Below are 42,741 nucleotides of genomic sequence, written 5' to 3'. Positions count from 1 at the left end.
CCCCACCGATCCGGCCTTCGATACGGCCATTATATTCAGTCCACCTTTTGTAAAAGGCTCAAGTAACTCGGCCAACTTGAACAGGGCCTCGATCTCCTCTTTGGTGAGATCATCGATGGAGATAAGATGTTTCCCCTTGAGGTTGGTTTTCGCTGCCGCGCTCTCAAGGTCGATCAGGGTTCCCATTTCTGCCATTAGCGATTCCTCCTAATGTCCTTGAAGATCAGTTCCTAATGCTTGAACTGTACGTCTCTATTGACATCTTTGTAGTAGATGTACCTGGCTGGTATGGCTCCTGTGCAGTAGAACGACTGTGGAGTGAAGGGGGCCATCCAGATGAAATCCCCTGCCTGGACCTCATACCAATGTTTCCCCAGAAAATAGAGCCCCTTTCCCTCTAGTATGTAGAGCCCATGCTCCATGATGTGTGTCTCTATGATGGGCAGAGACCAGCCGGGCTGAAAGGTAAAGATGTTCATGGCCATATCGAAGGCCGGATCGGTGGGGAGTAACGTTTGGAGATGTGCCCCCTCCAGGTTCTGGTAGACGTCTCTCGGTACCTCTCGCTCATTTTTGAGGAGGAAATGCGGTCTCGCTATGCCAGCTGGCTGGTATGGTTTTTTCAGCAGCAGGAAGCGGAAGCACTCGCCAGAGGTGTGGCTGATTTGGAAAGTTGTCCCGGGTGGTAGGTAGGCGTAATCACCGGGAGATAATCCGTACGATTGCGCCTCCTTGAGCAGCTCCCCCGTTCCTTCGAGTACGAATAGGAATACCTCCAGTTCTTCTTGAAGGGGCTGCGCTGTACCCCCGTTTGGGCGCATTTCGATGAGGTACTCGGCGAAGCCAGCGCCCATGGCCGGAGCAGCCATGATCTTCGTGACGGTCTCCTTAAAGATAGGGAGGGCACTATCCACCAGCCCCTCAGGAGGAAGGATAGCGAAGTCCTTCTGGACAATCGCCCGGCTCACCAGGAGGTTCGTTTGTCTCATCGTTCGTCCTCTCCTAATACATCTTAGAATGTTGAATATCCCCCCAAATCCGCCGAAGGCGGATTCAAGGTGCCCTGCGGGCCTTCTTTGTTCTTCCTGCGGAAGGAGGGCACATCCCCAGACCCGCCACAGGCCCGCCACAGGCCCGCCTTCGGCGGGCGCCCCCTTGGAACCTCTGTTGTTTATCACTCTACTTAACCTGGATTTGGTCGAAGCGCTCCAGATTGAGCCTCTCGATGAGAGCTGACTTTTCTCCCGTCACAACGTACTTGGCCAGGGCCGTCGCAACCGCGGGGGCCTCGATCACACCGTTCCCCCCGGGTCCCACGGCTAGGATGAGTCCCGGCACAGGACTGTCACCAAGAATTGGCATGCCATCCATAGTGACATCGCGATAGCCTACCCAACTATTGGCCACCGCAGACTCCAGCAGTCTCGGGTAGTACTGGGATAGCTGCTCCATCAGGAAGTCGAAGAAGTAGGGCTCTGTCCCACCAGTCATCGGAAGGGTATCGGGATCGAAAAGTCCCGCGTCCTGCTTGTTGCTCAGATCCACAGTGACGTGGCTCTTGCAGATGAACACGTTCCCCTTCTCGGGCCTGGTGTAGAAGCGGGGATACTTTAGAATCGGCAGTGCATAACCCAGGGGCTCCTTAGGCTCCAGGATGAAGACCTCGGCCTTGGTGTGCCAGAGCGGCAGCTCCAGCCTGGCCAACCTGCCCACGAAGCGTGACCAGGGCCCCGCGGCGAGGATGACGACGTCGCAATCGAAATGACCCTTGTTGGTATCGACTCCGCTAACACGCCCTCCAGATGTTGTGATGCCCGTGACGGCAGTTCCGATAAGGACCTTTGTGCCCTGGCTGCGCGCCTTCCTGGCGTAGGTCACGGCCAGCGCGGTGGCATCAAAATATCCGTCATCAGGCGTATACCCTGCTCCGAGAATCTCTTCCAGGTTCAGGTCCGGAACGATCTTGCGTATGTCGTCAGAGTTCTCGAGGTAATCTGCGTGGAAGCCGGCCTCCCACGCCAGCTGCACGTGTCGCTTTACGAAGTTCGCGAACTCCTCCGTCGGTGCAACAACAAGGGTGCCACACTTGTCGAAACCAGTGGAGCCTGGTTCTTCTTTCTCCATCTCTACGAATGTCTGGAAGCCAAACAGCCTCTCTGGGAAGAACTCCTCCGTGACAGAATCGTCCATAAGGCACACGGTCCCTGCCGATTTGGCCGTAGTTCCCGAACCAATAGTGTTCTTCTCGAAGATGGTGACATCTACTCCCTTGTACAAACTCAGGTAATACCCGATGGAGGTGCCAAATATGCCCCCCCCAATGATCCCAACCCGCATGTGTGTCATTATCGATTACCTCCTTGTTTATAGTTTCTGCATGTAAGGCAGACTTGATAGACGCTAGCTGTGCGTCTCTCTAGATGATTCGTTTCTTAAGCGCCTCGATCAGGGCTGGAACGTACTCATACAGGTTGCCCACGACCCCATAATCGGCCTGAGTAAATATGGCGGAGTCCTCATCGTTGTTGATGGCGGCGATGATCTTCGACTGCCTGATGCCTACCATGTGCTGGATGGCTCCTGAAACACCCACCGTGATGCAGAGGTCGGGGGATACCTTTTTACCAGAGAGCCCCAGCCATTCAGGAAACCAGTCTCTATCTGAAGACAGGGGCCTCGTGCAGGTCATATGCCCCCCGAGTAATGTGGCTAGCTCCTCGAGCATCTTGAGATCCTCCTTTTTCTTGATACCCTGTCCTGCATCCACGATTACGGCTGCCGTCTCGATTCGTTCGCCCGACGTCGCCTTGGGCTCCACGCTCACCACCTTCAGTCTGGGTTCGGTGATCTCTAGGGGAAACCGCACGACTTCGGCGTTGCGGTCGTTTACTTCCTTCTTCTCGAAGGTCCTGGGCAGCACAGTGGCTAGAGCTGGTTTGCTCTTACAGTGGTAGCTGGCATTCGCTATCCCGCTATAGACCATGGCCTTGATGATTATCTGGCGGGATTGCGCTTCCACGTCGAGTCCAACGCAGCCTGAGACGCAGCCAACCTTGAGTCGTTCCGCCACCCTGGGAGCTAACTCCAAGCCACGCTTTGTAGCTCCGAGCAGGATGAGTGCCGGCTTCACCTGCGTACTCAGGGCCACGAGGGCATCGGTGTACGCCTCCACGTTGAAATGCTTTAAGGCGGGATTTTCTATCATGTAGACCTTATCCGCACCCCAACGAGACAGGTCAAGGGCAGCGGGCTCTACGTGCTCCCCCAATACGACCGCGGCCGACCACACCTTCAGTGTGTCGGCGAGCTCCCGTCCCTGGCCCAAGAGCTCCAGAAGTGTCTCTCGATCCTCGCAAACTGCAATTATCCCTGTGTATGGCTCAGACATATGCTGCGACCCCCAGCACGCCCTCTTGAAGGAGGAGGGCGATTAACTCTTCGGCTGCATCTGTAGGAGACTTACCTTTGATAAGGAACTGCTTCCGCTGCACCTCAATACCTTCGATATCGAGGGTTTGGAGTGCGGAGAGCTCCTCAAGCGTTCCTCTGGAGAGCCCGAGATCCTCCTCTGTCTTCCATAGCTCGACCTTCTTGTTTTTGGCTTTGAGCATATCCATCAGGGTCGGTTTTCGTGGGATGTTAGTCTCCTCGGTCACGGTGATGAGGGCGGGCAGAGGTGCCTTGACTATCTCGGCGCAATCCTCCAGATGTCTCTTGGCTACCACCGACCCGTCCTCTATAGAGAGCGCGCGGGCATATGTAATTTGAGGGATCCCCAGCCTCTCAGCCAGGCGGGGACCCACCTGGTAGGTGAAACCATCATCGCTCGCCTCTCCGCACACCACCAGGTCAACGCCACTGAGCTTCTTCACAGCTGCGGCCAACACTTTCACTGTGGCCTGGGCGTCGAGCTGTCCATCGCAGGGGTCCTCGACCAGAATAGCCCCGTCCGCGTTCATAGCCAGGGCTTCCCGGAACGCTTCCTTGGCCTCCAGCGGACCGAAGGTCAGGATGTGGATGGTACCACCGTATTTCTCCTTCAGCTGAGCGGCGGCCTCCAGGGCGTTCTTCTCTACATCGCTGATCTTCTTCGGCACTCCTAGCAGACGGGGTTTCTTGGTTGCTGGGTCGAGCTTCACCTCGCTCACGTCCAGCGCGTACTTGACGCAGACGACGATTTTCATTGACACCACCTCGGCTCAACTTTTAAGAATTAACCGTAGCGGAAAGAGATCCCATAGCTACCCCTGGGATTCTTCCATTCGATGCAGGTCCTGCCCCCCACATTACAGGCGATTATGCACGTACCACATTCAAGGCAATTCTCGTGGTTGGCTATGATCCTGTCCTCTACCAGCGAGTAGACCCCGGCTGGACAGACGGTCAGGCAGGGCTTGAGCTCGCACGACGCACAGAGCGCCTGGTTCACCTTGATGTGGCCCTGTTCGTCAATCACGTACTTGTCTAATCCAAGCAGCTGATCCAGGGTCAGCACCTTTCCCTTCATACCCCTATCCCCCTGGCCACCTGCACGAGGTCTTTGGCCATCTCAATCATAGAAACCTGTCCCTTCATCTTTTCCCTGAGCACACCGAAGGCTTTCTTTCTCGGCGTGGTATCCACCGAGAAGAGCTCTTTCATCGTGGAGCAAAGCATGTCCGGGTACGTCTCGAAGAGCCGCTTGTTCTCGAGAAGAGGATAGGCTTGTTTGAAGGTTTCCAAATCCCTATAGACAACGTTCTCCTTGAGCGTCTTTTCGTAGGCCGACAGGGCGGCTCGCGAGAAATCTCCCTTCTCCTTGGCGGCCAGCACGGTTTTGGCCGCTGCTACTCCTGAGGCGATAGCGAGGTCCATGCCCCTGAGCGTGAGCACATTGTTCAAGACCAGGCCGGCGGCGCTTCCTACCAGCAGGATCCCATCCCCATACAGCTGGGGAATCAGGTGAACACCGCCCCGGTGTACGGTTTGGGCAGAGTACTCGACGACTTCGCCCCCCTGAACCAGGCGCGAAATGAAAGGATGTGACTTGTACTCCTCGATGATCTCGTGGGCCTTGAGCTGGCTATCTTTGAGCGAGCTGATCTTGGCCACAAAGCCAAGGGAGAGGGTCGTCTTGTTCGTGTAGAGGAAGCCTCCCCCCTCCACCCCGCTCGATTGCCCGACCATCGTGAAGGCGGCTCCCTCACCAGGGGAGCAGTTGAAGCGCTCGTTTATGGTCGCCTCTGGGAGCTCGATTACTTCCTTTAGACCCAAAGAGACGTCCTTGGGGTTGAAATCCCCTCGCAGTCCAGCCTCTTTGGCCAGGAGAGACTTGGCGCCCTCTGCGTCGATAACCACGTCTGCGGGTATCTCGTCAGGTCCAGCCTTGATCCCGGCTATCCTCCCCTTCTCGACCAACAGCCCGTCCACGGTAATTCCTGGAATAAGCGTCGCACCAGCTTGCTCAGCCTTTTCGGCCAGCCAGCGGTCAAACTTAGCTCTCAACACGCTGAAGGCGTTGTATGGTGAATTTGCCGCTCCGGTGTCCGTGTAATGCAGGGCAAGGGCCGAGTCCTCTCCCAGGAAGACGATGCTGTGGGCGGTAATAGCCCGCTCCACAGGGGCTTCTTCCCAGAAGTTGGGGAATATCTCGTTCACGATCCTGGAGTAGAGGAGGCCCCCCGACACGTTCTTGCTTCCGGGGAACGTGCCTCTCTCAACCAGAAGGACTTGAAGCCCTTCTTTGGCCAAGAGGTAAGCAGCTATCGAACCTGCTGGGCCTGCTCCTACGACTACAACATCAAACTTGTCCACGACCTATTCCCTGCGCAGAATGTATGCGCGTCTGCTGCGCGCCTTGTATTGCGGCTGCATTAACTTGTCTGCTATCTGACAAGCAGACGTATTATAGCATAAAAAAAGGAAATGTCAAGCTTGTCTGGGCTCTATGATTAGGTTAGAATGTCAATTGTGTTAAACAAGTGCTATCGCTTGGCCGGCATCATTTTTGTGATCCTTCTCTTGCTGGCCCTCGGTGCCTGCGCTGAAGGTCAGCCGAATAAGAGAATAAGGCTATCAGCGGTAGAGCCAGGACTATCCAACGCCCCTGGCCAACCGGGTAGGCTGCCCCTGCGGGTGGCCATAGCCGGGGTTATCTCCCCGAAGGAGACCCTGCGTACTTATAACGAGCTATTGGCTTACCTGGGACAGAGATTGGGCCGACCGGTACAGCTGCTCCAGCGTTCGACTTATGCTGAGATCAACGACCTGGTTAGATCCGGAAATGTGGATCTGGCTTTCATTTGCAGTCAGGCCTACGTTGAGGGGAATCAGGACTTCGGGATGGAGCTTCTGGTAGCCCCCCAGGTGCGGGGACAGGCTGTATACTATTCCTATGTCATCGTGCCCTATGATAGTCCGGCCCAAAGTCTGGCTGACCTGCGGGGTAAGACCTTCGCTTTCACCGATCCCATGTCCAACTCCGGCCGTCTATCGCCCACCTACATGCTGCTCCAGATGGGTGAGACGCCCGAATCCTTCTTTAAGAAGTATATCTTCACCTATAGTCATGATAACTCTATCGTAGCCGTGGCTGAAAAGCTGGTGGATGGGGCGGCGGTGGATAGCTTGGTCTATGACTATACCCTCGCCCGTGATCCCCGCTATAGCGCCAGGACGAGGGTTATCGCCAAATCGCCACCCTATGGCAGCCCTCCGGTGGTAGTGCATCCGGCCCTGAATGCTCAGCTTAAGGCCCAATTAAGGGAGTTGTTCCTCTCCATGCATGAGAGCGAGAGGGGACAACAGATCCTGCAAGGCTTACTGATCGATCGCTTCGTGATCCCCGATGAACATGCCTATGATACCGTGCGGATGATGCTCATGAAGGTGAGGCGGCAGGGTGAGAGCAGGTAGGCTCTGGGCGATTTTTTGGTCAGTAGCCGGCGCTGTCAGCGTGCGGGTAAAAATAATGGGCATCGTCTTGGGCTTGGTGCTTCTTCTCGGGCTGGGCGTTACCCTCCAGGTGCGGCTGAGTATGAATGCGATGCTGGGCGACGAGTTGGCCAAGCGAGGCATCTCCCTCACCAGGGATTTAGCTGCCCGCAGCGCGGACCTGATCCTGACGAATAACACCTTTGTGCTCTACGAGCTCTTGCGAGATACTCTGGAGAATAATCCGGACGTCCGTTACGCCTTCATCCTTGATGCCTCTGGTAATGTTCTGCTGCATACCTTCGGCACAGGCCTCCCCGTGGGCTTGGCCGAATCTAATGCAGTGGGTCCTAAAGAGCGCTATCATTTGGAGGTGCTTGATACGGAGGAGGGCTTGATCCGAGACATCGCCGTACCAATCCTGGATGGACGAGCCGGAACGGCTCGTGTTGGTATGTCGGATCGTCGCTTGCAAGGGATGCTGGCGGCCACTACGCGCCAACTGCTGATTGCCACGGCCCTGGTCTCTCTGATGGGCGTCGTCGCGGCCTATTTATTGACCCTCGTCCTCACCAGACCGATCCAGGAGTTGGTTGAGGTGACCAAAGCGGTCGTCAGAGGCGATTGGGGACGACAGTCCAGCGTCTGGGCCAGAGATGAGATCGGCCATCTAAGCCTTGCCTTCAACGCTATGACCCAACACCTGGCCCTGTTTAATCAACAGATTCTTCAGAGCAACAAAGAGCTCGCCGCTCTTAATGAGGAACTCCAGCGCAAAGAAGAGCTACGCCGCCAGCTCCTGTCGAAGGTCATTAATGCTCAAGAGGAGGAACGCAAACGCATCGCCCGCGAGCTACACGATGAGACAAGTCAGTCCATCGCCTCCCTTATGGTGGGTCTGAAAATAATAGAAGGGGCGACACGTCTGGATGAGGTTAAGGATAAGACGGCTGAGCTGCGCTCCACAGCGTCCAGAGTTCTTGAAGGGGTGCATGACCTCGCTCTGGAGCTACGGCCCAGTGTGTTGGATGACTTAGGATTGGTGGAGGCCCTTAAACGCTATGTGAAGGAATACAGCCGCAAGCACGGCATTGAGATTGATTTCCACAGCAGTGGTCTGGAGGGGGTAGCTTTGCCCCCGGAGATGGAGACATCCCTCTATCGCATCATACAGGAGGCGCTCACCAATGTGGCCAGGCATGCCCAGGCTGCTACGGCCAGCGTCCTCCTGGAACAGCGAGAGGACGCGATGGTGGCTATCATCGAGGATGACGGTAAGGGTTTTAATGTAAAGAGGGTCATGGGTTCCAGGTCTAAGGAAAGAAAGTTGGGACTCTTCGGCATGCAGGAGCGGGCCTCTCTCATCGGAGGCAAGTTGACCATCGAATCCCAGCCGGGGTTGGGTACAACAGTCTTTGTCGAAGTGCCACTGGATGGGATAGGAGGTGGGGTGGATGGCTAAGATCCGTCTCCTTATAGCGGATGATCACGCTGTGCTGCGTGCTGGCCTGCATTTGCTCCTGAATGCTCAGCCGGACATGGAGGTGGTTGGTGAGGCGGGCGATGGTGCAGAGGCCCTGGAGAAGGCCGACGTGCTGCGTCCAGACGTCCTCCTTTTAGACCTCAGCATGCCCGGAATGGGCGGCCTGGAGGCCATTCATCATCTTAAGAGGCGCTGTCCGGAGGTTAAGATCCTCATCCTCAGTATGTACGATGACGAGAGCTACCTGCGTGAGGCGCTGCGAGCGGGGGCTGCAGGCTACACCCTCAAGAAGGGGGCAGATACGGAGCTTCTTGCAGCCATTCGGGCCGTCCAACGGGGTGAAATCTTCCTCCATCCGGCCCTAACAAAGGTGTTGGTTGGGGACCTGCTCCGGAAGGAATTGGGCAGAGAGAAGAGAGCCACCACGCCGGCTGGTTATACAGCCCTTAGTGAGCGGGAACGGGAGGTACTGCGCTTCCTCGCCCATGGTTATACCAACCAGCAAGTAGCTGATCGGCTCTTTTTGAGTCTCAAGACGGTGGAGACCTACAAGGCCCGGCTGATGCGTAAGTTGGGGCTACGCAGCCGGGCGGACTTGGTCAGATATGCTATGCAGCAAGGGTTGTTGCGCCCAGACCCTTAACCCCTAGAGCAGTATCGTTTTTGAGAGCGTTGAAGCTCTCCCCCAAACCCCCGCAGGGGACTCAAAGTAGCCCTGCGGGCTTTTTTGTGGGGTGCCCTCACCCCCTGGCCCCCTCTCCCGCTTTGCGGGAGAGGGGGGAGTGAAGCTAGGGCGGAGCCCTAGAACCCTCCCAGAAGGGGGTGATCCCCCTTCTGGACTACCCCCTTTAAGAGGATGTAGCGCGGGGGCTCGTCCCCCCGCTTGCCTCCTTATTCCTCGGTAAGGTATCCCCCCACGATTGGGTAACCTCTTAGGCTATGTCAGGTTTTTTCCTCCAGTCGTGTTATAAAGTAGCGTTTTCCCCGACGACTCTGGCCTCAAATCCCAGGCTTTTCCCGACAGACGAAAACAGGTGTCTGTTTTAGAATCACCTCAGGGCGAAGAAGAGATCTCTCTGTGAGAGTTCTCCAGCACAGCGAAGGAGGGATTAGTATGGCAAAAAGATATGTGATGGTCATCGACTTGCGCCGTTGTGTGGGTTGTCACGCCTGCTCTGTAGCCTGTAAACAGGAGAATAACGTCCCCATCGCCACCTTTCGGGCGTGGGTCAAGCAAGTAGAGAAGGGGGAATATCCCAACGTACGTAAGTTGTCTCTACCATCGCTATGTAACCATTGCGCCAGGCCCATCTGCGTGCAGAACTGCCCGGTGCAAGCCTCCTATCAGCGGGAGGATGGCATTGTGCTTGTCGATTACGATCGCTGTATCGGCTGCAAGTATTGCATCGCTTCTTGTCCTTACGATGCCCGTTTCGTCAACCCTGTCCGCAAGGTGGTGGAGAAGTGCACCTTCTGTGTCCACCGGGTGGAAAGGGGGCAACAGCCGGCCTGCGTCGAAACCTGCATGACTAAGGCGCGCACCTTTGGTGATATGAATGACCCGCAGAGTGAGGTCTCTAAACTCATTGCCACCAATCCGGTGAGCCCCTTCAAACCGGATAGTGGCACTGAGCCTCAGGTCTTTTACATCTTTCCCGATCAATTCGTTATGGACAGACGCGGCACCGATCCCCAGTACATCCGCTACTATCATCGGGATCTTAAAGAGGAGGTGGGTCTGAGTGAGGAAGACGTTCGGGAGAGGTACAAGATCCTTGAGGGACTCTCCTACGCCGATCGGTTCTATGACTATCGTCTCGCCAGCAATCAACCTATTAGGTAAGGGAGATTAGGGAGGTGTAACAAGATGGACCCTCGTGATTTAGTGACCGTGGTCTATAACGTGCCCCATATCGTACCCCTTAAGAGCAATATAGCTACCTACTTTTTCCTCACAGGTGTCAGCGCGGCCTCCTTTCTTATCTCTACTCTGGCCTACGTCTTCGGCCTGGAGAGATTCAAGGCCGCCGGTCGGGTGGGGGCTATCCTTGCTCCCATCGTGTTGATCATCGCCCCTCTATTTCTGCTCATTGACCTAGAGCAGCCCCTGCGCTTCATACATCTTCTCTATATGTTCAACTTCAGGTCACCAGTGACCTGGGGTACCTTTCTACTCATCCTTTATCCCATCAACTGTTTGATCTATCTCTACTTCATTTATCAGGTGGAGGGACCGGCGCTTCCCATCTTCGGCGGAGGCCGTAGCTTGGCCGAAGGGGTGATGGCGTATCATGACCCTAAGGCTGAGGCCCTGATGAAGTTCTTCGGTAGCCTGGGCATTCCGCTAGCCATCATGGTGCATGGCTACACCGGTTTTATTGTTGGTCTGGGGCAAGGGCGGGCCATGTGGAACGTCTCCTTGATGCCCATGTACTTTCTGGTGTCGGCCATGGTTTCGGGCACAGCCCTCCTGATCGTGGTCTGTGTCCTTAAGGAGAGGCTATGGGGTGATAACCCGCTGGTCACCAAGTACTTCCCCAAGGTGACAGATGACGTCATCCGTGATCTAGGGAAGATCCTAGCTGGGTTCATCCTGCTTGATTTCTTATTCATCCTCTCCGAAGTGTTAGTGCTTACGGCCTCTCGTCCTGATGACTACGCGGCCGCCATGCTACTGTTGCGGGGCAGTTTTGCGCCGCTCTTCTTAGGGGTAGAGCTGTTGCTCGGCTTGTTTCTGCCGCTGGTCATTCTGGTTATGCCGAAGCTGAATAGAAACATGTTCGCCCTATCGGCGGCTTCCCTGCTGGTGCTAGTTGGCATCTACGTCATGCGCTATGTCACCGTAGTTGGTGGACAGATGATCCCGCTCAATTAGGAGGTTATGGATATGGAGCCGCGCAAGCTTACGCGTCGCCAGTTCCTGGAATTGTCGGCCGCCATGGCTGGATTTGTCGCTGTGGGCAGCCGCTTTACCCCTTTAGTAACGAGGGTTGCCTCTGCCCCTGTGGAGGACTTGAGCCGAGCGGAGGGGGTGTGGATCCCCACCTGTTGTCATATGTGTGGTGGCACCACCGGTATCCTTTGTAACGTGTTGAACGGTCGAGTGGTAGCCATAAAACCCAACCCGGCCAACCCCATCGGTGTTTCCAACGCATCCGCAGACTATTTGGCTCATAAGGGCGAGGGGGCGGCCATGTGCCCCAAGGGCAATGCGGGCATTTTCACCCTTTACGATCCGGACAGGCTGAAGAAACCGCTCAAACGCACTAACCCCCAGAAAGGCAGAGGTGTGGATCCCAAGTGGAAGGAGATCTCTTGGGATGAGGCTTTGACTGAGATTGCCAGCAAGCTTAAATCTCTGCGTGATGCTGGTGAGGCCCATACCCTGCTCTGGTTCACTGAGGATTCTAGCTTCACTGATATCCAGGCCGACCTTTGCGATCTGTATGGCACTCCTAACTACAGCATGCATTCCAACCTCTGCGATGTCTCCCGCAAGGCCTCCTTCAAGGCTGTCCTTGGCCATGACCGTCCTCTGGGTGATACAGTGAACGCTAGATATATCCTTTTCTTTGGCTGGAATCCCCTCTCGGCCACCAAGTGGGCTCATTTACCTCGCACCATTATGCGTGGCATCGAAAATGGAGCCAAGATGGTGGTGGTGGATCCTTATCTCAGCTTCACCGCGGCCAAGGCCCACGAGTGGATTCCCATTCGACCCTCTACCGATGGGGCTCTCGCCCTGGCTATGGCCAATGTGATCATCGAAGCAAACCTATATGACCAGCAGTTCATCGCTGACTGGGTGGTTGGTTTCGACCAATTCAAGGATTATGTTAAAGATAAGACGCCGGAATGGGCGGAGAAAATCACCAGTGTGCCGGCTGGCACTATCAGACGTCTCGCCCGGGAGTTTGCTACCACTAAGCCGGCTGTCGTTGATGCCTGGTCTGGTCCGGGACAGCATTCTAATGCAGTTCAGGGTGGCCGGGCTATCGCTGCCCTGGCAGCGCTCACGGGTAACATCGATAAGCCAGGTACTCTTCTTATCCCCAACAAGGGAGGTGGGGCTCATCCACCGATCAAGGTGAAGAAGACCGCTAAGCCCAGGCTGGATGGACTTAAGGACTTTCCAATGGGACATGCCTCCGGCGTCTACACTGAGATCGTCAATCGCATCCTCGATGGTAAGGGCCCTTACCAGCCTAAGATGGCTATGATCATTTTTCAGAACCTTGTGCTCTCTGTCCCAGGTACGAACAATGTCATCGAAGCCCTCAAGAAGCTGGAGTACGTGGTGGTCGTGGATACCTTTCTCAGCGAGACGGCTGAAATGGCCGACATCGTCCTCCCCGGCACGACCTATTTGGAGCGATATGAGGTTATTGGACAATGGGTGACCTGGCCGGTGGTGACCCTGCGTCAGCCGGTGGTGAAGCCCATCTTCGGACAGATTCCGGAGTACGATGTCGTTATCGAGCTGGGCAAGCGCTTAGGGCTCAAGGATGCGGAGGGTAAACCCTTCTTCGCTAACCTCCGCTATGAGGATTACATCAGCAAGATGATCCAGGGTGGCTCGGCTAAGATCACCCTGGAGCAGCTCCAGGCCCTGCCAGGGGCAGTGTGGATGGACGCTAAGGGAACACAGTACGAGAAACATAAGACCGAAGTGAAGATGCCTGAAGGGGCGGTTGTGCAGGCGAAGACGGGTACAGTTAAGGATAAAGACGGTAAATTCGTGGGTGTGAAGGTGGGAGATAAGGTTTACAAGGGCCTTGGTACCCCTTCTGGCAAGTGTGAGCTCTTCTCGGAGAGCCTTGCTGCTAAGAAGGATATAAAGGGCGAGCCGGTGAACGGCCTACCTGTCTATACGCCACGAGACTGGCTCCCTGACGATAAATATCCCCTCTACCTTATCAACTGGAAGGAGACACACCACACGCATTCCCGAACCTTCAACAATCCCTACTTGATGGAGTTGCAGAGCTGGAATCGTCTGGCTATCAACGCTAAGACGGCGGAGAGGCTGGGCATCAAAGATGGGGATAAGGTTTGGGTGGAATCTCCCTATGGCAAGGATAAAGCCATCGCCAGGGTAACACAGGGCGTCCATCCCGAGGTGGTAGGTTGGCAGCATGGCTTTGGCCACTGGGGCTTCGGTAAGGTGGCCAGGGGCAAGGGCACGGCCGATGGTCAGTTCAATCTGACCAAATGCGATCCCATATCTGGCATGGCTCTGCATAAGGAGGTCTGTGTTAAGGTCTATAAAGCCTAAGCGAGAACTGGAGATGCCCAAAGGCTCGGGGGATGTGGCTGGGCCAGAGGGTGAGCTTATCACCCTAAGGGACTTCGCCCTGGCCAGGAGCAGTATTTACAATTTTCTGGCGACTATTTACGCTGAGAAACCTTCCAGCCATCTTCTCCATGGGCTAGGGGGCGTCGTTACGGCGCTGCGCCTCTGCGGTATGTCTATACCCTATCTTGCTGAGCTGGAGGCGTGTCTGAGGGTTAGAAATGAGCTGAAGTTACAAGAGGAGCTGGAGGTAGAGTACACGCGGCTCTTTGTGGGACCGGGTTGCGTATCCCCCTACCAGTCGGTATATACCGATAGCGGGGGCTTAAGGGACAGCGGACTGGGGTACCCGTCTCCAGCTGGTCCTGTGAAGGGCTTACTTTGGGGCGACTCCACAGTGGCAGCCAGGCAGCAGTACCTTGAGGCCGGCCTGGAGGTAAGCGAGGAGTTACCCCCGGATCACATCGGCTTAGAGCTGCAATTTATGCAGCATCTCTGTAGTCGGGAGGCGGAATCCTGGAACCTGGGCGATGTTGAGGCGGCCATCGCCTGCCTCGAACGGCAGCGGAAGTTCCTTAGCCAACATCTATCGCCCTGGGTGGTTCTCTTTTGTGGTAAGGTGAAGGGGTCTACGCGGCATCCCTTCTATGCCGCCATGGCCGACTTAACAGCCGATTTTGTCTGCTCTGATGTCAGCGAGATTGAGAATTGGTCTTCCTTCCTCTAATCAGCCTACCTCCTGCTTTATCCCCTTCGCTCATCTGAAGATGCAGTCAGAGTGAAAGAATCGACCCCTTGAATTTTCACTGCAAGGGATGAGCCTTCAGCCCCGTTGTTTTGACAAGAGTCGAACAATGCTATAAAATATTCTTAGATTCTAATATTCGAAAGGATATCGAAGAAAGGCACTTCTTCATAGACTCCGCATCACTCCTTCATAAAATCCTCACAATGCCTCATTATAATTATCCACCAACAGTGGTAAGAGCGTGCGGGCGAAGCGCCGGATCCTTGGACCTGGCGCTCCGTACCAGAGATGGAGGAGCAATAATGTGTTGTATGATGATGCACGGGATGGATCATTCGGAACACGCTGCGCAAACAACGCAAGCGAACGTGACGCTGAACGAATCGCTGCTCGACATCCTCAAACGACGCTATGCGCTGGGTGAAATCAGCCGTGAGCAGTTCGAGGAAATGAAACATGTATTGGGTGTGTCGGATGCCACTTCTACTGTGGCATCTACCGCTGAATGTGGACACCACTAATGAAAGGAGAAGCATACGACGAATAAAACTGCCTGGGCTATAGTGATCGGAGTTGTACTGCTCATCATGGGCATGAGCCTGTTTTTCCCCTTCGGTTGGGGACCTGGCTACGGTCGTGGCTGGGGAATGATGGGGCCGTGGATGATGGGCGGATGGGGATTCCCGCTCGTCGGCGGAATCGGAATGCTCTTGTTCTGGGCGCTCATCATCGCTGGGGTGGTCTGGCTGGTTCAATCCCTGGCGCGCGGCGCGGGACAACCAGGAACCAATGCACCCACGAACGAATCACTGCTCGACATCCTCAAACGCCGTTACGCCAAAGGGGAAATCACTAAAGAGCAGTTCGAGGAAATGAAGCGCGATCTCAGCTTGTAAAGTTTAGAGCAGACTGCGAAGAGCATAACCATGAAGGCGCGAAGATCTCTCCTCGCGCCCTTCGGTGAGCTCAGGACAGGCCTTATGGTTCCAGTGCATTACTTTCTGACGAAGGGGAGGAGTACCAATGGCTGGCAAAACGGTTGTCATTTTGGGTGGTGGTGTCGGTGGGCTGGTCGCTGCTAATGAACTGCGGCGGCGTCTGCCGCGCGAGCATCGTATCGTGCTAGTCGAGAAGAACGCCCGGCACACTTTTGCCCCCTCATTCCTATGGCTGATGACCGGCGACCGGAAGCCGGAGCAGATCACGTGCGACGTGGGCCATCTAGTGCGGTCAGGCATCGAAATAGTCCTGGCTGAAGCGCAGTCCATCGACCTGGCAAACCGCAGCGTGGAGACGAGCACGCAGACCTTGACCTATGACTATCTCATCGTTGCCCTGGGCGCTGAACTTGCACCTGAGGTGATCCCTGGCCTGGCTGACGTGGCACACACATTCTACACCTTTGATGGTGCAGCAAAGTTGCGCGATGCGCTGCAAACGTTTAATGGCGGGACAGTTACCCTGGTAGTGAGTGCGCTGCCTTATAAATGTCCCGGCGCGCCGCACGAAGGTGTGCTGCTTCTGGCCGACTTTTTCCGCAAGCGTGGACTGCGAGACAGGGTGGAGGTACACCTATTTACCCCTGAACCTCAACCGATGCCGGTAGCAGGGCCAGTGCTCGGCGCCGCCGTCCGGCAGATGATTGAGGCGAAGGGAATCGCTTTTCACCCGCTGCACAAACTGACAGCCGTCAACCCGCAAACCCGCAAACTTACCTTCGATGGTAAGGACCCGTTCAAGTACGATTTGCTCGTGGCTGTCCCGCCGCACCGAAGTCCACGCATTGTACGCGAGTCGGCTCTGGCGAATGAGGTGGGCTGGGTACAGGTGGATCGGGCCACGCTGGCAACCCGGTACGAGCATGTCTATGCGCTGGGCGATGTGACGGCGCTCCCTATCCCAGGTCGCTGGAAGCCCGATATACCGCTGATGCTGCCCAAGGCTGGTGTGTTCGCCCACGCTCAAGCTGAGACGGTGGCCAGACGGATCGTTGCCCAAGTGAACGACCAGTCACCCATTGCCACTTTTGCTGGCGACGGTTACTGAATGCTGGAGATGGGCCACGGTGTGGCCGGGTTTGCCAGTGGGAATTTCTACAGTGAACCTTCGCCCCAAGTGAAACTATACAAGCCGAGCCGGGTCTGGCACTGGGGAAAGGTGCTGTTTGAACAATGGTGGCTGGCACCGCATGGATCGAGACGTGAGGCGCTGCGGCTGGCCCTGACACTCGGTGGCAAGGGGCTGGGCATCCCGCTGGTTATTTGATTGGATAGCACATTTTGCCAGGGCCGATATCTGGGAATGTAGTAGGCCGGCAGATCGTTACTAGTCTCCGATGCCTAGTTGGTTGAGTAGGTATCGATGATAGGGATCCTTCCTTCCCCCTTATTCACGGTGCAAACTAACCGCTTCAAAAGTTGTGGGGTAGTCTTGATCTCGTAAAATTGTGGTTCATGCTTCCCCAATGGCCTATCCCCCCAGAGTGAAGTGTTAAGCTAACCAAAGGGGCTGTGCCCCCTGGGAACCCCCATTATTCTTGACTCCAAATCTAACGGACGTTAGAATGTTTTATGTTCAGCGGAGTCTAGGAGGGGTGGAGGACTATTCTGCTCCTGAAGGCTATAGCCTCCAGGAGCAAATGTGTTTATTAAGGAGGGCTATGACCAGGGAGATCAGGGTTGGGATCATCCAGATGGATGTCGAACTGGGCAACATCGCGGCTAATCTTGGCCGCGCCCTGCGGATGATTGAGGAGGCAGCAGAGCAAGGAGCACAGGTTGTTTGCTTACCAGAGCTCTTCGCCACTGGCTATAACATGGAAATTCTGGGAGAGCGGTTTGTGGAGCTGGCTCAACCTGCTGATGGGCCTGTGGCTCGGGCCCTGGGGCAGGTATCGCAGAAGCGTGGCCTCTATATCATTGCCGGGATGGCCGAGTCTCAGCAGATGCCCGGCGTTGTGTATAACTCGGCCCTGCTTCTGGGACCTGATGGTCAAGTAAAAGGTACCTACCGTAAGACCCACGCTTTTGGTCTAGAGCGCTTTTACTTCCGCAATGGTGGCGAATATCCAGTCTTTCAGACGGAACTGGGTCGCTTCGGACTGCTGATATGTTACGATGCCGGTTTTCCTGAGGCAGGGCGTGCGCTGGCACTAGCTGGCGTCGAGGTCATCTTCATCCCTTCTGCCTGGGAGATTAGGGATAAGGACCTCTGGGATGTGAATACTGCGGCCCGGGCGCTTGATAATCTTGTCTTTGTCGTCGCGGCCAATAGGGTCGGTATGGAGGGCACCCTCCACCTTTTTGGGAACAGTAAAGTGGTTGACCCACGAGGACATGTGCTGGCTGAGGCAGCTATGGACCGAGAGGAAGTGCTTGTGACAACTATCGACCTGGACGACATCGTCAAATGGCGGAAAGAAGTGCGTTATATGACTGATCGACGCCCGGAGCTGTATAGCATTCTTTGTAAACCACTTTAATTTGGGGTGTGTTGAGATGTCCACTGGTAGTCTGGATAAGATTGATGCGATCATAAAGGGTGGTCTAGTCGTCTCTCCCAGGGGGATAAAGCGAGTGGACATAGCCATCTCTGGGGGTAAGATAAAGGAGATTGGTATAGACCTCGGCTATGAGGCTGACCGCCTGATCGACGCTTCCGCTAAGCTTGTCTTACCTGGTATTCTGGACATTCACGTTCATCCGGTGTATGTGGATGATATAGAGCATCTCTCCAGGGTAGCTGCCTATGGGGGCGTTACAACCCTGATGCACTTCATCTACATCAACGCCGGTCACGATGTCGCTGGTACACTCGAGGGCGCTATCGCCGATGGCAACCGGAGATCACTCCTCGACTTCGGCCTCCACGTTGGTTTTCTCGATCCCAATAACCAGTGGCACTTCGTCCCAGAAGCGGTCAAATTAGGGGTCAGATCGTTCAAGGTATTCATGTCCTACGCTAAGCTGGGGCAGATGATAAGCGACTATAACCTGATTGCGGCTATGGACCTTATCGCTCAGCACGGTGGACTGATCTTGGTGCATGCCGAGAGTGGGCTGGCTATCGATTACCTTGAGGACAAACTCATGGCCCAGGGCGAACAGGGTCCCCATAGCCTGGTGGTCTCTCACCCGGCTATCCTGGAGACCGAAGCTGTCTATCGTGCTTCCTGCTTTGCCGCCGCGGTGAATTGTCCCCTCTACATTCCTCACGTCGCCGCTGGGGAGGCTGTGGAGGTCATCGCCGACATCAAAGCCACCGGTCAACGAATATGGGCAGAGACCTGTCCTCACTACCTCTGTTTGACAGAGAAGGCTGTGGATCGTTGGGGTACCCTGGCCAAGATCGGTCCACCCCTCCGCAGCGAGGCTGATTCCGAATCTCTCTGGGATGGATTGCGTGATGGTATCCTGGACGTAGTGGCTAGCGACCATGCGCCCAAGATCAAGGATCCCAGGGGTGATCTATGGAAGGCGAGTTTTGGTTCCCCGGGGACCGAGACGCTTCTCACCATGATGTATCAGGAGGGCTACAACAAAGGCCGCATCACCCTCAGCCGACTAGTGGAGTTGCTGAGTGAGACCCCAGCCAAGATCTTCGGTTTGTATCCGGCTAAGGGAGCGCTTGAGGTGGGGTCAGATGCGGACCTGGTCATCGTGGACCCGGCCATCGAATGGACGATCACCAAGGAGGAGCTGCACTCCAAAGCCAATTATTCCCTCTTTGAGGGTTGGCGATGCCTTGGGCGACCAATCTTCTCGATGCAGAGGGGACGAATCTTGTTGGAAAACGGTGAGCTGAAAGCTGAGGTTGGGCAAGGAAGATTTCTGCCGGTTAAGGAGCTTCCTTTGGTCTATGGAGCTAGATAGGCTAGGGTAATGGTAGAAATGCTGGCTATTCAAAAGGAGCGCCTGGCGAGCGATCTCAACGCTATCGCCCGAGTGGGGTTCACTGCTCAGGGGATGAACCGGGTAGCCTTCTCAGTGGCTGAATTGAGGGCCCGTCAGGTGCTCATTCATATGATCCAAAAGTCGCAGTTGGGGCTGCGTATAGATGGCTTCGGTAACATTTTCGGACAGATAGAGGGTTACGATAGAGATGCCCCAGAGGTGATGTTGGGCTCTCACCTCGATTCTGTGCCTCATGGCGGTCGCTTCGATGGTGCCGTCGGGGTCATTGCTGCTCTTGAGGTAGTACGGACCATTAAGGAGAGTGGCGTGCGTCACCAACATCCGATCGAGCTAGTGATGTTTGTGGCTGAAGAAGCCAGTCGGTTTGGTATAGCCACCATTGGGAGTCGCGTGATAACCGGCCAGATCGATCCTAAGGTGCTGATGAGCCTGACTGACTCCACCAAGACCACCCTCGGCTCGATGCTGACCCGTATGGGCATCGACGCTGAGAGCATCCATCGTGCCCGTCGAGATCCCGGAACGATCAAGGCTTACCTGGAGCTGCACATTGAGCAAGGACAGGTTTTGGAAAGTATGGGGGTGAAGATCGGTGTGGTGACCGCCATAGCAGCACCCACCCGCTTGCGGGTAGAGTTCATCGGCCAGGCGGATCACTCTGGCGCGACGCCTATGAACCTGAGGAGGGATGCTCTGGTGGCTGGTGCCCATCTTGTCTGTTTCATAGATGAGTTGGCCAGATCTAAGCGCCACACAGTGGCTACAGTGGGGATGATTCAAATCAGGCCAGGGGTCATCAACGTCGTCCCTGGCGAAGTGCGTCTTGGGGTGGATGTGCGCAGCATCTCCTCCGAGGAGAAACAAACTACCGCTGAAGAGATATTAGCCGAGGCCCGACGGATCGCTGAGAGGAGGGGTATGCAGGTGCATTTGGCCATCACCGACTCATCTGAGCCAGTAATGATGGATGCAGAAATAATAAAACTGATTTGCGACATCTGTGAGGCTCATAGCATCAGCTATATGACGATGCCCAGTGGCGCCGGTCATGATGCCATGCGCATGGCTAGTATCACCCGGGCTGGCATGGTCTTCGTGCCGAGCCATGCCGGCGTCTCTCATAGTCCTGATGAATGGACGGATATCAGTGATATAGCCCTTGGGGCGCAGGTTCTACTGGAAGCGGCGCTATCTCTAGCTTCATAAGGAGGCGATGTGACCCTGGATATGCCAGCGAGCACAGGGCGACCCATCAGAAAAGTAATTATCCTCGATGAGGAAGGCATCAAGCGCACCCTGGATCGCATGGCTCATGAGATACTGGAGCGGAATGGTGGGCCTCAGGGTCTGGCCTTTATCGGCATAAAGACGAGGGGGGTATATCTAGCTCAAAGGCTGCGAGACATCATCGCTTCTTCAGAGGGGGAGAAGGCTCCCCTAGGATCCCTGGACATCACGCTCTACCGAGATGACCTTGATGTGCTGCAATCGAAGCTGGTGGTAGGTGAGACGAGCGTTGATTTTGATCCCAGTGGCAGGCGCATCGTGCTGGTGGACGATGTGCTCTTCACCGGCCGGACTATCCGGGCTGCCCTGGATGAGATAATGGACCTGGGCCGACCAGCTGTAGTCTACCTGGCCGTGCTTATAGATCGTGGACACCGCGAGCTTCCCATCTGTGCTGACTTCGTGGGCAAAAGTGCACCCACTTCCCGGGATGAGGCTATAGAGGTTCGTTTGAAGGAATCCGATGGTGTCGACGAGGTTTTACTCCTCGGTGGCTCTGCTGCTTAACCCGTCACGTTTTTAGGGAGTTAAGGGTTCAGGATGATCTTGCCAAAGTGCTCCCGTGCTGCCATCGTACGGTGCGCTTCCGCGGCCTGTTCGAGTGGTAGGCAGCGATGGATAACTGGCTTCAGTCTACCCTGAGCCGCTAGATTGAGAAGCATCGTTATCTCCTGGGATGTCCCGGCGTAGGAGCCGATTATCTTAGCCTCTTTGCGAAAGACCTGAATGATATCCAGCGGTACGACCTCTCCAGCGTGGGCACCGCAGACGGCCATGGTGCCATCTTTGGTCAGGCAAGCCAGGCTGGCCAGGAAGATTTCGCCACCCACGTGTTCGAAAACTACATCGACACCCCTACCGCCGGTGAGCCTCAGTACCTCCTTGGCGAGGTCGGATTCTCGGTAGTTGATAGCGTCATCAGCGCCGTACTGACGCGCCTTCTGTAGCTTCGCCTCGCTTCCCGCGGAAGCGATCACCCAGGCCCCGGCGAGCTTCGCTATCTGTACTGCGGCGCTGCCAATCCCGCTACCAGCAGCATTGATGAGAACCGTCTGCCCAGCCCGGAGGCCGCCGCGCGCGATGAGCATGTGCCAGGCTGTACCAAAGGCGAGCTGAAATGCAGCAGCCTGATCATAGCTCAGGCTAGCGGGTATCCTGAAGAGGGCGCTTACGGGCACGCTGACGTATTCGGCATATCCGCCGGGAGCGTCGATCCCTGGCAGCAGCTGCATGTTAGCGCAGATGTTGTCCCGACCGGTCTGGCAGTAGAGACAGTGACCGCAGGGGAGGGCCTGGGTGACCAACACCCGATCCCCAATCTGGAGACCCCTGGCCTCCTTCCCCAGAGCCACTATGTGGCCGGCGATCTCCCGACCAAGGATATGGGGAAGTCTCAGGGGAATGCGGGAAGTCCCTGCCCGCAGATCCAGGTCGAGGTGATTGACAGCACAGGCTTGTACCCTTATCAGGGCCCCATCTGGGAGTAGCTCTGGATCCTCAACGTCTTCGTACCTTAACTTTTCTGGACCACCGTACTCATGAAAACGAAGGGCTTTCATGACTATCCTCTCCCTGTATTTGTGGGATTATGCTGCTCGTGTCTCCCCCTAATTGTTCAAGAGTGCTGAATATCTCCCCCAAACCCCCTGCAGGGGGTTTAAGGTAGCCCTGTGGGCTTTTTGTTGGTTGATACCCTCATCCCCCTGCCCCCTTCTCCCACTTCGTGGGAGAAGGGGGAACTAGGCTAGGGCGGAGCCCTTAGGACCCTCCAAGGAGGGAGCGCCCTCCTTGACCTCCCCCTTTGCTCCAGCGGGAGAGGGGAATAAAGATTTGGGGATACCCCAAACCCCAGTTCGCCGAAGGCGGACACTCCCCATCCTCCTTCGGCGGACGCCCCCTTGGAACCCCCGTTGTTCAGTCTCTAAGTGAAGCCGTAGGCTATCCAGTTCTTTTCCACCAGCTCCAGGTGTTCTGCCGGTGGCAGAGCGAGGGCAGGGTATTCATGTTTTCGCGTCGCGTCGATTCCAATTTTTGATCCCATCAGCCTGGCGCGGTCCGTTTGGGGCACATGGGGTGGGGCGATAGAAGGGTCCAGGGCCACCGCCGGGACGTTATCCATAACGATGATGTCCCGTGCCGGTTGCATGCGGAAGCTCAGGGCCCATTCCAGGGCGAATGGGTCTCGGATATCAATGTCGTCATCAACTACCACCGTGATCTTGCCACAAGTGGAGTCCACCGACCAGGCCGCCCACATCACCTGTTTAGGTTGTCCTTCGTACTGTTTCTTTAGGGAGATGACCAGATAGGCGATGGAGGCGCCGCTTTCCTTCAGATGGACGTCCACTATGGGCAGCCCCAGGTCTCGTTTCAAGTGTTTGTAAATGGTCCACTCTCGGCTGATGGCCTTGATACAGCTGCTCTCACTGGGTGGCATCTGACTGAAGAAGGCCTGGTAGATAGGATGGTGACGATGGGTGATGCACTTGACGTTGATGATGGGGAGATCGCCTGCTGCCCCCATATAGCCAGGGAATTCACCGAAGGGGCCTTCCGGCTCACGGTAATAGGGAGGTACCTCTCCCTCGATGATTATCTCGGCCGTAGCGGGCACCTCCAGGTCAACCGTCTCACATTTGACCAGCTCCACAGGCTCCCCTCGTAGCCCTCCGGCCACAGCAAATTCATCCACACCAAAGGGCACCTTAGTCACGGCGACGTAGCCGATGGTTGGCTCAGCCCCGACGATCACCGCTACAGGCAGGGATTCACCTCTGGCCTCAGCGGCCTGCATATGGAGGTTCATGTGTTGTATGGTATCGGCGAAGATGCCAGTCTTATTTTTACCCTTCAACTGCATGCGGTAGCATCCCACGTTGGGCACTCTGCTGATCGGGTCTTTGGTACAGACGTAAGGTGAAGTGAAGAATGGGGCTGGATCCTGACCTACAGTCCAGGTGGGAACCGGCAGTTTCAGGAGGTCAACGTCGTCGCCCTTGAGGATATTTTCTTTACATGGGCCCATCTCCACCAGACGAGGTGGAATGGGGTTGGATAGGGCCCTGTCCCACCGCTCGCCGATCTGGTCTACGGTGGTTTCCAGGGCCAGGGCGTAGACTTCAGGAGAGGCTCCCAGCAGCCCGACGGCCACAGGGATGGTGAAGCCACGCACGTGTTCAAAGAGAAGGGCCGATCGCCGTTCAGGAGGGATCTTCTGGAAGACCTTGCGGCAGACGGCGGCGATCTCCCAGTCCTTATCTACCTCCTTTTTGATACGCTTCAGCCTCCCCCCCTGTTCCAGGCGCGCTATATATTCCCGTAAGTCTCGGTAGGGCATCTCTTCTCCTTACTTAGGTGGGCTTAGCCCCTTGGACTTCTAGAATGGAGCGCCCCGATAAGAATCGGGGCGCTCTCAGGAAAGCTATGACTTTACCACGAAAGCTATGACTTTACCACGGGTAGGGCGATCACTGTTTGGGCAGGAAATCGTTGGTGAAGTAGTCCTTGGCTGGCTTGGCCTTCTCGATGCTACCACCCATCTTCAATAGCTCGATCGACCGTTCCCAATCCTTCTCGGACATCCACCCCGTGGGCTTGCCCTCCGTATTCTTGGTGTGTGCTAAGGAGGCTGTGGCCTCTATCTGCTTGCGGATGACGGTCTTTGACTGACCAGGCAGCTTAGGCACCATGATCTCCGTCGCCTCGTCCAGGTGCTTGGCCGTCCAGTCAAAGGCCTCTATGGAGGCGGCCACAAAGCGGCGTACCAGATCAGGCTTCTCCTTGATTACATCCTCGTGGGTGAAGATGCCGTTATTGACCGGATCCCAACCCAGGTCGCCCAAGAAGAGCTTCACAAACTCCACGCCGGCCTTCACTTCCATAGGATAGACTGCTGAGGTGATGTACTCAGGGGAGACATCAGCCTTCTTTTGCAGGAAGGTGGCCTGTCTGGCCTCAACGCCAACATTTATCTCCTTCACCTTGCTGCGATCGATACCGGTGCCTGCGGCAAAAGCTGGCCAGAGGGTCGAGAAGCCCTCCCCAGGACTAAGAATGATTGATTTTCCCTCCAGGTCCTTGGGTGTTCGCACTGGCTTATCTGGATATGACAGGATGACCTGCGGCCCCTTCTGAAGGAACAGGGCCACCATCTTGATGGGCACATCCTTGCTGACAGCTATGATGTAAGCCGCTCCACCCGTATAGCCGAACGTATCACTCTTGTTAGCCACCAAATTCATCGCTGCGGTGGACCCTTTCCCCTCTAGGACGTCAACATCGAGATTGTATTTGTCGAAGAACCCCTTCTCCTTGGCGGCAAAGAGCCAAGCGTATTCGCCCTTCATCACCCAGCCAAGACGGACAGTTACCTTATCCTTGGCTTTGGGCGTTGGCGTCGGGGCTGGTGTAGGGGCCGGGGTTGGCGTAGGGGCGGCGGCTACCGGCGTGGGAGTAGGAGCCGGTTTAGGGGTAGGTGTAGGGGTCGGGGCTGCCGCAGGAGCGCAAGATACCAACAGGCTCAGGGCAACCAGCAGACCGATGACTAGCAACCATGGTTGACGACTCTTAAACAGCATATCCTCCTCCAAAGTATTAATGGATACAATCTTTCACCGACCATCTCATCTCCGGATAAGTTTCAGGCATGCCTGCTTGTACAAATAGCTCTTCTTTGGCCGCACCTTCTTTCTTAGTGGATATGTTCTCTCGAACGGCAGTCTCAATGGATAGACTTCTGCTACTTACCTTGGAGTAAGTTCGGGGGTAAACTATCATAAAGGGGGTAAAATGTCAATTTTCATCAACCCTGATCTTTAGGGTACGGTATGGCCAGGGCAGCTGGCCCACGTACCCGGCCAACTAAGCCGGTTAGGGCAATGAGAGTCACCAGGTAGGGCAGTGTCACCAGGAGCTGGTAGGGGATCGGTACATCAAAGGCTTGAAGGCGAATTTGAAGGGCATCGACAGCACCAAATAAAAGACAGGCGCCTAATATACGCATCGGCCTCCAGTTGCCGAATATTACGGCTGCCAGGGAGATAAAGCCACGCCCGGCGGTCATATTCTCGACGAAGGTCCCCAGTTGGCCCAAGGAAAGGCAGGCCCCACCCATCCCGGCCAGGGCCCCACAAAGTACCGTGGCCACATACCGCACAGTGTTGACTCTGATGCCCACTGTGTCTGCCGCCTGAGGATGCTCTCCGACGGCTAATATGCTTAGTCCCCACGTTGTGCGGAAGAGAATGAAGGATAGGGTGGGAACGAGGAGAAGGGCTATGTATACAAGGATGATCTGGTCGAAGAGCACGTCCCCAATGAGGGGAATGTCGCTCAATAGCGGTATTGGTAGCTCCTTGAAGGTGGCCACGCTGGCTTGAATTTTCGTCACCCCAAAGATGGCGCGGAAGAAGAAGCCGGTCAGTCCCAAGGCGAAGAGATTAAGGGCAAAACCGGATACGATCTGGTCGGCCCTTAGGGTGATGCTCATAAAGGCATGGATCAAGCCCATAAGACCACCGCCGATCAGGGCACAGAGAAGTCCAATCCCTGGGTCGTTTGTATAAAGGGCCCCCAAAGCGCCGGCGAAAGCCCCAGTCAGCATCATCCCCTCAAGTCCTATATTAAGTACGCCTGCCCGCTCAGATAATACCTCACCCGATGAAGCGAAGAGGAGGGGTGTGGCCATTCTAAGACTGGCGGTCAAGTATTCGATAAGGAAATTGAGGCTCAAAATAGCTGCTAGCATCACTGTCTCCTACGACGCGACCACTTGGGTAGTTGCTGAATGACATAGGTGCCCACCACCAGCAGGACGACTAACCCCTGGATTATGTATACCAAAGTGACCGGTACCTGGGCCGTACGTTGCATCATGCTGGCCCCGCTGCGGAGGCTTCCGAAAAAGAGGGAAGCCAGGATGACCCCCGCAGGCTGCAGCTGGCCCAGAAGGGCCACTACAATACCATCATAGCCGTAACCAGGCGAGAAGGTATCCCTCAAGCGATGTTGTACCCCTAAAATCTCATTGGTGCCAGCCAAACCAGCCAGCCCCCCACTGATGGCCATGGTCAGGATAATGCTTCTGGCCACGTTGATGCCTGCATAATGGGCTGCTGAGGGCCCGGCGCCCACAGCTCTCACTTGAAAGCCCAGGGTCGTGCGCCAGAGAATCATATGGACGATGAACGCTGCGGCCAGGGCCACTATTATGCCTGCATGGAGCTGACTATCTGGTAATAAGATAGGTAACTCGGCGCTGCGCTGGATAGGGATCGTTTGGGGAAAGTAACGCTGTGGCTCTTGCAGGGGGCCGCGCACGAGCCAGTTGACGGCGTTGATGGCCACATAGTTTAGCATTAGGGTGCTGATTATCTCGTTGACGCCCCGTCTAGCCTTGAGATAACCGGGTATACCAGCCCAAATGGCGCCGGCAATGAAGCCGGCTAGCATGGCCAGAGGGATATGCACGAACGATGGTAATCCGGGGAAGTTCAGGGCGATCAGGGTAGCGGCCGTGGCGCCGGCGTAGAGTTGTCCCTCTGCTCCAATGTTCCATAAGCCGGCTCGGAAGGCGAAAAGAACGCCCAAACCGGCCAGCGTAAGAGGTGTCGCCTGCATAAGCGTCACACCAATAGCATTGGCGTTACCAAAGGCGCCATCCCATAGTCCCTGATAGGCCTCGATGGGATTCAATCCAATAAGGCGTATCAGGACCGCTCCGACGGCCAGGGCGAAGGCCGTAGCCCAGAGGGGCATAAAGGCCAGGAACAGGCGTAAGGGTGCCAGATGGGGGACCATCGCCCTGCGCTGAGCAGCAAGCGGTTGTTGCTCTACTTGATCCATAATCTTGTCTTGGTCGAACATCATTTGGCCCTAAGCGGCCTGCGCAGGCCGCTTAGGGCCTTACCGGGCAGCCTATTTACTCGCGGGGAGGGCCTCTTTAATTTTGCCTTCTTTAACATCCGCCACAATTTGAGCGATCTTATCCTTAACCTCTTTAGATAACTTCTGGTCGAAGCCATGGTAAGGCGCCAGTTGTAAATGCCCTGACTTGAAGCCCAATACATAGTTCTTAGCTTCAAATTTACCCTCGGCCACTTGCAAGAGGAACATCTCCATCACCTTTCCCATATCCCAGATCAGGCTGGTGACCACCGTATCTGGGGCTATGGCGTTGACGTCCCGACCCATGCCGATGGCCAAGGCTCCTTTATCTTTAGCAGCAGCGATGGAGCCGAGCTGGACGACGTTGGCATTGACGACGATCACATCAGCCCCTTGGGCCAGATAGGCGAGGGCTGTCTCCTTGCCTTTAGCCACATCGTCCCATGTGCCCAAATACGACTGGAGAACCTTAGCCTTGGGGTTCACGTAGGTTACCCCTTTAACGAAATATTCCTGGGGTACTCGAATGACCGGGATGTCCTGGCCGCCGGCTATACCAATCACGTTCGATTTGGTCATAAGGCCAGCCACAGCCCCTACCACGAAGCCCTGTTCCTCCAGTGCAGCCACCGAGGAGGCCACATTGGGGGCCTGTACTACAGTCGAGCTATGGACGACGAACTTCGTCTTAGGGAATTCCTTGGCCACTTTCAGGGCCGCATCGCCGAACTGAAAGCCGTGGCCGTAAATAAGGTCATAACCACGGCTGGCGTAGTCCCGAAACGCTGTCTCGAAATCCTTCTCCGGAATGGCTTCTTGGTAGGAGACCACTAGGTTAGGGTACTTCTGTTTGACGTATACCAGGCCATCGTATGCTGCCTGGACCCATCCACCGTCGTTGATATTGCCTGGGAGTAAGACAGCGAATTTCAGGGGAGGCATACTTATAGCGCCACCAGGGGCAGGTGCTGCCTGAGAGGTAGGTGTTGGTGCTGGCTGTGCTGGGGTACAAGCTGCCAGCAATGAAAGGGCAAGCATGGCTGTCAGGGTGATCCGTAGGATGTGTTTCATTTCAGGCATCCTCCTAAGCTTTATTTCGGGTAATCATCGAAGACGGTATGGCGACAACCCAGTCCTTGTCGGTTCATTCACCTCCCTTAACTGGAAGGGGGCATTTGGAGACGCCTCTCAACCCTATTCCTCTGGTCTTGGGATACCCCAAATTCCCCGCCTGCGGCGGGCAGGCCACCGGAGGGGCTTTGCCCCTTTGGGCTTCTCTTACCCCGATAGATCTCAAGTGTTTTAAACAGCCGGCGATAGGACATAGGACCGGGCTGCTATGGCGGGTAAAGCGAAGGATCTCGGGGGCTTAAATCGTAAATCTCTTCAGACCTCAGATGAGTATCTTCCGTACAATAATTGAGCCTATATAGCTCTCATCAGGACGAGTCGGGCAGTGTGACCAACAGTATTAGTGGGGAGCTACCCACTCTGATCTAAGATGGCCAACAGCACCCTTACCCCTTGAGGGATCAAGCCATCTTGGTAGGGAAATCTAAGGATCACCAAGTATAGGGTTCAGACAGAATCTATTATATCATACCCGTCAAGATCATGTCGGAGAGCCTTGAATAGCTCCCCCCAATCCCCACAGAGGGTTCAAGGTAGTCCTGCGGGCCTTTTTGTGTTCTGTGGGGCACATCCGAAAGACCCTTACCAAGCTATGCCCCCCTTGGAACCCCTGTTGTTCAGTCTCCGGTTTGGGCTTGACAAGAATACTGGAAATGGGAATACTATTCTAGCAAATGGGGGGCCTCCCTAACATGGATTGAAGGGGGAAGGGCAAGGCTGGAGCCACGAGAACAGCCTGGCTGTAGTAACATTAGCTCCCTGAGACCTGAAAGTTTTCGCTTAATTTCTTTAATGAGGTAGAGCACAAGCAATGTATATCGTTACCATTGAGACTGATAATTGTGAGGGATGTGGTGAGTGTGTCGAGGCGTGCCCAGCCCAGATCTTGAGCCTCAATGACCATAAGGCCCAGGTGAGCGGTAACCTTGATGAATGCCTGGGTTGCGAGGCCTGCGTAACCGTGTGTGAGTCTGGGGCCATCTCTGTGCAGGAGTATTAACTGTGATTCTACCTCGCCTGGTGATCGCTGCCCCTCAGGGTCGTTCCGGTAAGACCACCCTTAGCATCGGGTTATGTGCTGCCTTGACCAGGCGAGGCTTAAAGGTGCAGCCATTCAAGAAGGGGCCGGACTATATCGACCCGAGCTGGCTCACGGCCGCTGCCCAGCGAGCCTGCCGCAACCTTGACCTCTTCATGCTGGAGCGGGAGACACTTCTAGCCTCTTTTCAACGAGCCGCCAGCGACGCTGACCTGGCGATCATCGAGGGGGCCATGGGGCTCTATGATGGGCTTGACCTTGAGGGCAGCGGTAGCACAGCCCAGGTGGCGCGGCTCCTGCGCGCCCCAGTCGTTTTGGTCATCAGCGCGGCGCGTATGACGCGCAGCGTGGCCGCCTTGGTCGGTGGTTACCAACGCTTCGAGCCTGATACCAACCTGGCCGGGGTAATCCTGAACGACGTTGCCGTAGGTCGCCACGAGTCGATGCTGACGCACGCAGTCCACCGCTACTGTGGTATCCCCGTTTTGGGTTGTGTCCCCAAAGATGAAAAGTTACTCATACCTGACCGTCACCTGGGGCTGGTGCCCCATAGCGAGGACAGCGACCTGGCGGGGGCCATCGAGCGTGCTCGTCAAATCGTAGAGTCGTACGTGGATGTCGAGGCGGTGCTGGAGATAGCTCGCCAGGCGGAATGTTTGCCGCCGGTTGTGGTCGAGGAGCCTCCCTCACGCCGGACCTTTGTAAGGCTGGGAGTCATACGCGATCGCGCCTTCAGCTTCTATTATCCAGAGAATCTGGAGGCCCTGCAGCGGGCTGGCGCAGAGCTGGTTTACATAGATGCCCTATCCGACCCACATCTGCCCTACATCGATGGGCTATACATTGGCGGCGGTTTCCCGGAGATGTTCGGTGAAGCATTAGAGAGCAATATCTCACTGCGGCGAGACATCGCTGTGGCCGTAGATGAGGAGTTGCCCGTCTATGCTGAATGCGCCGGGCTGATGTATTTGGCTCGTGAGATTCGCAGGCATGATCGGATATATCATATGGTGGGGGCATTGCCCGCTGATGTGGAGATCTGCTCTCGGCCCCAAGGCCATGGCTACGTTGTGGCCGAGGTGGTTGGTGAGAATACCCTCTTCGAGATCGGGCAGCAGCTGCGCGGCCACGAGTTTCACTATTCCCGGCTGGTCAACCTCAGCTGGGTGCGCTCAGCCTATATGATGCGACGTGGCCGCGGGGTGGACGGCCATATGGATGGGCTCGTCTACAAAAACGTGCTGGCCAGTTACACCCATCTGCACGCCCTGGGTGTGCCCCAGTGGGCGGAGAACTTCGTCGCCCTGGCCCATAGCCCGGCTATTTCTCCGGATCGACGGTGATCACGTATATTCTCGGCTGCCCCTCTACCACATCAGCGCATTAGGGCAGCACGATAGCCTCAGCAACTAACTCCGACAACCCCTTGACCCGCACACCCAAGCGGTATTTACTGTTTATCTCAGTGAGTTGATCGAGACAGTTGTGACATGCGCTGGTTACTATCTCTGCACCGGTAGCATGAATCTGATCGGCCTTGGGCTTGGCCGCCATCATGCGTAGCTGAGTGAATTCAGACATAAACAGGAGACCACCACCACCCCCACAGCAATAGTTTTCTGTACCGTGCGGCTCCATCTCTTTGAAGTCGGCCACAACATTTTTAAGAATGTAACGTGGCTCTTCGATCAGTCCGCCATTACGTGCCATGTTGCAGGGATCGTGATACGTGACTGATTGGGGATTTCTCGACCGATCGAATTTCAATCGACCTTCTTTGATATAATCCACGATAAGCTCAAGGAAACTGCGGACGCGGAAGGGAAATCGCTTGTTGAGCCAATTTTCGGCTTCCCAGCGAAAACCGCGATACCCATGTCCACACTCGTTCCAGATCACTTCCCTCACCCCAAGACGAACGGCCTCATCCCGCATCCTTTGGGCGATAGCACGCATGACATTGTCGTCTCCAGAGAACATGGCGAAGTTCGTCGCGTCCCACGTCTTTGTGCTCACCGTCCAATCTTCGCCCGCTGCGTAGAATATTTTGGCCATGGCTATCGCCGTTAATGGATAAGACTTCAATTCCCGGGGTGTGAAGACGAATAAAATGCGTGCCCCTTGCTTGTCAAGGGGGATCTTTGCCTTAGAGTCCCCAACATCGGACTGTAGTTGCTCTTCCCACCACTCAATCGACTCAATAAAACTCTCCGTTCCAATGTCGCCGCTATTGCCAACGCGCAGGTGCGTATCAATCGGTTCCTGGAGATCGTGGGGAACCATGCCGATGCGAGCCAGCATCGCCCGCGCCGTTCGTACAATCAGGGCAACGTCTACCCCGAGAGGACAATTCAACGTACAGCGTCGGCACATCGTGCAGGTACCGAAGGCGAGGGAACGCAAATCCTGTAGGCCTCTCTCATCGAGGTCCCTGGCACCGATAAAACCTGGGGCTATTCGGCCAAGGGGATCGTGCAAACGACGATAAAAGCGCCGCAGTTGCTCGGCACGATAGGAAGGTATGTACCTTGGTTCAGGATTGGCCACAAAGAAATGGCAGGACCGATCACAGATCGCACAGCGCACACAAATTTCTAGGGAGGCCATAAGCTGTGGGCTCAGGCATGCGTCCAGCACTTCTACGGCGATGCGTGCCCTTTCAGCGGTGGTCGTTGTGTTTGCTGGTATAGCGATGTTATGCACTCTGCCCATCTATACCGCTCCCCTTCAACACGCCTCGATGACCGAACTGCATGCCGAAGAAGTATTTCGCAAAGAAAAAGTAAATGAAGTGGCGGATCTTGGTGAAGGGAATCAGGGCTAACATTATTGCACTAATAATGTAGAACACCAGCAGAGTGTTCGCGCCTAGCACCGTAAGGAAAGCAGCCGCAACGAAGAATGTCACGAGAAACGCAGAGAAATAATCGTCAGGAGTGCTGAGGGCACGTTCTCCCTTATCTACATACCGCCAGATGATTGCGCCCGCACCACACAACGTTCCCAGGCCAGTAAGGAGCAGGAAAAACCATCGCAGCGGTGCGAAGGGGGGCGTCCTGAGTACGTCTAGAGGCACCCCCAGACTTAAAAGTAGGACGGCAAACCCTGCGAAAATGCCGAGATGGAAGAATATGCCACGCAGATAGGCCACCCAGTGGATACGCGTGGATTCTTTTTCCCATGGGGCCATCCCCAGCGTGAAGGCGTACAACACACCACGAAGGGCGGAGCCTCGGGGCGTCGACAGGTCTCTTTTAGATGTCCGTGTAAAAAGGGGGCGCAACCTTACCATGAGTCCAGTTACAAACGCTATAAATGCCAGCACGACCATCAGGCGTGTGACAAGAAGTAGAACCATCGAATACTATCTCTCCTTTCCAGTCCAATATGATCTCAGGACTTAGTAGAAACCTTTTCGGCGGCTTCCAGTGCCTCGCTGAGAACCTGCGCAGCTCTGTCCTGGTCGATCGTTGACCAGGCCTGGGCTAACTCTATCAGCGCCTTGCTGGAGGCGAAGGGATCGTTCTCATCACGTATCCGTTTCGCTGCCGCGACGGCATTATCCCACGCTACAATACCGTGGGCCTTGTGGCTCTTCACCCACACGACCGCGATGTTACACAAGGACTGAGCGCGATCCGCATCGCTGTCGAGTTTATCCACAACCAGCATTGCTTTATCTGGAGCAACCCTGGCCCATTCTGAGGCGAGGGCGACAAGTGGGTGCATATTGGTCAAATCCTTCGCCAGGCCAAAGGCTTCGTTGAAAACCTGACCGGCCTGGGCAGCATCTGTTTTTACTAACACTGCGCCGATGGCAGTTAACGCTTCCAGGCGTGATGATGGCAGGGTTATATTCTTCGCCTCCTCCAGCGCCTGAGCAAGGTTAGTCTGGGCTAATGCGGCGACTGAGTCGCGCTCAACGTCAGCGCGCACGAAGGGATCGGCGATCTGCCTGGCCAGGGCGAGAGCTTGCTGAGGATCGACCGCTGTCCACTTGCTTGCTAATGATTGCATTGCCTTAGCCTGTTCATAATCATCGGGAATCCTGGCCACTTCCCGTTGGGCACGAGAGAAGATTTGTGCGCTTTTTGTGGCGACGGCCACATCTCGCAGCGCGGTGAATCGTGCCTCAGGAACATTCGCATCGATTTGATCGCTAAGGGATTCTGCCCTAGCTGGGGTGAATTTTGCTAGAGCGCTCGCTATATCCGACAGAGCGAAGGATTTTGGCTCTACCTTATCAACCTTAAAGGCAGCGTCAGCTGCCTCCAGTAGAATTCTGGGCGCATCGCCTGAATCCGAGGCCAACGCTATTTCTTGTAAGGCCCAAGCCCGGTCATAAGGATCAGTCATTTGCCTTGCCATCGCGATAGCACGAGGCAACTGATTCATCTCGCGCAAGGCCCAGACTTGCACGAAAGGGTTGTGAATGCGGTCGGTTAGCTTCAGAGCGTTATCCAGGTCTATCGTCGCCAGTTCGACAGCGATGCCGCGCAAATCGAGGTCGCGATAGCGGCTGTCTGGATTCTGCATGGCCAGCTGCGCGGCGGCGTTAAGTGCGTCCCGGGCACCATCGGGGTCGATCTTACGCCATTCCGTCGCGATGACACGCATCACCCAAGCGCGTCCCGCTAGCGCCTCAAGGCGGTCTGCCAGGGCAAGAGCAGACGTGCGGTTATCCGGGCTCCAGGTCTCGGACAGGCGCCTCAGCTCTGCTGCCCGTGCACGAATTGCCTCCCCGTTTGAACTGGACTGACGCGCCGCGGACATGCTTTCAGTGTAAACTTTTGCGGCACGCTCCGGGTCCATCCGGCCCAATCTCGCTGCGATCTGTCCTAGTATCCAGGCACGCTGTTGAGCGGTCTCAACCTGCGCTGCCAGCCGACCATCTTCCTCTAAGATGTCAGCAGGGTTGGGCTGAGTCGGAGGTGCAGGAGGCTGCACACCAGCGCAACTCGACAACAAAATGGACCCACATAAGAGCAAGACAATGGCGGTCAGATTACCTGGTCTCGGCATCACGTTGTTTCCTCTTGGATTCCAGGATGTTGTGCAAGCCAATGAAAATTCCAAAAATAATGAAGAGAGCAATCAGTGTCGCCACGCCCAGGGCGATGCGTTTGCGCAATTCGTCGCGCATCTGGTTGATCTGTACATATAGCTTGTTTGTCTGAAAATTTACTACCTTAGTCTGTTGGTTGATCTGTGAAACGGAAATCACGTGCTTTTGCTGGATAACATTGAGCGTATCCCTCTGGGCCAGTGCGCTCTTCTCCCAATCACCGGTTGCCACGTGTTCTTCAGCCAATCTGCTGCTTGCCCTTGTCACGATACAGAGAAGCGTACCTGCCTGATACATCCCCTCTTCAAGTTCCCGCAGTGGTTGACATGGAATGTACTTGGCCCGATAGACGCTCCTTCGCCACCTCAGCACTGGCTCAGCGAGGCGAGGGTCATTCACCGAATGGCATTCGACGCAGTTGTTGCCCTTCGTTACCTCCCTTGTTTGTGAGATAGCGTGGGATGGCGAGGCTTTGCTGAGACCTATCGTAGCAAAGCCGAACACGATCGAAACTGCAACCAAGAGCAAGGTCAGCGATTTCATCTCTTCCCCTAGCTAATCATCCCCCAAATTGTAAGCGCGATCCCCACGACCATCGCAAGGGCGGCCATAGCAAGCAACAGCGGGCGCTTACGCATATTGGCCTCCTTACTGCGATCCCAAAATGGCAAGGTCAGTAAGGCAAGTACGGCGACTACCTGAACACCAATGCCAATTAATTCGCTTGGAAAGAGTTTCAGTGCCTGATATGAGGCGAGGAAATACCATTCTGGCTTGATATGCTCGGGAGTGACGAGGGGATTTGCCGGTTCACCAGCCGCTAAAAAAGGCCAGGGAATAAAGAAGACGATGAACGCATAGATCATCAATACACAAAGTACAACCAGGGCCATATAGGTTACTTCATTGGGGAAAAAGGGCTCTTTCTCCCCTGGCCAATCCCTATAGCGGTCTTTGTTTGCCATGAACCATCCTCGAATCGTTCGTCATAACGGCTGGGAGATACCAGTGCGTCGAATCATCCAAAAATGGAACAGCATAAAAAGCACGAGCACCACCGGAATAATGACCACATGCAAGGCGAAGAACCGCGAAAGTGTGGCTTGTGTCACCAGATTGCTACCCCTAATCAACAGCAATAGTCCATCACCAATGAACGGAGTCACTCGCACTGAGTTGGTCACGACAGTCGTCGCCCAAAACGACATCTGTGACCACACCAAAACATAGCCCGAGAAGCACAAGGCCAGAGTAAGGAGCAGCAGGAATACACCCGATACCCAGTGCAGCTCGCGAGGTTTTTTGAATGCACCTTGGTAGAACACACGTAGCATGTGAATGACTACCGTAATTATCATCAGATTTGAGCCGACAGCGTGAATGCGGCGAACCAACCAGCCGAAGGAAACGCTGTTATCGATGTTCACAATGCTCTGGAATGCCTTATCTGTCTCTGGTATGTAATAGAGCATTAGAAACATTCCCGATAGGGTCATAATAATAAAGATTACCAGGGAGATCCCTCCGAAACAGCGCAGCCAGTGAAATCCCTTGGGAACAACCTTTTCCGTCAGCTCGTCTCGCACGAGCTGACGGATCTGGAAGCGTTCGTCAAGCCAATCCACTACCGCATTCACTGCAGTTATCATGTGCCTCCTACAATGATCTGGTCCGGTAATTCTCTAAGGCGCAGTTGCTCCAACGGGATGGGGGGAGGTCCGGAAATCACCTTACCATTCTTATCAAATCGCCCATCGTGACACGGACAGACGAACTGTTGTTTTGCCGGTTCCCACTTCACGATGCAACCGAGATGCGTGCACACCAGCGAGAAGGCCCGAATCCCGTTGGTCCTATTCATCACAATGGCCGGTTCATCACCGTAAACTATAGTCTTAACTGCGCCTGCAGGTAATTCAGATAAGGGGATGGTCATTGGGCGTGGTACACCCTTTGGCGCGGCAGAAAGATATCTATAAAGGGGATAGACGAACTGGCCCAGACCCATAGCGGCAACGATAGACGCCAGCAGACCGATTAAGAAATCGCGTCGTGTCACCAACTGGGATGGGCGTGGCCCCTTGATAGGGGTATAGGTTGCGTCACTCATCAACGTCCCTCAGGGATCAATTTCACACCAACATAGCTGTGGCAGTTGTTACACGATTTTTGCACTTCATGGCAATAGAGACACTGGTGTAAGTTAAAATCAACCTGGTTCTGACCGAACACGCCCCTATCTACCACCTCCATGTGATGAGTCTTCCACCAGTCCAGAGGGTTATGGTAATCAGGAGCGGTGTATTGGGGTTCGATCTTGATGGCCAGTGGCCCCCTGCCATCCTTCACAGGTTCTGGCACACGCACCACAGCCACAATGCTGAATAGGACTAAAGCGGCAATAACGATAACTGACCACAGGATGGTGGTGACCAAATTTGTCTGTCTCATAACACTAGTGCTTTAGAGAAAAGGTCGTGCACGCCGCCCACTCTCACGTCGACCTTATAGTGTTTCATCACCTCTGGCAACTGGGCCTTGCAGATCGCACAGGGGGTGGCCAGATAGGTGGCTCCAGTCGAGCGACATGCCTCTGCTCGAATCTTGCCACCGGCAAAGCGTGTAGGCATGATCTCATCGGTCAGAAGTCCGCCACCTGCGCCGCAACACACAGTTTTCTGGCGGATGGTTTCAGCGGGCATCTCGACGAAGTTGTTACAGGTTGCGGCAATTATCTCTCTGGGTTCCTCCAGCAGTTGGCCCGCTCGGGCGGGATTGCATGGGTCGTGGTACGTGACTAGCATGTCATCGTTCCCGCTGCGGTCAAGTTTGAAGGCACCCCGCCGAATTAGGTCTGCGGTGAGTTGACAGATATGCATTGGGTAAGGTGTATCGAGAAAATCCAGAGGGCCGTTCAGGGCATCGGTCATTATGCCAGCACGCCAGGCATGGCCACACTCACCCCAGATGATGCGTTTCACCTTCAGCTCCCTCGCCGCATCCACAATGCGCTTGTTCACCTTCTTTAGATTGTGAAAATTGAGAAACAACCCGAAATTTCCCGCTTCATTGCAGTAAGTGCTAGTCGTCCAGCTCACTCCAGCCGCGTAGAATAACTTGGCATACCCCATCATCGTGTCGGTGTTAGCAAAATTGTCCGCTGAAGGCATCACTAACAGAACCTCTGCACCCACCTCGTCCACAGGCAACCGAATATCCTTACCTGTTTCCTCACGTAGCTCCTCTTCGAGGAACTCGCAATTATCTTTCCATGCTAGGGGTGGTATGCCGAGATTATTCCCCTGTTCGTAGACCTTGGCAATCACTTCTGTCACATACTTCGTCCCAATGCCGATGGAGGCCATGATCTCCCGTGCGGCCATGGTAATTTCCGCTGTATCGATCCCGTATGGGCAAAAGACTGAACAACGGCGGCATTCCGAGCACTGGTAGAAGTAGGTATACCAATCACGGAGCATGTCTTCATCCAGATCATGAGCATCCACGATCTTCCCGAACAAACGCCCAGCCAGCGTGAAATAGCGACGATACACCTTACGTAGCAATTCGGCCCGGGCAACGGGCATATTCTTGGGGTCGCCCGTGCCCAGATAAAACTGGCACTTATCTGCACACGCACCACATTTTACGCAACTATCCATCATCACCTGCAGCGAACGATATTTTTTAAGTAATTCGCCGAATTTCGCTATAGCCCTTTCCTGCCAGTCTGGTATACGACCAGCAGGCAGTTCGATGGCCACCAGGTCCTTCACCTTAGCTGGATAGCAGACTATGTTCGCCGATACGTCCTCTGATAGTTCTGGAACCGTGATGGAATAAGTCACTGCAGCGTCACTCCGCTTTTTGCTTCACTATTGGTGAGTATTTTTGCCTCATTCAGCGGATAGTTCCAGGGATTAACGTATCGCCTGCGCACGTCAAAAATCTGGGTGCGCACTGGATTAAACAGCAGTCCTATACCGTGGACCAGTTTGCTGAAGGGGAAATACGCAACTAATAACAGTACTAAGCCAAAGTGAATCTGGAAGATGGGGTCGCTGGGGAGCCCCACGGGGGCAAAGGTGATCAGGCCCAGAATGAACGCTTTAATGTCAACAAGATAGGGGCGGGCATAATAGTGCATCAACATACCCGTGCCGGCGATACACAGCAAAAGAAAGAGGATGAAATAATCGGCCATAGAGGAGACATAAAGGGTCCGCGTGATAGACACTCGCCGATAGAAGAGATAGAGGATGGGCAGGGGTAGAAGGAAGCCGGCGTAGATTCCGATAGTTTGCACCGTCATTATCCAATCTGGAACTGGATAGAGAAAATAACGGAGATGACGTAGGAATACACCTAACAAGCAGAGATGAAAGAGCCATCCGCCAATCCACAACAAGCGTGTTCCCTTTAATAAATTTTGAAACAGGAAAAAATCACCTACTACTCGAGCCAACATGCCAAAAACAGATTTTGGTGCTGGCGTCAAGGGAATAGGCAAGGGGGCTGGCGTTTTCACCCAGACCTGGATACGGTACACCATCCCGACGATGAATAAAAGGATAGTGAGATAGAATGCCGCTGTGAAAATTATGGTCATTATGGTAGTGTAAAGTGCGGAGAGATCCACGGGGGTTTCCTCACGCTGTTTGAATGGAACTGGTTGTGAATTATCGTCGCTCTGGGCGGCTGGTGATTCTTTCACCGTCCAGAGCGACGCGTCTTCTTACACACAACCAGTGGGTTTGGGCAGACCAGCGACCTTACAGGCACCCTTGGCCGGACCACCTGGAAAGAGTTTATAGATATACTTCAGGTCGAATCCGGTATCCTTGCACAGCTTACGAATCATTGGTGCAATACCAAATTCCTGATAATAGTTGCGCAGATAGCTGATGACCTTCCAGTGATCCGATGTTAATTCCTCGACCTCCTCTGCCTTGGCCAGTGCTTGGGCGATTTGCTCATTCCACAGAGCCGGCTCCTGCATGAACCCATCCTCATCCACTTCTATCTCGTTACCATCGTATTTGAATGTTGGCATAGTTATGTACCTCCTAAAGTTAAAGTCTCTATAGGCCAATCGCCAGATTCGCCTCTGGCGATTGGTTTTAGCTAAGAACCCCCGCCCTTACTCTGGTAGCTTGATGAACGTTGCACCGCCATAGGAAACGAACTCCAGTGCCCCGTCTTTTACCAACTCGGATAGCGCCTTCTTTGCGGTGGGGTGATCGATCCCTAATCCATTGGCCACATCCCGAGCGGTAAGCATCTTCCCCTTCTTTTTGAAGAACTCAATGATCTTCCCCTTGAGTTCCTCTTCAGTTTCACCTGGCATTTTGTCTACCTCCTATCTCTACCACTTGAAGGCCGGAGTAGTACGGAACGTCTCGGTGGCAAAGGTAAAGTCATCGATCAATTGCTCAGTGAAGGGGATGCCTGTGAGCAGGAAGAAGCGGTCCCAGCCGATCCGCTCGATCCACTCCCCCATGCGCTCATGCTTATGAGCATGCCTGGCCCAGGTCTCGATGATGTTCTTTACTGCGGCCACAGTCTCAGGCCAGCGCGGTGGATTGTTGGGCAAATAAGGGATGACCAGGCGGGAGAAAGCAGGAGGAGTGCGGGCACTGGAAACCTTGCCTCCAACCCAAATGGAGACCCCATCGCCCTCAGCATCTGCTAGAGGTAAGCCAGGGCACATCGTGTAGCAGTTGCCGCAATACATACACCGCTTTTCGTTGATGATCAGACTTTTCTCCTTGGGATCTGGGCGAATGGCACCTGTAGGGCAAGCAGCGATCACATTGGGTATTTCGCACTTGGTACGGATGATCTCGTGGTTGGGCTTTGGTGGTTTGCGGTGTATCCCAAGTATGGCGACGTCCGAGCAGTGTACTGCACCGCACATATTTAGACAGCAGGCCAGGGAGATACGGCAGTAAGCTGGTAATTTCCAGCTCATAAAGTAGTCATACAGCTCGTCCATCAACGCCTTCACCAGGCCAGAGGCATCTGTCGCTGGAGTATGGCAGTGGGCCCAGCCCTGAGTATGCACGATGTTGGTAATGGAGTGTCCTGTACCACCTACCGGATACCCTTTGTTCCTGAGCTCAGCTATGAGCTGTTCCACCTTACTTCCATCAGAGACAAGGAATTCTATGTTATGCCGACTGGTGAAACGAACGTACCCTTCACAGTATTTATCGGCGATATCGCAGATCTCTCTGACACGATCAGTGCTCAGCAAGCGCTCTGACCCGGCCCGAACGGTATACAGTTCGTCACCTGATTCAGCAACATGCTTCAGGAGCCCGGGCTTGAGACGCTCATGATATTTCCATTTTCCGTAATTCCTCTGAATCACGGGGGGTAGCATCTGCGTGTAATGAGGGGGACCAAAATCTGTGCGGGCCATCTTATTTCACCTCCTCAGCCGACCAGAAGTAGTAGGGGTTCGCTCGTGGTCGTATGATCATCTGGGGAACTGGCCGCAGACCTGTGGCGCGCAAGAACTGCCCCATCCCGAGCCGGTTGATCAGTTCTCCCAAGCGTTCACGCATCTTGGCGTTCTCATCCCACCAGTCAAAGATTTTGTTGACCAGGTCCTTCAGCTCTCCGTATGGGGGCTCCATCTTCATAAAGGGCACGACTACCCAGGAGAGTAAAGCCCCTTGAACGATGGGGGCCTTGCCACCTACCAGGATAGTGGCCCCACGTTGCTCACCAGGACGCAATGCCTTAGGCATCTGGTTGATGCAATGCATGCAGCGGTTGCATTCCCTATCATTGATCTTCAATGTCCGGGAATGTGCATCCCATTCCATGCATTTGGTTGGGCACAGATCGACCACCTCACCTTGAATATCAAACCCTGATTCCCAGTACTTACCAACCTCATCCTCATCGATCTGAATGTTCCCCTTCCAGGTGCCAATCACGGACAAGTCCGACCTGGCGATGGAGGCCACACAGTCGTTAGGACAACCGGCAACTTTGATCTTAAACTTGTAAGGGAACATTGGACGGTGAAGTTGTTCCTGGTATGCTACCGTGAGATCGTGACATATGTCTAGAGTGTCGATACAGGCATATTCGCATCGCGCCGGTCCTACACAGGCACTGGGGGTCCGCAAGCACGACCCTGAACCCCCTAGATCAAAGCCGATCTCCGCCAGATCGTCGAAACAGAGCTGTAGGTGCTCTGTTGTCGTACCCAAAAGGATGATGTCACCCGTGGCCCCATGGAAGTTGGTTAACCCGCTTCCATGTTTGTCCCACACATCGCAAAGTGCGCGCAAGGCCTTAGTGGTGTAGAACCAACCAGAGGGCTGGTTGACCCGCAAGGTGTGAAACATCTCCACGTTAGGGAAAAGGTCCGGTCGATCTGAATAGCGCCCAATCACACCTCCACCATACCCTTTTACGCCAACGATCCCCCCATGCTTCCAGTGCCCAACCTTCTCTTTGTAAGATAACTCAAGCTGTCGCATCAGGTCTTTCGCCGCTGGTTTCTTCTGCGCAGCCTCCCTCATATCCCTTACGAAGCTCGGCCAGGGCCCTTTTTCCAGTTCATCCAGGAGGGGTGTTTCTGAATCTGGCATTTTCTTTACCTCCATTCCCTTTTCCTGAGCTATCCCCTGCTCCTCAAGATACTTCCAACAAACTCTAGCCCTTCAACCTATGAAATCTAGCGCTGATCACATGCCTTGAGAATAGGTCTCCTTGTGTATTTTGTATTAGGTCAAATGACCTATTTTTAGAGTAGGTCAATCGAACTATCTCCAGCGATAATTGAGGGAACAGTGTGTTACGGCTTGATCAGTCCCTGCCGAATGGCATACCTGACGAGCTCAGCACGACTGTGGATACCTAGCTTCTCCATGATATTCGCGCGATGCACCATGACCGTCTTTGGACTTAAGCACAACTTTTCAGCGATCTCACGGCTACTCAACCCTTCCGTGATCAACTTGAGT

The 42,741-nt window shown here is 54.8% G+C and carries 44 protein-coding genes and 1 pseudogene (1 of these 45 cut by a window edge); 17 read left to right on the top strand and 28 right to left on the bottom strand.

Annotation, left to right across the window (positions count from 1 at the left end):
- The 7 genes from M1136_09420 to M1136_09390 form a co-directional block, all read right to left on the bottom strand.
- Window positions 1-195 (bottom strand): hypothetical protein (locus M1136_09420; GenBank protein ID MCL5075846.1); only part of this gene is annotated, 195 nt, incomplete at its 3' end.
- A 35-nt stretch (window positions 196-230) separates the two neighbouring features.
- The gene (allE, locus tag M1136_09415; protein ID MCL5075845.1) at window positions 231-989 is read right to left on the bottom strand and encodes a (S)-ureidoglycine aminohydrolase; all 759 of its coding nucleotides are present in this window, start codon (window positions 987-989) and stop codon (window positions 231-233) included.
- Between the two features lie 190 nt (window positions 990-1,179).
- Window positions 1,180-2,346 carry an FAD-binding oxidoreductase gene (locus tag M1136_09410; GenBank protein MCL5075844.1) on the bottom strand — a complete coding sequence of 389 codons (1,167 nt, stop codon included), beginning with the start codon at window positions 2,344-2,346 and terminating at the stop codon, window positions 1,180-1,182.
- Window positions 2,347-2,416: 70 nt separating this feature from the next.
- Window positions 2,417-3,388: an electron transfer flavoprotein subunit alpha/FixB family protein gene (locus M1136_09405; protein ID MCL5075843.1), complete on the bottom strand. Its 972-nt coding sequence runs from the start codon at window positions 3,386-3,388 to the stop codon at window positions 2,417-2,419.
- Window positions 3,381-4,184, bottom strand: a complete 804-nt coding sequence (locus tag M1136_09400; GenBank protein MCL5075842.1) for an electron transfer flavoprotein subunit beta/FixA family protein — start codon at window positions 4,182-4,184, stop codon at window positions 3,381-3,383. The genes M1136_09405 and M1136_09400 overlap by 8 nt, the downstream gene beginning before the upstream one ends.
- Window positions 4,185-4,213: 29 nt before the next feature.
- Window positions 4,214-4,507, bottom strand: coding sequence for a 4Fe-4S dicluster domain-containing protein (locus M1136_09395; protein ID MCL5075841.1), 294 nt, complete (start codon window positions 4,505-4,507; stop codon window positions 4,214-4,216).
- Window positions 4,504-5,793: an FAD-dependent oxidoreductase gene (locus M1136_09390; protein ID MCL5075840.1), complete on the bottom strand. Its 1,290-nt coding sequence runs from the start codon at window positions 5,791-5,793 to the stop codon at window positions 4,504-4,506. The genes M1136_09395 and M1136_09390 overlap by 4 nt, the downstream gene beginning before the upstream one ends.
- Before the next feature lie 147 nt (window positions 5,794-5,940).
- On the opposite strand from M1136_09390, the gene phnD reads away from it, so the two are divergent.
- From phnD to pyrR, 15 genes and pseudogenes are all read left to right on the top strand, one after another.
- Window positions 5,941-6,894, top strand: coding sequence for a phosphate/phosphite/phosphonate ABC transporter substrate-binding protein (gene phnD / locus M1136_09385; protein MCL5075839.1), 954 nt, complete (start codon window positions 5,941-5,943; stop codon window positions 6,892-6,894).
- Complete coding sequence (locus M1136_09380; GenBank protein ID MCL5075838.1) at window positions 6,881-8,374, top strand: histidine kinase; 1,494 nt, start codon at window positions 6,881-6,883, stop codon at window positions 8,372-8,374. The genes phnD and M1136_09380 overlap by 14 nt, the downstream gene beginning before the upstream one ends.
- The gene (locus M1136_09375; protein ID MCL5075837.1) at window positions 8,367-9,038 is read left to right on the top strand and encodes a response regulator transcription factor; all 672 of its coding nucleotides are present in this window, start codon (window positions 8,367-8,369) and stop codon (window positions 9,036-9,038) included. The genes M1136_09380 and M1136_09375 overlap by 8 nt, the downstream gene beginning before the upstream one ends.
- A gap of 471 nt (window positions 9,039-9,509) precedes the next feature.
- A pseudogene (locus tag M1136_09370) lies at window positions 9,510-10,058 on the top strand (4Fe-4S dicluster domain-containing protein).
- A 204-nt stretch (window positions 10,059-10,262) separates the two neighbouring features.
- Window positions 10,263-11,270 (top strand): polysulfide reductase NrfD, encoded by a 1,008-nt coding sequence (nrfD, locus tag M1136_09365; GenBank protein ID MCL5075836.1) that lies wholly within the window; start codon window positions 10,263-10,265, stop codon window positions 11,268-11,270.
- A 12-nt stretch (window positions 11,271-11,282) separates the two neighbouring features.
- Window positions 11,283-13,670, top strand: coding sequence for a molybdopterin-dependent oxidoreductase (locus M1136_09360; GenBank protein ID MCL5075835.1), 2,388 nt, complete (start codon window positions 11,283-11,285; stop codon window positions 13,668-13,670).
- Window positions 13,648-14,415, top strand: coding sequence for a molecular chaperone TorD family protein (locus tag M1136_09355; GenBank protein MCL5075834.1), 768 nt, complete (start codon window positions 13,648-13,650; stop codon window positions 14,413-14,415). Before M1136_09360 ends, M1136_09355 begins: the two co-directional genes overlap by 23 nt.
- A 332-nt stretch (window positions 14,416-14,747) precedes the next feature.
- The gene (locus M1136_09350) at window positions 14,748-14,957 is read left to right on the top strand and encodes an SHOCT domain-containing protein (protein MCL5075833.1); all 210 of its coding nucleotides are present in this window, start codon (window positions 14,748-14,750) and stop codon (window positions 14,955-14,957) included.
- 42 nt (window positions 14,958-14,999) lie between these two features.
- Window positions 15,000-15,332 (top strand): SHOCT domain-containing protein, encoded by a 333-nt coding sequence (locus tag M1136_09345; protein ID MCL5075832.1) that lies wholly within the window; start codon window positions 15,000-15,002, stop codon window positions 15,330-15,332.
- A gap of 127 nt (window positions 15,333-15,459) precedes the next feature.
- Window positions 15,460-16,482: an NAD(P)/FAD-dependent oxidoreductase gene (locus M1136_09340; protein ID MCL5075831.1), complete on the top strand. Its 1,023-nt coding sequence runs from the start codon at window positions 15,460-15,462 to the stop codon at window positions 16,480-16,482.
- Between the two features lie 9 nt (window positions 16,483-16,491).
- Window positions 16,492-16,701, top strand: a complete 210-nt coding sequence (locus tag M1136_09335; protein ID MCL5075830.1) for a hypothetical protein — start codon at window positions 16,492-16,494, stop codon at window positions 16,699-16,701.
- A gap of 394 nt (window positions 16,702-17,095) precedes the next feature.
- Window positions 17,096-17,917, top strand: a complete 822-nt coding sequence (locus tag M1136_09330; GenBank protein ID MCL5075829.1) for a carbon-nitrogen hydrolase — start codon at window positions 17,096-17,098, stop codon at window positions 17,915-17,917.
- Window positions 17,918-17,933: 16 nt separating this feature from the next.
- Window positions 17,934-19,307, top strand: coding sequence for an amidohydrolase family protein (locus tag M1136_09325; protein ID MCL5075828.1), 1,374 nt, complete (start codon window positions 17,934-17,936; stop codon window positions 19,305-19,307).
- 18 nt (window positions 19,308-19,325) lie between these two features.
- Window positions 19,326-20,555, top strand: coding sequence for a Zn-dependent hydrolase (locus M1136_09320; protein ID MCL5075827.1), 1,230 nt, complete (start codon window positions 19,326-19,328; stop codon window positions 20,553-20,555).
- 21 nt (window positions 20,556-20,576) lie between these two features.
- The gene (gene pyrR / locus M1136_09315) at window positions 20,577-21,143 is read left to right on the top strand and encodes a bifunctional pyr operon transcriptional regulator/uracil phosphoribosyltransferase PyrR (protein MCL5075826.1); all 567 of its coding nucleotides are present in this window, start codon (window positions 20,577-20,579) and stop codon (window positions 21,141-21,143) included.
- Between the two features lie 20 nt (window positions 21,144-21,163).
- Here pyrR and M1136_09310 read toward each other — a convergent pair whose 3' ends face one another.
- From M1136_09310 to M1136_09285, 6 genes are all read right to left on the bottom strand, one after another.
- On the bottom strand, window positions 21,164-22,195 hold the full coding sequence (locus tag M1136_09310; protein ID MCL5075825.1) for a zinc-binding dehydrogenase: 1,032 nt from the start codon (window positions 22,193-22,195) through the stop codon (window positions 21,164-21,166).
- A gap of 362 nt (window positions 22,196-22,557) precedes the next feature.
- On the bottom strand, window positions 22,558-23,973 hold the full coding sequence (locus M1136_09305; GenBank protein MCL5075824.1) for a UbiD family decarboxylase: 1,416 nt from the start codon (window positions 23,971-23,973) through the stop codon (window positions 22,558-22,560).
- Between the two features lie 130 nt (window positions 23,974-24,103).
- Window positions 24,104-25,213, bottom strand: a complete 1,110-nt coding sequence (locus M1136_09300; protein ID MCL5075823.1) for an ABC transporter substrate-binding protein — start codon at window positions 25,211-25,213, stop codon at window positions 24,104-24,106.
- A gap of 224 nt (window positions 25,214-25,437) precedes the next feature.
- The gene (locus M1136_09295) at window positions 25,438-26,382 is read right to left on the bottom strand and encodes an ABC transporter permease (GenBank protein ID MCL5075822.1); all 945 of its coding nucleotides are present in this window, start codon (window positions 26,380-26,382) and stop codon (window positions 25,438-25,440) included.
- Window positions 26,382-27,479 carry an ABC transporter permease gene (locus M1136_09290; protein MCL5075821.1) on the bottom strand — a complete coding sequence of 366 codons (1,098 nt, stop codon included), beginning with the start codon at window positions 27,477-27,479 and terminating at the stop codon, window positions 26,382-26,384. The genes M1136_09295 and M1136_09290 overlap by 1 nt, the downstream gene beginning before the upstream one ends.
- Window positions 27,480-27,551: 72 nt before the next feature.
- Window positions 27,552-28,592, bottom strand: a complete 1,041-nt coding sequence (locus M1136_09285; GenBank protein ID MCL5075820.1) for a BMP family protein — start codon at window positions 28,590-28,592, stop codon at window positions 27,552-27,554.
- Window positions 28,593-29,463: 871 nt separating this feature from the next.
- Here M1136_09285 and M1136_09280 point away from each other — a divergent pair.
- On the top strand, window positions 29,464-29,652 hold the full coding sequence (locus M1136_09280) for a 4Fe-4S binding protein (GenBank protein MCL5075819.1): 189 nt from the start codon (window positions 29,464-29,466) through the stop codon (window positions 29,650-29,652).
- 2 nt (window positions 29,653-29,654) lie between these two features.
- On the top strand, window positions 29,655-31,034 hold the full coding sequence (gene cobB, locus M1136_09275; protein ID MCL5075818.1) for a hydrogenobyrinic acid a,c-diamide synthase (glutamine-hydrolyzing): 1,380 nt from the start codon (window positions 29,655-29,657) through the stop codon (window positions 31,032-31,034).
- 40 nt (window positions 31,035-31,074) lie between these two features.
- Here the strand turns inward: cobB and M1136_09270 are convergent, their stop codons facing one another.
- The 15 genes from M1136_09270 to M1136_09200 form a co-directional block, all read right to left on the bottom strand.
- A complete protein-coding gene (locus M1136_09270; protein ID MCL5075817.1) occupies window positions 31,075-32,403 on the bottom strand; it encodes a (Fe-S)-binding protein in 1,329 nt (442 codons plus the stop codon).
- Window positions 32,387-33,049: a hypothetical protein gene (locus M1136_09265; protein ID MCL5075816.1), complete on the bottom strand. Its 663-nt coding sequence runs from the start codon at window positions 33,047-33,049 to the stop codon at window positions 32,387-32,389. Before M1136_09265 ends, M1136_09270 begins: the two co-directional genes overlap by 17 nt.
- 35 nt (window positions 33,050-33,084) lie before the next feature.
- Entirely contained in the window at window positions 33,085-34,713 is a 1,629-nt protein-coding gene (locus M1136_09260; GenBank protein ID MCL5075815.1) for a hypothetical protein, read from the bottom strand.
- The gene (locus tag M1136_09255; protein ID MCL5075814.1) at window positions 34,697-35,299 is read right to left on the bottom strand and encodes a hypothetical protein; all 603 of its coding nucleotides are present in this window, start codon (window positions 35,297-35,299) and stop codon (window positions 34,697-34,699) included. Before M1136_09255 ends, M1136_09260 begins: the two co-directional genes overlap by 17 nt.
- 8 nt (window positions 35,300-35,307) lie before the next feature.
- Window positions 35,308-35,721, bottom strand: a complete 414-nt coding sequence (locus tag M1136_09250) for a hypothetical protein (GenBank protein ID MCL5075813.1) — start codon at window positions 35,719-35,721, stop codon at window positions 35,308-35,310.
- Window positions 35,722-35,742: 21 nt separating this feature from the next.
- Window positions 35,743-36,405 (bottom strand): cytochrome b N-terminal domain-containing protein, encoded by a 663-nt coding sequence (locus M1136_09245; protein MCL5075812.1) that lies wholly within the window; start codon window positions 36,403-36,405, stop codon window positions 35,743-35,745.
- Window positions 36,402-36,866, bottom strand: a complete 465-nt coding sequence (locus tag M1136_09240; protein ID MCL5075811.1) for a Rieske (2Fe-2S) protein — start codon at window positions 36,864-36,866, stop codon at window positions 36,402-36,404. The genes M1136_09245 and M1136_09240 overlap by 4 nt, the downstream gene beginning before the upstream one ends.
- Complete coding sequence (locus M1136_09235) at window positions 36,866-37,207, bottom strand: hypothetical protein (protein ID MCL5075810.1); 342 nt, start codon at window positions 37,205-37,207, stop codon at window positions 36,866-36,868. The genes M1136_09240 and M1136_09235 overlap by 1 nt, the downstream gene beginning before the upstream one ends.
- Window positions 37,204-38,604, bottom strand: a complete 1,401-nt coding sequence (locus M1136_09230) for a (Fe-S)-binding protein (protein MCL5075809.1) — start codon at window positions 38,602-38,604, stop codon at window positions 37,204-37,206. The genes M1136_09235 and M1136_09230 overlap by 4 nt, the downstream gene beginning before the upstream one ends.
- On the bottom strand, window positions 38,601-39,470 hold the full coding sequence (locus M1136_09225) for a respiratory nitrate reductase subunit gamma (GenBank protein ID MCL5075808.1): 870 nt from the start codon (window positions 39,468-39,470) through the stop codon (window positions 38,601-38,603). Before M1136_09225 ends, M1136_09230 begins: the two co-directional genes overlap by 4 nt.
- A gap of 21 nt (window positions 39,471-39,491) precedes the next feature.
- Window positions 39,492-39,809 carry a TusE/DsrC/DsvC family sulfur relay protein gene (locus tag M1136_09220; protein ID MCL5075807.1) on the bottom strand — a complete coding sequence of 106 codons (318 nt, stop codon included), beginning with the start codon at window positions 39,807-39,809 and terminating at the stop codon, window positions 39,492-39,494.
- An 87-nt stretch (window positions 39,810-39,896) separates the two neighbouring features.
- Window positions 39,897-40,103, bottom strand: coding sequence for a GntR family transcriptional regulator (locus tag M1136_09215; protein MCL5075806.1), 207 nt, complete (start codon window positions 40,101-40,103; stop codon window positions 39,897-39,899).
- An 18-nt stretch (window positions 40,104-40,121) separates the two neighbouring features.
- Complete coding sequence (dsrB, locus tag M1136_09210) at window positions 40,122-41,180, bottom strand: dissimilatory-type sulfite reductase subunit beta (GenBank protein MCL5075805.1); 1,059 nt, start codon at window positions 41,178-41,180, stop codon at window positions 40,122-40,124.
- A 1-nt stretch (window position 41,181) separates the two neighbouring features.
- Window positions 41,182-42,366 carry a dissimilatory-type sulfite reductase subunit alpha gene (dsrA, locus tag M1136_09205; GenBank protein MCL5075804.1) on the bottom strand — a complete coding sequence of 395 codons (1,185 nt, stop codon included), beginning with the start codon at window positions 42,364-42,366 and terminating at the stop codon, window positions 41,182-41,184.
- 206 nt (window positions 42,367-42,572) lie between these two features.
- Window positions 42,573-42,741, bottom strand: partial view of a response regulator transcription factor gene (locus M1136_09200; GenBank protein ID MCL5075803.1) — the 3' portion only. The gene runs 479 nt beyond the window's last position; 169 of the gene's 648 nt are visible here — the last part of the coding sequence; its start codon lies off the right edge, out of view — the gene reads right to left on this strand; it ends in the stop codon at window positions 42,573-42,575.

Source organism: Chloroflexota bacterium (genome assembly GCA_023475225.1).
GTDB lineage: Bacteria > Chloroflexota > UBA6077 > FW602-bin22 > JAMCVK01 > JAMCVK01.
The sequence above is the reverse complement of the archived record's forward strand: the minus strand, read 5'-3'. Positions and strand labels throughout refer to the sequence as shown.

Coding starts and splice junctions, on each gene's coding strand:
- allE (MCL5075845.1), bottom strand. CDS start 989: ATGAGACAAACGAACCTCCTGGTGAGCCGGGCGATTGTCCAGAAGGAC.
- M1136_09410 (MCL5075844.1), bottom strand. CDS start 2,346: ATGACACACATGCGGGTTGGGATCATTGGGGGGGGCATATTTGGCACC.
- M1136_09405 (MCL5075843.1), bottom strand. CDS start 3,388: ATGTCTGAGCCATACACAGGGATAATTGCAGTTTGCGAGGATCGAGAG.
- M1136_09400 (MCL5075842.1), bottom strand. CDS start 4,184: ATGAAAATCGTCGTCTGCGTCAAGTACGCGCTGGACGTGAGCGAGGTG.
- M1136_09395 (MCL5075841.1), bottom strand. CDS start 4,507: ATGAAGGGAAAGGTGCTGACCCTGGATCAGCTGCTTGGATTAGACAAG.
- phnD (MCL5075839.1), top strand. CDS start 5,941: ATGTCAATTGTGTTAAACAAGTGCTATCGCTTGGCCGGCATCATTTTT.
- M1136_09375 (MCL5075837.1), top strand. CDS start 8,367: ATGGCTAAGATCCGTCTCCTTATAGCGGATGATCACGCTGTGCTGCGT.
- nrfD (MCL5075836.1), top strand. CDS start 10,263: ATGGACCCTCGTGATTTAGTGACCGTGGTCTATAACGTGCCCCATATC.
- M1136_09360 (MCL5075835.1), top strand. CDS start 11,283: ATGGAGCCGCGCAAGCTTACGCGTCGCCAGTTCCTGGAATTGTCGGCC.
- M1136_09350 (MCL5075833.1), top strand. CDS start 14,748: ATGATGATGCACGGGATGGATCATTCGGAACACGCTGCGCAAACAACG.
- M1136_09340 (MCL5075831.1), top strand. CDS start 15,460: ATGGCTGGCAAAACGGTTGTCATTTTGGGTGGTGGTGTCGGTGGGCTG.
- M1136_09335 (MCL5075830.1), top strand. CDS start 16,492: ATGGGCCACGGTGTGGCCGGGTTTGCCAGTGGGAATTTCTACAGTGAA.
- M1136_09330 (MCL5075829.1), top strand. CDS start 17,096: ATGACCAGGGAGATCAGGGTTGGGATCATCCAGATGGATGTCGAACTG.
- M1136_09325 (MCL5075828.1), top strand. CDS start 17,934: ATGTCCACTGGTAGTCTGGATAAGATTGATGCGATCATAAAGGGTGGT.
- M1136_09320 (MCL5075827.1), top strand. CDS start 19,326: ATGCTGGCTATTCAAAAGGAGCGCCTGGCGAGCGATCTCAACGCTATC.
- pyrR (MCL5075826.1), top strand. CDS start 20,577: ATGCCAGCGAGCACAGGGCGACCCATCAGAAAAGTAATTATCCTCGAT.
- M1136_09310 (MCL5075825.1), bottom strand. CDS start 22,195: ATGAAAGCCCTTCGTTTTCATGAGTACGGTGGTCCAGAAAAGTTAAGG.
- M1136_09305 (MCL5075824.1), bottom strand. CDS start 23,973: ATGCCCTACCGAGACTTACGGGAATATATAGCGCGCCTGGAACAGGGG.
- M1136_09300 (MCL5075823.1), bottom strand. CDS start 25,213: ATGCTGTTTAAGAGTCGTCAACCATGGTTGCTAGTCATCGGTCTGCTG.
- M1136_09295 (MCL5075822.1), bottom strand. CDS start 26,382: ATGCTAGCAGCTATTTTGAGCCTCAATTTCCTTATCGAATACTTGACC.
- M1136_09290 (MCL5075821.1), bottom strand. CDS start 27,479: ATGGATCAAGTAGAGCAACAACCGCTTGCTGCTCAGCGCAGGGCGATG.
- M1136_09285 (MCL5075820.1), bottom strand. CDS start 28,592: ATGAAACACATCCTACGGATCACCCTGACAGCCATGCTTGCCCTTTCA.
- M1136_09280 (MCL5075819.1), top strand. CDS start 29,464: ATGTATATCGTTACCATTGAGACTGATAATTGTGAGGGATGTGGTGAG.
- M1136_09270 (MCL5075817.1), bottom strand. CDS start 32,403: ATGGGCAGAGTGCATAACATCGCTATACCAGCAAACACAACGACCACC.
- M1136_09265 (MCL5075816.1), bottom strand. CDS start 33,049: ATGGTTCTACTTCTTGTCACACGCCTGATGGTCGTGCTGGCATTTATA.
- M1136_09260 (MCL5075815.1), bottom strand. CDS start 34,713: ATGCCGAGACCAGGTAATCTGACCGCCATTGTCTTGCTCTTATGTGGG.
- M1136_09255 (MCL5075814.1), bottom strand. CDS start 35,299: ATGAAATCGCTGACCTTGCTCTTGGTTGCAGTTTCGATCGTGTTCGGC.
- M1136_09250 (MCL5075813.1), bottom strand. CDS start 35,721: ATGGCAAACAAAGACCGCTATAGGGATTGGCCAGGGGAGAAAGAGCCC.
- M1136_09245 (MCL5075812.1), bottom strand. CDS start 36,405: ATGATAACTGCAGTGAATGCGGTAGTGGATTGGCTTGACGAACGCTTC.
- M1136_09240 (MCL5075811.1), bottom strand. CDS start 36,866: ATGAGTGACGCAACCTATACCCCTATCAAGGGGCCACGCCCATCCCAG.
- M1136_09235 (MCL5075810.1), bottom strand. CDS start 37,207: ATGAGACAGACAAATTTGGTCACCACCATCCTGTGGTCAGTTATCGTT.
- M1136_09220 (MCL5075807.1), bottom strand. CDS start 39,809: ATGCCAACATTCAAATACGATGGTAACGAGATAGAAGTGGATGAGGAT.
- M1136_09215 (MCL5075806.1), bottom strand. CDS start 40,103: ATGCCAGGTGAAACTGAAGAGGAACTCAAGGGGAAGATCATTGAGTTC.
- dsrB (MCL5075805.1), bottom strand. CDS start 41,180: ATGGCCCGCACAGATTTTGGTCCCCCTCATTACACGCAGATGCTACCC.
- dsrA (MCL5075804.1), bottom strand. CDS start 42,366: ATGCCAGATTCAGAAACACCCCTCCTGGATGAACTGGAAAAAGGGCCC.